49 protein-coding genes and 1 other RNA gene (2 of these 50 running past the window's edge) are annotated in these 56656 nt (G+C 66.0%); 21 read left to right on the forward strand and 29 right to left on the reverse strand.

Translation table 11 applies throughout. The features are described 5' to 3' along the window. From ARADN35_RS0111880 to ARADN35_RS0111920, 9 genes are all read right to left on the reverse strand, one after another. Positions 1-1432: the 5' portion of a peptidoglycan D,D-transpeptidase FtsI family protein gene (locus tag ARADN35_RS0111880; protein ID WP_010462353.1), read on the reverse strand. 314 nt of this gene lie to the left of the window's left edge; the window shows 1432 of its 1746 coding nt (coding positions 1-1432); its start codon is at positions 1430-1432; its stop codon lies off the left edge, out of view. After that, complete coding sequence (gene ftsL / locus ARADN35_RS0111885) at positions 1429-1755, reverse strand: cell division protein FtsL (RefSeq protein ID WP_010462355.1); 327 nt, start codon at positions 1753-1755, stop codon at positions 1429-1431. The genes ARADN35_RS0111880 and ftsL overlap by 4 nt, the downstream gene beginning before the upstream one ends. A gap of 1 nt (position 1756) precedes the next feature. Next, a complete protein-coding gene (gene rsmH / locus ARADN35_RS0111890; RefSeq protein WP_010462357.1) occupies positions 1757-2683 on the reverse strand; it encodes a 16S rRNA (cytosine(1402)-N(4))-methyltransferase RsmH in 927 nt (308 codons plus the stop codon). Between the two features lie 8 nt (positions 2684-2691). Next, complete coding sequence (gene mraZ, locus ARADN35_RS0111895) at positions 2692-3120, reverse strand: division/cell wall cluster transcriptional repressor MraZ (RefSeq protein WP_010462359.1); 429 nt, start codon at positions 3118-3120, stop codon at positions 2692-2694. Between the two features lie 253 nt (positions 3121-3373). Continuing rightward, on the reverse strand, positions 3374-4699 hold the full coding sequence (gene hslU, locus ARADN35_RS0111900; RefSeq protein ID WP_010462361.1) for an ATP-dependent protease ATPase subunit HslU: 1326 nt from the start codon (positions 4697-4699) through the stop codon (positions 3374-3376). 106 nt (positions 4700-4805) lie between these two features. After that, positions 4806-5372 carry an ATP-dependent protease subunit HslV gene (gene hslV / locus ARADN35_RS0111905; RefSeq protein ID WP_010462363.1) on the reverse strand — a complete coding sequence of 189 codons (567 nt, stop codon included), beginning with the start codon at positions 5370-5372 and terminating at the stop codon, positions 4806-4808. 266 nt (positions 5373-5638) lie between these two features. Then, the gene (locus ARADN35_RS0111910; RefSeq protein WP_010462366.1) at positions 5639-7402 is read right to left on the reverse strand and encodes an STAS domain-containing protein; all 1764 of its coding nucleotides are present in this window, start codon (positions 7400-7402) and stop codon (positions 5639-5641) included. Positions 7403-7445: 43 nt separating this feature from the next. Beyond that, a complete protein-coding gene (dksA, locus tag ARADN35_RS26265; RefSeq protein ID WP_029413941.1) occupies positions 7446-8243 on the reverse strand; it encodes an RNA polymerase-binding protein DksA in 798 nt (265 codons plus the stop codon). Between the two features lie 177 nt (positions 8244-8420). Next, entirely contained in the window at positions 8421-9485 is a 1065-nt protein-coding gene (locus ARADN35_RS0111920; protein ID WP_010462370.1) for a CobW family GTP-binding protein, read from the reverse strand. 213 nt (positions 9486-9698) lie between these two features. Here ARADN35_RS0111920 and ARADN35_RS0111925 point away from each other — a divergent pair, with 213 nt between their 5' ends. From ARADN35_RS0111925 to ARADN35_RS0111935, 3 genes are all read left to right on the forward strand, one after another. Continuing rightward, positions 9699-10622 (forward strand): helix-turn-helix domain-containing protein, encoded by a 924-nt coding sequence (locus tag ARADN35_RS0111925; protein WP_010462374.1) that lies wholly within the window; start codon positions 9699-9701, stop codon positions 10620-10622. Positions 10623-10791: 169 nt separating this feature from the next. Beyond that, positions 10792-11775 (forward strand): Bug family tripartite tricarboxylate transporter substrate binding protein, encoded by a 984-nt coding sequence (locus ARADN35_RS0111930; RefSeq protein ID WP_010462376.1) that lies wholly within the window; start codon positions 10792-10794, stop codon positions 11773-11775. A gap of 20 nt (positions 11776-11795) precedes the next feature. Further along, the gene (locus tag ARADN35_RS0111935) at positions 11796-13901 is read left to right on the forward strand and encodes an acetoacetate--CoA ligase (protein ID WP_010462378.1); all 2106 of its coding nucleotides are present in this window, start codon (positions 11796-11798) and stop codon (positions 13899-13901) included. A gap of 43 nt (positions 13902-13944) precedes the next feature. On the opposite strand, the gene ARADN35_RS0111940 is transcribed toward ARADN35_RS0111935, so the two are convergent. From ARADN35_RS0111940 to dapF, 5 genes are all read right to left on the reverse strand, one after another. Next, complete coding sequence (locus ARADN35_RS0111940; RefSeq protein WP_029413942.1) at positions 13945-15180, reverse strand: class I SAM-dependent rRNA methyltransferase; 1236 nt, start codon at positions 15178-15180, stop codon at positions 13945-13947. An 83-nt stretch (positions 15181-15263) separates the two neighbouring features. Then, the gene (lepB, locus tag ARADN35_RS0111945) at positions 15264-15935 is read right to left on the reverse strand and encodes a signal peptidase I (protein WP_010462382.1); all 672 of its coding nucleotides are present in this window, start codon (positions 15933-15935) and stop codon (positions 15264-15266) included. 162 nt (positions 15936-16097) lie between these two features. After that, positions 16098-17057 (reverse strand): tyrosine recombinase XerC, encoded by a 960-nt coding sequence (locus ARADN35_RS0111950; RefSeq protein WP_010462384.1) that lies wholly within the window; start codon positions 17055-17057, stop codon positions 16098-16100. Between the two features lie 53 nt (positions 17058-17110). Beyond that, a complete protein-coding gene (locus ARADN35_RS0111955) occupies positions 17111-17800 on the reverse strand; it encodes a DUF484 family protein (protein ID WP_010462386.1) in 690 nt (229 codons plus the stop codon). Beyond that, entirely contained in the window at positions 17797-18678 is an 882-nt protein-coding gene (dapF, locus tag ARADN35_RS0111960) for a diaminopimelate epimerase (protein ID WP_010462388.1), read from the reverse strand. The genes ARADN35_RS0111955 and dapF overlap by 4 nt, the downstream gene beginning before the upstream one ends. 116 nt (positions 18679-18794) lie before the next feature. Between dapF and ARADN35_RS0111965 the strand changes: the two genes are divergently transcribed. Next, on the forward strand, positions 18795-19499 hold the full coding sequence (locus tag ARADN35_RS0111965; RefSeq protein WP_010462389.1) for a glutathione S-transferase N-terminal domain-containing protein: 705 nt from the start codon (positions 18795-18797) through the stop codon (positions 19497-19499). 28 nt (positions 19500-19527) lie between these two features. Here ARADN35_RS0111965 and ARADN35_RS0111970 read toward each other — a convergent pair whose 3' ends face one another. Further along, a complete protein-coding gene (locus ARADN35_RS0111970; RefSeq protein ID WP_010462391.1) occupies positions 19528-20412 on the reverse strand; it encodes a LysR family transcriptional regulator in 885 nt (294 codons plus the stop codon). Between the two features lie 113 nt (positions 20413-20525). Here ARADN35_RS0111970 and ARADN35_RS0111975 point away from each other — a divergent pair, with 113 nt between their 5' ends. The 5 genes from ARADN35_RS0111975 to ARADN35_RS0111995 all read left to right on the forward strand — a co-directional run bounded on the left by ARADN35_RS0111975 (position 20526) and on the right by ARADN35_RS0111995 (position 27204). Beyond that, positions 20526-21728: an MFS transporter gene (locus ARADN35_RS0111975; RefSeq protein ID WP_010462393.1), complete on the forward strand. Its 1203-nt coding sequence runs from the start codon at positions 20526-20528 to the stop codon at positions 21726-21728. 90 nt (positions 21729-21818) lie between these two features. Then, a complete protein-coding gene (locus ARADN35_RS0111980) occupies positions 21819-23498 on the forward strand; it encodes an MBL fold metallo-hydrolase (protein WP_010462395.1) in 1680 nt (559 codons plus the stop codon). A gap of 171 nt (positions 23499-23669) precedes the next feature. Then, positions 23670-24455 (forward strand): rRNA pseudouridine synthase, encoded by a 786-nt coding sequence (locus ARADN35_RS0111985; RefSeq protein WP_010462397.1) that lies wholly within the window; start codon positions 23670-23672, stop codon positions 24453-24455. A 254-nt stretch (positions 24456-24709) separates the two neighbouring features. Continuing rightward, positions 24710-25972: a YjgN family protein gene (locus ARADN35_RS0111990; RefSeq protein WP_029413947.1), complete on the forward strand. Its 1263-nt coding sequence runs from the start codon at positions 24710-24712 to the stop codon at positions 25970-25972. Between the two features lie 2 nt (positions 25973-25974). Further along, on the forward strand, positions 25975-27204 hold the full coding sequence (locus ARADN35_RS0111995; protein WP_035197019.1) for a M48 family metallopeptidase: 1230 nt from the start codon (positions 25975-25977) through the stop codon (positions 27202-27204). A 75-nt stretch (positions 27205-27279) separates the two neighbouring features. Here the strand turns inward: ARADN35_RS0111995 and rnpB are convergent. Together rnpB and rtcR are read right to left on the reverse strand one after the other, a co-directional pair. Next, positions 27280-27720, reverse strand: an RNA gene (gene rnpB / locus ARADN35_RS26980) — RNase P RNA component class A. 10 nt (positions 27721-27730) lie between these two features. Further along, positions 27731-29365, reverse strand: a complete 1635-nt coding sequence (rtcR, locus tag ARADN35_RS0112000; protein WP_010462403.1) for an RNA repair transcriptional activator RtcR — start codon at positions 29363-29365, stop codon at positions 27731-27733. Between the two features lie 720 nt (positions 29366-30085). On the opposite strand from rtcR, the gene ARADN35_RS0112010 reads away from it, so the two are divergent. From ARADN35_RS0112010 to ARADN35_RS0112055, 10 genes are all read left to right on the forward strand, one after another. Next, complete coding sequence (locus ARADN35_RS0112010; protein ID WP_010462405.1) at positions 30086-31225, forward strand: slipin family protein; 1140 nt, start codon at positions 30086-30088, stop codon at positions 31223-31225. 27 nt (positions 31226-31252) lie between these two features. After that, positions 31253-31993, forward strand: a complete 741-nt coding sequence (locus tag ARADN35_RS0112015; protein WP_010462407.1) for a hypothetical protein — start codon at positions 31253-31255, stop codon at positions 31991-31993. A 22-nt stretch (positions 31994-32015) separates the two neighbouring features. Continuing rightward, positions 32016-33239 carry an RtcB family protein gene (locus ARADN35_RS0112020; protein WP_010462410.1) on the forward strand — a complete coding sequence of 408 codons (1224 nt, stop codon included), beginning with the start codon at positions 32016-32018 and terminating at the stop codon, positions 33237-33239. Between the two features lie 3 nt (positions 33240-33242). After that, entirely contained in the window at positions 33243-34196 is a 954-nt protein-coding gene (locus tag ARADN35_RS0112025; RefSeq protein WP_010462412.1) for a hypothetical protein, read from the forward strand. Continuing rightward, positions 34193-35257 (forward strand): RNA 3'-terminal phosphate cyclase, encoded by a 1065-nt coding sequence (rtcA, locus tag ARADN35_RS0112030; RefSeq protein WP_010462414.1) that lies wholly within the window; start codon positions 34193-34195, stop codon positions 35255-35257. Before ARADN35_RS0112025 ends, rtcA begins: the two co-directional genes overlap by 4 nt. 169 nt (positions 35258-35426) lie before the next feature. After that, on the forward strand, positions 35427-36344 hold the full coding sequence (gene cysK, locus ARADN35_RS0112035) for a cysteine synthase A (protein ID WP_010462416.1): 918 nt from the start codon (positions 35427-35429) through the stop codon (positions 36342-36344). A gap of 664 nt (positions 36345-37008) precedes the next feature. Beyond that, on the forward strand, positions 37009-37773 hold the full coding sequence (locus ARADN35_RS0112040; RefSeq protein ID WP_010462417.1) for an endonuclease/exonuclease/phosphatase family protein: 765 nt from the start codon (positions 37009-37011) through the stop codon (positions 37771-37773). Continuing rightward, positions 37770-39008, forward strand: coding sequence for a cardiolipin synthase ClsB (clsB, locus tag ARADN35_RS0112045; protein WP_010462419.1), 1239 nt, complete (start codon positions 37770-37772; stop codon positions 39006-39008). Before ARADN35_RS0112040 ends, clsB begins: the two co-directional genes overlap by 4 nt. A gap of 20 nt (positions 39009-39028) precedes the next feature. After that, complete coding sequence (locus ARADN35_RS0112050) at positions 39029-40078, forward strand: lysylphosphatidylglycerol synthase transmembrane domain-containing protein (RefSeq protein ID WP_010462421.1); 1050 nt, start codon at positions 39029-39031, stop codon at positions 40076-40078. A 176-nt stretch (positions 40079-40254) separates the two neighbouring features. After that, on the forward strand, positions 40255-41976 hold the full coding sequence (locus tag ARADN35_RS0112055; RefSeq protein ID WP_010462423.1) for an NAD(P)/FAD-dependent oxidoreductase: 1722 nt from the start codon (positions 40255-40257) through the stop codon (positions 41974-41976). Positions 41977-42010: 34 nt separating this feature from the next. On the opposite strand, the gene ARADN35_RS0112060 is transcribed toward ARADN35_RS0112055, so the two are convergent. Next, entirely contained in the window at positions 42011-43354 is a 1344-nt protein-coding gene (locus ARADN35_RS0112060; RefSeq protein WP_010462424.1) for an amidohydrolase, read from the reverse strand. A 127-nt stretch (positions 43355-43481) separates the two neighbouring features. Here ARADN35_RS0112060 and ARADN35_RS0112065 point away from each other — a divergent pair, with 127 nt between their 5' ends. Then, the gene (locus ARADN35_RS0112065) at positions 43482-44567 is read left to right on the forward strand and encodes a GlxA family transcriptional regulator (protein ID WP_050812519.1); all 1086 of its coding nucleotides are present in this window, start codon (positions 43482-43484) and stop codon (positions 44565-44567) included. A gap of 78 nt (positions 44568-44645) precedes the next feature. Here the strand turns inward: ARADN35_RS0112065 and ARADN35_RS0112070 are convergent, their stop codons facing one another. The 6 genes from ARADN35_RS0112070 to ARADN35_RS0112095 all read right to left on the reverse strand — a co-directional run bounded on the left by ARADN35_RS0112070 (position 44646) and on the right by ARADN35_RS0112095 (position 51708). After that, complete coding sequence (locus ARADN35_RS0112070) at positions 44646-46223, reverse strand: methyl-accepting chemotaxis protein (RefSeq protein WP_010462428.1); 1578 nt, start codon at positions 46221-46223, stop codon at positions 44646-44648. A gap of 204 nt (positions 46224-46427) precedes the next feature. Then, positions 46428-47309: a protease HtpX gene (gene htpX, locus ARADN35_RS0112075; RefSeq protein ID WP_010462430.1), complete on the reverse strand. Its 882-nt coding sequence runs from the start codon at positions 47307-47309 to the stop codon at positions 46428-46430. Between the two features lie 195 nt (positions 47310-47504). Next, positions 47505-48287, reverse strand: a complete 783-nt coding sequence (locus tag ARADN35_RS0112080) for a DUF3025 domain-containing protein (protein WP_100199418.1) — start codon at positions 48285-48287, stop codon at positions 47505-47507. Beyond that, complete coding sequence (pyrC, locus tag ARADN35_RS0112085; protein ID WP_010462434.1) at positions 48272-49324, reverse strand: dihydroorotase; 1053 nt, start codon at positions 49322-49324, stop codon at positions 48272-48274. The genes ARADN35_RS0112080 and pyrC overlap by 16 nt, the downstream gene beginning before the upstream one ends. A gap of 107 nt (positions 49325-49431) precedes the next feature. Beyond that, positions 49432-50442, reverse strand: coding sequence for a Bug family tripartite tricarboxylate transporter substrate binding protein (locus tag ARADN35_RS0112090; protein WP_010462436.1), 1011 nt, complete (start codon positions 50440-50442; stop codon positions 49432-49434). 96 nt (positions 50443-50538) lie between these two features. Beyond that, complete coding sequence (locus ARADN35_RS0112095; protein WP_010462438.1) at positions 50539-51708, reverse strand: M20 family metallopeptidase; 1170 nt, start codon at positions 51706-51708, stop codon at positions 50539-50541. A gap of 102 nt (positions 51709-51810) precedes the next feature. On the opposite strand from ARADN35_RS0112095, the gene ARADN35_RS0112100 reads away from it, so the two are divergent. Further along, positions 51811-52731: a MurR/RpiR family transcriptional regulator gene (locus ARADN35_RS0112100; RefSeq protein ID WP_029413952.1), complete on the forward strand. Its 921-nt coding sequence runs from the start codon at positions 51811-51813 to the stop codon at positions 52729-52731. Positions 52732-52806: 75 nt separating this feature from the next. On the opposite strand, the gene ARADN35_RS0112105 is transcribed toward ARADN35_RS0112100, so the two are convergent. The 5 genes from ARADN35_RS0112105 to ARADN35_RS0112125 all read right to left on the reverse strand — a co-directional run. Beyond that, on the reverse strand, positions 52807-53436 hold the full coding sequence (locus ARADN35_RS0112105; protein ID WP_010462441.1) for a DUF7832 domain-containing protein: 630 nt from the start codon (positions 53434-53436) through the stop codon (positions 52807-52809). Continuing rightward, positions 53433-54302: a hypothetical protein gene (locus ARADN35_RS26965; protein WP_010462443.1), complete on the reverse strand. Its 870-nt coding sequence runs from the start codon at positions 54300-54302 to the stop codon at positions 53433-53435. The genes ARADN35_RS0112105 and ARADN35_RS26965 overlap by 4 nt, the downstream gene beginning before the upstream one ends. Before the next feature lie 16 nt (positions 54303-54318). Continuing rightward, positions 54319-55134 carry a hypothetical protein gene (locus ARADN35_RS0112115; protein WP_139019192.1) on the reverse strand — a complete coding sequence of 272 codons (816 nt, stop codon included), beginning with the start codon at positions 55132-55134 and terminating at the stop codon, positions 54319-54321. A 200-nt stretch (positions 55135-55334) separates the two neighbouring features. Next, complete coding sequence (locus ARADN35_RS0112120) at positions 55335-56072, reverse strand: amino acid ABC transporter ATP-binding protein (protein ID WP_010462448.1); 738 nt, start codon at positions 56070-56072, stop codon at positions 55335-55337. A 30-nt stretch (positions 56073-56102) separates the two neighbouring features. Next, positions 56103-56656, reverse strand: the 3' portion of a protein-coding gene (locus tag ARADN35_RS0112125) for an amino acid ABC transporter permease (protein WP_010462450.1). The gene runs 112 nt beyond the window's last position; only the last 554 of its 666 coding nucleotides appear in the window; its start codon lies beyond the right edge, outside the window; its stop codon occupies positions 56103-56105.

Genomic DNA, 56656 nt, shown 5'->3' on the forward strand with positions numbered 1-56656 from the left:
CGCCCGGGCCTGCGGCCATCTGCAGCATCTTGCGCACCTGGTCGGCCGTGCGCTCCGAAAACACGGGCACGCCCACTGCGGGCTCCGCGGTCTTGAGCATCGTGGCCGGAATCACCCGGCCGCCATTGGCAAACACCGTGTACGACCGCGCCATCTGGAACAGGCTGGCCGACAGGCCATAGCCGTAGGACATGGTGGCCTGCTCCACCGGGCGCCAGGTCTTGTACGGGCGCAATCGGCCGGTGACCACGCCGGGGAAATGCAGCTGCGGCTTCTGTCCGAAACCCGCAGCCGAGAAGGTTTCCCACATCTCGCGCGCAGGCATCTGCATGGCGATCTTGGTGGTGCCCACGTTGCTGGATTTCTGGATCACACCTTCCACCGTCAGCACCCCATGGTTGCTCGTGTCGGAGATGGTGGAGCCCGTGATGTTGATACGGCCAGGGTTCGTGTCCACGATGGTGTCCGGGCGCACGCGGCCCGTCTCCAGCGCCAGGCCGATGGTGAACGGCTTCATGGTGGAACCGGGCTCGAACACGTCGGTCAACGCGCGGTTGCGCAGTTGTTCGCCGGTCAGGTTCTGGCGTTTGTCGGGCACATAGCTCGGGTAGTTGGCCAGCGCCAACAGCTCGCCCGTGTGCGCATCAAGCACCACCACACTGCCCGCCTTGGCCTTGTGCGCAGCCACCTGGTCGCGCAGCTTCTGGTAGGCAAAAAACTGCACCTTGCTGTCGATGGAAAGCTGCATGTCCTTGCCATCCACGGGTGGCACGGTTTCCCCCACACCTTCGACCACCCGGCCCAGGCGGTCCTTGATCACACGGCGCGAGCCCGGCTTTCCTGCCAGATCCTTGTCGAAGGCCAGCTCCATGCCCTCCTGGCCATGGTCTTCCACGTTGGTGAATCCCACCACGTGCGCCGCCGCCTCACCCTCGGGGTACTGGCGCTTGTATTCCTTGCGCTGGTAGATGCCCTTGATGTCCAGGGCCGCAATCTGCTGGCCCACATCCCAGTCGAGCTGGCGCTTGATCCAGACAAAGGTCTTGTCCTCATCGGCCAGCTTTTTCTGCAGCTCCGCCTGGGGCATGTCGAGCAGCTTGGCCAGCTGCTTGAGCTTGGCGCGCACTTCTGGCTTGTCCTGGTCCACGTCTTCCGGAATGGCCCAGATGCTGGAGGCCGGCACGCTGGATGCGAGGATCAACCCATTGCGGTCCACAATCTTGCCGCGGTTTGCGGGCAGCTCCAGCGTGCGCGCAAAACGCACTTCACCCTGGCGCTGAAAGAATGCGTTGCCAAACACTTGCACATAGGCGGCGCGCCCCGCAAGCCCCAGAAAGCCCAACGCAATCACGGCCACGATGAACTTGCTGCGCCAGACTGGCGTCTTGCTGGCCAGCAGCGGGCTGGAGGTGTAGAGCACACTGCGGCTCATGGCTGCGCCCCCTCGGACCGGGGCGGAACACCGCTGGCAGCCGCTGCGGCCGCCTCCCCCTGTGGGTCAGACACATACTGCGTGATGGCCGGCGTGGCCGTGCGCATGTTGAGTTGAGCGCGGGCGATCTTCTCCACCCGCAGTGGCGTGGCCTGCGCGCGCTTTTCCACCTGCAGGCGCTGGTGCTCGGTCTCCAGGCGGCGGGCCTCGGCAATGGCACGGTCCAGCTCGGTGAACAGGCGGCGCGACTCGTACTGGGTGTGAACCAGATAGATCGCGCTGGCCAGTACCGCCAGCAGCAGGACCACGTTGAGCCGCGTCATGTCAGACCACCGCCGTGCGCTCAGCCACGCGCATGATCGCGCTGCGCGAGCGGGGGTTGCCGGCCACCTCGGTGGCGCTGGGCTTGATGCGGTCCAGCGCCACCAGTTTCATGGCCTGGGGGGCGGCAAAGGGCGCGCGGCGGTCGTAGACCTCCTTGGAGTGTTTGGCGATGAACTGCTTGACGATGCGGTCTTCCAGCGAATGAAAGCTGATCACCACTAGGCGCCCGCCCGGCTGCAGCACCGAGAGGCTGGCCTCTAGCGCCTGTTGCAGCTCTTCAAGCTCGGCGTTGATGAAAATCCGAAGAGCTTGAAATGTGCGCGTTGCAGGGTTCTGGCCCGGCTCGCGGGTTTTGACCGTGCCAGCCACGAGATCGGCCAGTTCTGAGGTGGTTGAAAGAGGACCCCGTTCTTCGCGCCGAGCAACAATCGCCTTTGCAATGGGGCCAGCAAACCGTTCTTCACCGTAGTCACGTATCACCTCCGCAATCTGACCGACTTCGGCCGTGGCCAACCAATCGGCCACGCTTTCGCCGCGCGTGGTGTCCATGCGCATGTCCAGCGGGCCGTCAAAACGGAAACTGAAGCCCCGCTCGGGGCTGTCGATCTGGGGCGAGCTCACCCCCAGGTCCATCAACACGCCAGCGGCGCTGCCAGCAGGCAGATCGGCCAAATGGCGAAAACCTTCGTGCCGAATGGAAAAACGCGCATCGGTGATGCGCGTTGCTTCGGCGATGGCTTCGGGGTCCTTGTCGAAGGCCACAAGGCGCCCCTGTGGCCCCAGCCTGAGCAGGATGAGACGAGAGTGCCCGCCACGGCCAAACGTCGCATCGACCCAGGTGCCTGCAGGCTCAGGGCCTGCGCCGCCCAGGAGAGAGTCCACAGCCTCGTTGAGCAGGACGGTGGTGTGTTGCAAGGAAGATGTCACGGTGCGCCTTAAAAGGAGAAGTCCTTGAAGACATCCGGCATATCGCCCTGCATGGCCTTGGCCTCCTGCTCGTCGTAGGTGGCCTTGTCCCAAAGTTCGAAATGATTGCCCATGCCCAAAAGCATGGTGTCCCTGGAGATACCGGCCGCTTCACGCAGCTCGGGAGAAACCAGCACGCGGCCCGTGGCGTCCATGTCCACATCCATGGCATTGCCCAGAAAGATGCGCTTCCACCACTGGGCGGACATGGGCAACTGGGCGATACGCTCACGGAATTTCTCCCACTCGGGGCGGGGGAAGACCATAAGACAACCGTGGGGGTGCTTGGTGATGGTGAGCTGACCGGATGCCGTGGCCGCGAGGACGTCACGATGCCGGGTCGGCACAGACAGCCGACCCTTCGCATCGAGACTCAGCGACGAGGCACCTTGAAACACGGACAGATTCCCAATTCGGTTCTTTGCCTCGCGGGTCCGTGCAATGGACCTTGAGGGCACTTTTCACCACTTAATTGCACTTTTTTGCACTGTAGCAGGAAAAGCACACCGAACAAGGGGGTGTCCAACAAACTTTTGCAATGAAATCAACAACTTAGACGCGACTTTGCAGCCGTCAGAAAGCCAAAAGTCGTTGAAAAAGAAGCACTTAGAGAGGCCTATGAAAGTGACCTCTCAAGGCTTGACCGAGTGGTCACAGGATGTAGCGCGAAAGATCCTCGTCCTGGCTCAGTGTCTGCAGGCGGGCGTCCACATAGGCAGCGTCAATGGTGATGGTCTGACCCGATAGGCGGGTCGCATCAAAACTCACCTCATCCAGCAAGCGCTCCATGACGGTGGACAGGCGGCGCGCACCAATGTTTTCGGTGCGTTCGTTCACCTCAAAGGCGATGTGCGCCAGGCGCGTGATGCCCTCGGGAGCAAATTCGAGCGTGACACCCTCGGTGGCGAGCAGGGCCTGGTACTGCTTGACCAGTGATGCGTGGGTCTGGGTCAGGATGGCCTCGAAGTCCTTGACCGACAGGGATTCCAGCTCGACCCGGATGGGGAACCGCCCCTGGAGCTCCGGGATCAGGTCGCTGGGCTTGGACAGGTGGAACGCCCCCGACGCAATGAACAGGATGTGGTCCGTTTTGATCATGCCGTATTTAGTGGACACCGTGGTGCCCTCCACCAGCGGCAGCAGGTCGCGCTGCACGCCCTGGCGGGACACATCGGCACCGCTGGTTTCCTGGCGCGCAGCCACCTTGTCGATCTCGTCGATGAAGACGATGCCGTTCTGCTCGGCATTGGCGATGGCCCGGGCCTTGATCTCTTCCTCGTTGACGAGTTTTCCGGCCTCCTCGTCGGCGAGGAGCTTCAGGGCCTCGGCAATCTTGAGCTTGCGGGTCTTGCGTTTGTCCTGCCCCATCTGGCTGAACATGCCACGCAGCTGCTCGGTCATCTCTTCCATGCCCTGGGGTCCCATGATTTCCAGCGAGGGGCGGCCTTCGGCCACGTCGATCTCGATCTCCTTGTCGGCCAGCAGCCCTTCGCGCAGCTTCTTGCGAAACACCTGCCGGGCCGTGTTGTCGGCGGCGGGCTCGGTGCCTGCCGCCGCCCGGGCCGGGGGGATCAGCACGTCGAGGATGCGCTCTTCTGCGGCATCTTCGGCACGGGCACGCACTTTCTTCATCTCGGACTCGCGGGTCTGCTTCACGGCCATCTCCGCCAGGTCACGGATGATGGAATCCACATCCTTGCCCACATAGCCCACCTCGGTGAACTTGGTGGCCTCGACCTTGATGAAGGGCGCGTCCGCCAACTTGGCCAAGCGGCGCGCAATCTCCGTCTTGCCCACGCCGGTCGGGCCGATCATGAGGATGTTCTTGGGCGTGATCTCCTGGCGCAGGCTGCCTTCGACCTGCTGGCGGCGCCAGCGGTTGCGCAGTGCAATGGCCACGGCACGCTTGGCGCTGGCCTGGCCCACGATGTGGTGGTCCAGTTCGGAGACGATTTCCTGGGGGGTCATGGACGACATGGCGAAAATTCCAGTCAAATTGGGCTCTAGCGCTTATCTATCAAGCGCTAGCAGCTATCAAAAACGTATCAAATGCGGTGAAAACCGCCTTGCAAAACCAACCGACCTACAAGGTCTCGATGGTGTGGTTCATGTTGGTGTAGATGCACAACTCGCCCGCAATCTCCAGCGACTTTTTGACGATATCCTGCGCAGAGAGGTCGGTGTGGCTGAGCAGCGCCTTGGCGGCCGAGTGCGCGTAGGCACCGCCCGATCCAATCGCCACGATGCCCTGCTCGGGCTCCAGCACGTCGCCGTTGCCGGTGATGATGAGCGAGGCTTCGAGATCGGCCACGGCGAGCATGGCTTCGAGGCGGCGCAGCACGCGGTCGGTGCGCCAGTCCTTGGTGAGTTCAATGGCGGCCCGCACCAGGTGGCCCTGGTGTTTTTCGAGCTTGGCTTCAAAGCGCTCGAACAGGGTGAATGCATCGGCCGTGGCGCCTGCAAAACCCGCCAGCACCTTGCCGTGGTGCAGCTTGCGCACCTTGCGCGCCGTGCCCTTGACCACGATGTTGCCCAAGGTGACCTGGCCGTCCCCGCCAATCGCCACTTGCACGCCCTGGGGCGTCTGGCGGCGTACGCTCAGGATGGTGGTGCCGTGGAACACCGGGTGGTTGTCGTTTGATGAGTCCATAGCTGCGGCAGTTGAGGGCGCGGGCACCGCTTTCAAGCCAAGGCGGAGCTGCGTGTTACCAGCACATCCACACCACTGCACGCAGGCCATGAAACCGAAGCGGCCCAGGCCAGCACCGCCGCGCAGGGGCCGCCAAGCCGCGCATGAGGCGCTTCGCTTGCGTGCACTGCCCCCCTACCACGCAGCGAGAGAGGCACGGAGAGGCGCAACTCCAAGGGCCATAGCCCCAGTCGGAGGCGCCGAGGCGCAAAGCGACTCCGGGGGAGTCAATTCTTCCGGGGCACCACCCAGGCGTGCTCGTTGATACCGATCACGTTGAAGAAAATCGCCACCAGCCGCTGCAGGTTGTGGAACTGGATCACATGGCCGTGGCCCTGCTGCTCGGCCGCCCAGTTGAGCACCGAGCCCGCAGCGGCAAAGTCCACACGGATCAGCTTGTCGCAGGCGATCGTCAGGGGCACCCCTGGGCGCAGGAAGGCCTGGAAAGCCTCCAGCAGCGGCGTGGCATCACCATCGATGTGCCCGCTGAGCTGGGCCACGGGGCCCGTCTCCAGCGGAGCTGGGGCCGATGCATCCCCCAGATCGGAGGCCATGAAATCGCTGTCTGCCGCCAGCGGCGCCGAACCCGAGGACGCCCCCTCGTTGTCCGAATACCCGCAGCGCGGAGACACCCAAGAAGGCGGCGAGACTTCATAGGTCACGCAGTAGTCAAGCGCAACCAGCTCGAACTCATCCGGTTTGCCCATGAGCCGCAGCGCCGCCATGCGCAGGCTCCACCACTCTGGGCTGGTGGAGCGGTCTCCGGACTGGGTTTTGGCGTCGAGCAGGGCATTGAGCTTTTCAACCCCCGAAAACACCAGTTGCCCATCACGCTCGGCCCACCGCGTGAACTGCTCCGCCAGCAAAGGCACTGCAGCTTCGTCGATGGCCCCCAGGCGTGCCCAGGACAAGGTCCAGGGCGACGCGGAACGTGCCAGGGAGGCCTGGAGCGCGGCCACCGAAGACACAGCCAGGGTGGGCGGAGCATTCCAGCTGAAATCACGGCGCACCGCGCCCACCGGTGCGGCCGCTGGTGCGCCAGGTGCCGCCGCAGCGGGCGGTGGCGCCATTCCCAACTGCTCCAGCATGGAGAACCACAGTGGTGCCGAACGGCTGTACTGGGCCGCAAAGTCGATGGCCAGGGTGTCAAACCGGTCGTGCTGGCCGGTCGCACGGTACAGGTCGAACAGCGTCATCCAGATTTCAAGCTGGTCGTCGGGCGCGTCCTGCTGGTGCTGCGCCAGCACATCAAGCAGGCCGGACTCAGCCCCGGCATGGTCGCCATTGGCAAACCGGATGGCGGCTTCTTCTAGATCGGGTTCGTGCACGAATTCCTCCGGTTCGGATGCGGGCGCTGGCGTTGCCGCAGTAGCTGCCGCAGGGCTGAAGGACGCTTCGCCAGGGCCTTCGCCCGGGAGCATTTGCGCATCGGTGCCGCCAAACCGGCCAATGGCCATGCTGTCATCGGCAAACAGCGGCTGGACACCGGGCTTGTTTTCGAGAGGTGCGGGCAGGCTGCCGGGCGCCGTGGGTGCATACGCCCGCGCATGCTCGGAGTCGGACGTCGCGGCGCCGCTGGCAGCAGCCGGCATCGCACCGGGCTGGGTGGGCGCCTCAGCACCTTGCTTGCTCTTCCACCACTGCTGCGACATCTGCGCTTCGATCTCGTCGATCTTCTTGAGCGTGACCGCGCGGTCGTCGGGCGAAGCCATGCTGCTTTGAAAGAACGATGGGCGCCCCGCCGCATCTTCCACGCGCTGGCCCTGCAGCACCTCGCGCTGGCGCAGCTTGCGCAGCTGATCGAACTCTCGGCGCCGCACAAAATCGTTACGGCGCTTGCGCTCGATCATCTCCTTGAGCATCTGCTTGCTGTACTGGCTCTCCCGGTCGTCCTGGATGGAGTCGAGCTCGGTCCAGTTCACCGTCGGGTTCTTCACAAACCGAACCACCTTCGATAGCAGGCCGCCGGGGGTGGTTTCTTCCTTGCTCATGGCTCAGGGTGCGCTTGGGGATGGATCAGGCCCGGTGGCCCGGTCAATCACCAAACATCTTCTGCTTGAGTTCGCGGCGTTGTTGGGCTTCCAGGGACAACGTGGCAGTGGGGCGAGCGATCAGGCGGCCCACACCGATGGGTTCGCCGGTTTCGTCGCAGTAGCCATAGTCACCCGCGTCGATGCGGGCGATGGACTGCTCGATCTTCTTGAGCAGCTTGCGCTCGCGGTCACGGGTGCGCAGTTCCAGGGCGTGTTCTTCTTCGATCGTCGCGCGGTCGGCGGGATCGGGCACCACCACGGTGTCTTCCCGCAGGTGTTCGGTGGTTTCACCGGCGCTGTTGTGGATGTCCTGCTTGAGTTGCACCAGCTTGAGGCGGAAGAACGCCATCTGCTTGTCGTTCATGTACTCGCTGTCAGGCATGGCCATGACTTCTGCGTCGGTCAACTCAGCGGCGGACTTGGTTTTCCAGTTGTTCGCCAGCTTGGGGTCTTTTTTGGCAGCCGTGTAGGTGGGCTGCGCTTGCGCGGTCGTGGGCATGGTGTGTAGATAACTGGCTTTGGCAGCGGTCGACGCCACTGTCTGTGCCATGGATGGTACGGTCAATTGGGCCAATCGGGAAGAAGGCCGGGTCGTGCGCACGGGTACCTGCGAACCGGCTTGCAGCACGGGGGCTGGAGCAGGTGCTGCCACTGCGGGAGGTGCGGCCACTTTGGGCGCCGCAGCAGCCTTGGCAGGGGCCTTCGCAGCAACTTTAGGTGCCGCTGGGGCGGCGGCGCTTTTCGCCGCGGCAGGGGTTGCCTTGGTGGCCCCCTTGGATTTGCTGGTGTCGGCTTTCACTTCCTGGTCTCCTCGCAATACGGGCGGGCCCTAGCTGCATTCACAGCCAAGGGCGGGTGGCAAGCCTTCCGGGGTTTTACCGGGGCGCGATTGTATCGACCTGGGCTGACGCAAACGGAAACGTTGCAGATACAACACAAACCGGCAGCCTTCCGGCCTCTTCAGCACCTTCCCGCATCACACCAGGCTTTGTTCCAGTCCCTGCAGAAAGATGTCCTTGGGCAGGTCAATGCCAATAAAGACCATCTTGCTGGTGCGCGGCTCGCCTTCCGCCCACTGTGGCCCCAGATCGCTGCCCATGAGCTGGTGCACCCCCTGGAAAATCACCTTGCGTTCGGTGCCCTTCATATTAAGCACCCCTTTGTAGCGCAGCATGCGCGGGCCGTAAATATTCACGATGGCCCCCAGGAAGTCCTCCAGCTTGGCCGGGTCGAACGGCCGGTCGGAGCGGTAGACAAAACTCTTCACATCGTCGTCATGGTGATGGTGGTGGCCATGCCCATGGTCATGCTGGTGCGAGGGGTGGTCGCAATACTCGCCATGCGCGTGATCGTGGTCGTGGTGCTCATGGCCGTGCGCCTCTTCTTCCTTGAGGAAGTCCGGGTCGATGTCGAGCTTGGCATTGAGGTTGAAGCCCCGCAGGTCCAGCACTTCCTGGAGCGGCACCTCGCCAAAGTGCACGGCCTTGATGGGTGCGCGCGGGTTCATGTGCTTGAGGCGGTGGATCAGCGCATCGGTTTCCTCGGCGCTGACGAGGTCGGTCTTGGACAGGAAGATCTGGTCGGCAAAACCCACCTGGCGGCGCGCCTCCTGGCGGTCGTTGAGCTGCTGCGGCGCATGCTTGGCGTCGACCAGCGTGATGATGGAGTCGATCAGGTAGGTCTCGGCGATCTCTTCGTCCATGAAGAAGGTTTGCGCGACGGGGCCAGGGTCGGCCACGCCGGTGGTTTCGATCACGATGCGCTCGAAGTCCAGCAGCCCCTTGCGCCGCTTGGCGCCCAGCAATTGCAGCGTCTCGCGCAGGTCTTCGCGGATGGTGCAGCAGATGCAGCCATTGCTCATCTGCACGATCTGCTCCTTGGACTCGGTCACGAGGATGTCGTTGTCGATGTTCTCTTCGCCGAATTCGTTCTCGATCACGGCGATCTTCTGGCCATGGGCTTCGCTCAGCAGGCGTTTGAGCAAGGTCGTTTTGCCAGCGCCCAGAAAGCCGGTGAGGATGGTGACGGGGATGAGGGACATGGAAGAAGGCCTTGTGGATTGCAAAGGGCACCGCAGGCAAGACAGCCTGGGCCGGAGCCGCAAAGGTGGGGAGTTTAGCGGCGGAATCAAGCCCCTGTTCGCGCCCGGTCACGCCCCCTGCCACCCCCGCTCCACCCCGGGAAACGCGGGGGAGCAGTGGGCCGGAACGTTCTACGATAGGACCCTGGAGGCGCTTTTTGGGCCTCTTCCACCATGACACCGCCCACCCCTACCCGCCACACGCCACCCTCCATCGAGGGTTTCGACACGGCGCACTGGCGGGCGCTGGCCGACAAGCGCTTGGACCACCCCTGGCAGGCGCTGCCGGACCACGTCCACCGCTCCAGCGCCGGGCGCCCCTGGCAGGGCCTCGCGGTGTGGCACCAGGTGGGCCCCGTGGGCGACCTGTACGTGCCCGCCCACAGCAACTGCGTCATCCTGGTGCGCCGGGGCAACCCCACGCAGCTGTTGCAACGCCATGGAGACCTGGTGGGAGAGAGGCTCTGGCAGCGCGGCGAGGCCGTGATTCTGCCCGGCGACACCCCGAGCTTCTGGCGCAGCTCGGCCGTGCGCGACAACATCCACATCGACCTGGCCCCCGCCTGGCTGCAGCGTGCCGCAGGAGGCGATGTGGCGCTGGGCCAGTGTTTTGGCCGCAAGGACCCGGTGCTCGCGGCCTTTGCCGACCTGCTTCTGGCATCGCTGGACAACAACGCCTCACTGCAACCCGCATTTGGCGAACACATCGCGATGGGCATTGCCATCCACCTCGTCGAAAACTACGCACTGCCCGGCGAACGCCCGCGCACCGGCGCCACACTCACCTCGCGGCAGATGCGCCAGCTGACCGAGGCCGTGATGGCCGGCCTGCACGAACCCTGGCCGGTGGCCCGCCTGGCGGACATCGCGGGGCTCAGCCCGTTTCACTTTGCGCGCGCCTTCAAGATGTCGTTTGGCGCCACGCCCCACGCCTGGGTGCACTTTCAGCGCATGGAGCTGGCCGCACGGCTGGTGCGCGATTCGCGCAAGCCCCTGCTGGAGATCGCCTTGCTCACCGGCCACCCCTCGGCGGCCCACTTCAGCCACGCCTTTCGCCGCCACTGGGGCGTGACGCCTTCGGACTACCGCCGCTCGTAGCGCGCCCAGTCGCCGGGGGCCTCACCCCACCGCGCGCGACGCCCAGGTTTTCCCCTAGGTCCGCAGCTTTGCGATACCCACCGCAGTAATTGGAAAGCAGCCCCTGCGCCCTTGCGGCACAGTCGCACCGCGCCACCGCAGTGGCACACCAAAAACCAGGAGACACACCATGACTACCCGCCGACAGTTCGCTGTCCAACTCACCAGCCTGGCCGCGCTGGGCACGGGCATCGTCCCGGCCGCACACGCACAGCAACAGTCCGACCTGGCCCGCCTGCTGGTGGGCTTTCCGCCTGGGGGCAGCACCGACAACGTGGCCCGGCGCCTGGCCGAGAAGCTGCGCGGCACCTATGCCGCCAACGTGCTTGTGGACAACAAGCCCGGCGCGGGCACCCAGATCGCCGTGAGCGCGCTCAAGGACGCCGTGCCTGACGGCACCACGCTGCTGCTGTCGCCGCCCTCCCCGTTCACCGTCTACCCCTACACCTACCGCAAGCTGCCCTATGCGCTGGAAGATGTGGCGCCCGTGTCCATGGCCTGCACCTTCCCGTTTGCGCTGGCGGTGGGGCCGGCCGTGCCCGACAGCGTGCGCACGCTGCAGGACTTTGTCGCCTGGGCCAAGACCAACCCCGGCAAGGCCAGCTTCGGCTCGCCCGCGTCGGGCTCCACGCCGCATCTGGTGGGCAGCGTGCTGGGCAAGATGGCGGGCATCGACTTCACCCACATTGCCTACCGCGGCGATGCACCCGGGCTGCAGGACCTGATGGGCGGCCAGGTGGCGGCCTATTCGACGGTGCTGGGCAGCTACCTGCCGCACCTCAAATCCGGCCGGCTGCGCTTGCTGGCCGTCTCGGGCACCGAGCGCAGCAGCTTCGCCCCCGACCTGCCCACTTACCGCGAACAGGGCTTTGCACTGGACATGACCGAGTGGTTTGGCGTGTTTGTGCCCGCACGCACGCCGGCTGCCATCGTGCAACGCGTGACCGATGCCATGCGCGCTGCCGTGGCCCAGCCGGACTTCGTGCGCGGCCTGGCGGAATTCGGCATGACGGCACGCTCGTCCACGCCGCAAGAGCTGGTCACGCGGCTGCGCGCCGAGGCCGAGCAATGGCGGGTGCACGTGAAAAACATCGGTTTCACTGCGGACACCTGAGAAGGCGAAAGAACCGTCCCATGACCACCCTGACAGCCCTGCCCCCAACAGCCTCGGCCTCCAACGAAACCCCGGACACCCTGCTCTGGCAACCCAGTACCGCACGCCGCGAGCGCGCCCTTATCACCGCCTTTGAGGCCTGGCTCGCGCGCAAGCGTGGCCTGCGCTTTGACGGCTATGAAGCCCTGTGGCAGTGGTCGGTAGACGAACCCGAAGCGTTCTGGAGCGCCCTGCTGGCCTTCTTCGACGTGCCCATGGCACAAGCCCCGCGCCGCATGCGTTCGGACGACCCCATGCCTGCCACCCAATGGTTCGAAGGCGCGCGCCTGAACCTGGTGGACACCCTTTTGCGCCACACGCCCGGAGGCACGCAGCCACAGACACCGGCCATCGTGTTCGAGGACGAGTCCGGCGGTGCCGGAGAAATCTCGTGGCCCGAACTGCGCCGCCAGGTGGGCGCGCTGGCGCACACGCTGCGCACGCTGGGCGTGCAGCCGGGCGACCGTGTGGTGGGCTACCTGCCCAACATCCCGCAAGCGGTGGTGGCCTTCCTTGCGGCCGCCAGCATCGGTGCGGTGTGGGCGCTGTGCGCGCCCGACATGGGCCCCGTGAGCGTGGGCGACCGCTACCGCCAGATCGAACCCAAGGTGCTGGTCGCCGTAGACGGCTACCGCTATGCGGGCAAGCCGTTTGACCGCCGCGCCGCGCTGGGCGACATCCTGGACCAGCTGCCCACAGTGCGCCACGTAATCTGGCTGCCCTGCCTCGACCCGGCGGCGGCGCCCCCCGCGCAGGCACAGGCCCGCACCGTGGTGCCCTGGGCCGCGGCCGTGGCGGGCAACGCACCGCTTGAACCGCTCGCACTCGCGCCCGACCACCCGCTGTGGACGCTGTACTCATCCGGCACCACGGGCCTGCCCAAGGCCATCGTGCACGGCCATGGCGGCGTGCTGGCCAACAGCCTGGTGGCGATGGTGCTGCACAACGACCTGCATCCCGAAGACCGGGTGCTGTGGGCGGTCAACACCTCGTGGATGGTGTGGAACGCGCATGTGATGGGACTGCTGGGCGGCGCCACCATCGTGCTCTACGACGGCTGCGTGACCGGCGCGGGCAGCGCCAGCGCCGAACCCGACTGGGCTTTCCTGTGGCGCCTGGTAGGCCGCCTGCGCGTCACCACCTTCGGCGTAGGGGCCGCCATCCACCACGCCTGCCTCAAGGCGGGCGTGGTGCCCCGGCAGGTGGCCGACCTCTCGGCCTTGCACACCGTGTGCTCCACCGGATCACCGCTGTCGCCCGAGGCCTACCGCTGGCTCTACCGCGAGGTCAAGAACGACTTCTGGCTCAACGTGGTTTCCGGCGGCACCGACATCGCAGGGGGTTTCCTGGTGGGCCTGCCCACGCTGCCCGTGCGCCTGGGCGAGATGCAGTGCCGCGCGCTGGGCGCCAGCGTGCAGGCCTGGAACGACGCGGGCCAGCCGGTCTTGGACGCAGTGGGCGAGCTGGTCTGCACCCGGCCCATCCCATCGATGCCGCTGTACTTCTGGGGCGACACCGGCGGCACGCGCTACAAGGAGAGCTACTTCGACACCTTTCACGACGCCGAACAGCGCCCCGTGTGGCGCCAGGGCGACTGGTTGCGGCTGGTGGCCCGGCCCGAGGCCGTGGGCGGCATCATCTACGGCCGCTCGGACGCCACCATCAACCGCCAGGGCGTGCGCATGGGCACGGCCGAGCTGTACCGCGTGGTCGAGGGGCTGGATGACGTGCTCGACAGCCTGGTGGTGGATCTGGAATACCTGGGCCGGCCGTCGTACCTGGCGCTATACGTGCAGCTGCGCGCAGGCGCCATGCTCGACGAACCGCTGCGCCAGCGCATTCGCCAGGCGCTGCGCAACGCGCTGTCGGTGCGCCACGTGCCCGACGAGATCCTGCAGGTGCCGGTGATCCCCAAGACCGTGACGGGCAAGAAGCTGGAGCTACCGGTCAAGAAGCTGCTGCTGGGCCACCCGGCCGGGCGGGTGCTCCACCGCGACGCGCTGGCGCAGCCCGAGAGCATCGACTGGTTTGTGCAGTTCGCCGCAGATTACCTGGCACGCACTGCACCGCAAAAACTACCAATTTGATAGCTATCAGCGCATGATGGATAAGCGCTGATGGCCAAAATCATCAGGATTTTCGCATCACCACCAGTCCCTTGAGGTACTCGCCCTCCGGGAACTCCAGCGTCATGGGGTGGTCGGGCGCGCCGCCCAGGCGCTCCAGGATAAAGCCATCCACGCCCGCATCCGCGCCCGCCGACGCCACGATCTTGTGGAACAGGTCGGCGCTGATGCCGCCCGAACACGAGAAGGTAAACAGCACCCCGCCCGGGGTCAGCAGTTGCAGCGCCAGCCGGTTGATGTCCTTGTAGGCGCGGGCCGCGCGTTCGGCGTGCGCTGCGGTCGGCGCAAACTTGGGCGGGTCGAGCACGATGGCATCAAACCGCTGGCCCTCCTTGAGGAACTGGCGCAGCGAGGCGTTCACGTCCGCGTCCAGGAAGCTCGCGCGGTTCAGATCGAAGCCGTTGAGCGCCACGTGGGCACGGGCGCGTTCCAGCGCAGGGCCGGACGAGTCGATGGAGGTCACATGCCCTTCCGCGGATGCGCCCGCCGCCCGCATGCCCGCCAGCGCGGCCACGCTGAAGCCGCCGGTGTAGCAAAAGCAGTTGAGCACATGCTTGAAGCCCAGTCGCTGCGCGTAGTCGGCAAAACGCTTGCGGCTGTCGCGCTGGTCCAGGTAGAAGCCGGTCTTGTGGCCCTCGGCGATGTTCAGCGTCAGGCGCCACTGGTGTTCGTGGATGGCGAGTTCGAGCGGTGGCCCCTCGCTGTCGCCGCCCGCGCCCATGGGCCCGCCGCGCAGCCAGCCGGTGGCGGGCTGCAGGCCTTCGAGGGTGCGCACGCTGGCGTCCGAGCGTTCATACAGCTTGGTCAGACCCGTCTCGCGCAACAGGGCGTCGGCAATCACATCCTTCCAGCGCTCGGTACCCGCGCTGGTGAACTGAGCCACCAAGGTATCGCCATAACGGTCCACGATAAGCCCGGGCAGGCCGTCGGATTCGCCGTGCACCAGGCGCACGCCATCACTTTGCACATCAAAACGGGCTCTGGCGATGATGGAACGTGCGCAAGCAGCTATGAAAAACGGAGCATCAATGCGCTGCGCCTCGTCAAAGCTCCACACCCGCGCGCGGATGCGCGAGCTGGGGCTGTAAGCGGCCCAGGCCAGGAACTGGCCTTCGTGCGACTCCACACGCACGGTCTCGCCGCTGTCGCCACCGCCCTTGGCGATGGCCGATTCAAAGATCCAGGGGTGGCGGCGCAAGAGCGAGCGCTCTTTGCCAGGGCGAAGGCGAAGGGTTTTCATGATGGAGCGATTGTCGCGTGAATGCGCCCCACGCTGACCCTGCAAGTGCGACGCTGCCCTGCGCCTTGCACAGGGCGCCGCCGTCAGAGCGCGTGCCCGATGCGGCCCAGGCGCGGCGCCCAGTTCGCAAGGATGTCGGCCGACACCAGCACCCGGCGCGCCTGGCCGATGAGCAGGTGGCGCGGCACAAACCCGATGTAGCGCGAGTCGGCGCTGTTGTCGCGGTTGTCGCCCAGCACCAGGTATTCGCCCTCGGGCACCGTCACCGGGCCGAAGCTGCGGTGCGCCGTCACGCCCTGCAGCCACTGCACGCGCCGCTCGTGGCCCTGCACATGCTCCGTCCAGCGGGTGGCAGGCACCTGCGCGCCCAGCTCGGCCAGGTGTTCGGTCACGGCCTCGGGTGCGTCATAGCGTGCGGCCTCGCCGTTGAGGTACAGCACCTCGTCGCGCATCTCCACGGTGTCGCCGGGCAGCGCCGCGATGCGCTTGATCAGCCGCGTGCCATCGCGCGGTGACGAGAAGGTGACCACATCGCCCCGCTCGGGCTCGCCCAGGCGGGCGAGCACCACATCGGTCAGCGGCAGTTTCAGGTCGTAGGCCAGGCGGTTGACGAACACCACATCGCCTTCGAGCAGCGTGGGCCGCATGGATCCCGAGGGGATGGGGTTCCAGTCCGCCACCGCCGTGCGAAAGATGCCAAAGCACAGCAGCAGCACGATGAACCCACGGTTTGATTTGATCCAGTTCAGCAGCATGGCAACACACTCCAAAGCGCCCTACAGCAAGCGCCCCCTGCTCGGAGGCCTCAACTTGCGTCTTGGTTCCGTGACAGTGCCCGCAGCCCCACCAGTGCACCCGTGGAACTGGCTTTGCCAGGCCACCGGGTGCGTCCCCCTTGGGGGAAGCGGCGCAGCCGCTCAGGGGGGCTTCTTTCTAGCGCGAGGATGCGCCGCGTCATACACCTTGGCCAGGTGCTGAAAATCGAGCCGCGTGTAGACCTGCGTGGTGGTGATGTTGGCGTGGCCCAGCAGCTCCTGCACCGCGCGCAGGTCGCCGCTGCTTTGCAGCAGGTGGCTGGCGAACGAGTGGCGCAGCATGTGCGGGTGCACCGGCGTGGTCAGCCCCGCCTGCTGGCTGCGCTGGCGCAGGCGCAGCCAGATCGACTGCGCAGTGAGCCGCTTGCCACGCTGGCCCACAAACAATGCCGTGTCGAGCCGCGCAGACCCCTCGCCGCCGAACGGTGTGGCCCGGAGCTGCAGCCAGGTCTGCAGCGCCTCGGTGGCAGCGCGCCCCACGGGCACGCTGCGGCGCTTGCTGCCCTTGCCGAACACATGGCCCTCCCCCGCCTGCAGATCGACCCAGCCACGGCCCTGGCGCTGGGTGTCGGCATTGGGGATGGCGTCGAGCCCAGCCAACTCGCCCACGCGCAGGCCACAGCCGTACAGCAGCTCGACCATGGCCGCGTCGCGCGCCTCCAGCCAGGGGTCGGCGCCGGTGTTGTCGAATTCGGCCAGCCGCACGGCGTCGTCCACACCCAGCGCCTTGGGCAGAGGCTTGGGCGCCTTGGGGGCACGCACGTCCTGCACCGGGTTGTGAGGGATCAGCCCCTGCCGCCCCGCCCAGATGAAGAACCCGCGCCAGCCCGAGAGGATGAGCGCAATGCCCCGCCCGCTGCGTCCGCCGCTGTGCATCTGCGCCACAAAACGGCGGATGTGCGCGGTCTGCAGCTGCAGCAGCGGCACGCTGACCCCCGCCGCAAACTGCGCGAGCTTTTCAAGGTCCAGGGTGTAGAGCGTGAGCGTGCGCGCCGCCAGCCGCTTTTCGACACGCACATGCTCCAGGTAGCGCAGGACGTGCGGGTCGAGCGCGGTGGGCATGTCAGACATTTGCCGTGGCCGAGCCGCCGCCGTGTTTGTGCCGGGCTCGCGGGCTACTTCAGCCGCAGCAGCGCAGCACTGGCGAGTTCTGCCATGCGCGACAGAAATTCCGTGCCCATGGTGGCATCAAAACGCTGCGGATCTTGCGAGCCCAGCACCAGCAGGCCAAAGGCGGGCGTGGCGCTGTCGATGGCGCCTTCGCGCAGCGGCAGCAGGGCCAGCGACTGGGCCGGCTCGCCCGCCTCGTTGGCCAGCCAGGCGGCGGGCTCAAAACCCAGGTTGGGGCCGCAGAACGGCATGGTGAGCGATGAGGCAAACGCGCGGGCGTCATCACTGGCGCCCTGGGTGAAGTCGGCGTCGATGTACGGCGCGGCCACCTCCCACACACGCACCGCAGCCTGGGGCACGTCGAACAGGGTTCGCACGCCATCGACCACGGCCTGGGGCAGGTCGAACGGGTCGCGCACTTGCAGCAGCGCGCTCGTCCACTGGTGCACCTTGTTGGCGATCGCCGCGTTTTCGGTGCTGTTGCGCACCATTTCCATGATGCGCTGCTCCAGGCCCTTGATCTTTTCGCGCAGCATTTCGGCCTGGCGCTCCTGCAAGCTCACGGCGCGCGCGCCGTGGGGGCTGGTGATCTGCACACTGGCCAGCACCTCGGCATGGCGCTCGAAAAAGCCCGGCGTGTTGGTGAGGAACTGGGCGATGTCGTCTTCGGTGATCGGTGGGATGTGGGACGTCATAGGGGGGTGTCAGGAATGTCGATCTGGCCTTCGAACACCGTGGTGGCGGGGCCGGTCATGAAAACGGAATCGGTGCCGGCACCGCTCCACGCAATGGTGAGGCGGCCGCCGCGCGTGTCCACATGCACCTCTTTATCAAGCAGGCCCAGGCGAATGCCAGCCGCCACGGCCGCGCAGGCGCCTGAGCCGCAGGCCAGGGTTTCGCCCACGCCGCGCTCGAACACACGCAGCCGCACATGGGTGCGGTCCACGATCTGTAAAAAACCCGCATTCACGCGCTGCGGAAAACGCGCATGGCGCTCGACCAACGGGCCGGCTTCCAGCACAGGGGCGGTGTCCACGTTGTCCACCAGTTGCACGGCGTGCGGGTTGCCCATGGAGACCACCGCTACTAAAACAGTAGCTGTCAGCGCTTTACCATCCAGCGCCAGCGGCCATTTTTGTCCTGAACCTTGTGCCACGGCGGTCAAACCGCTGGCATCAAACGGCACCTGGACAGGCTCGAACAACGGGCGACCCATGTCCACAGTGACACGGCCATCGGGCGTGAGGCGGGGGGCGATCACGCCACTTTTGGTCTGCACCCGCAAGGTGTCTTTACCCGACAGGCCCTTGTCGTGCACAAAGCGCGCAAAGCAGCGGGCGCCGTTGCCGCACTGCTCCACCTCGCCGCCGTCGGCGTTGTGGATCACGTATTCAAAGTCGATGCCGTCCGCTGGCGAAGGCCGCACGGTGAGGATCTGGTCGGCCCCCACGCCGAAGTGGCGGTCGGCCAGAAAACGGTATTGGGCGGTGCTGAGCCCCAGACGGCCCTGGGTTTCGTCGAGCACCACGAAATCGTTGCCCGCGCCCTGCATTTTGGTGAAACGAATCTGCATCCGCCGGATTATCGTCGTTGGTGCCTGAATAACCTCGGACTGCGCCGGTTTCACCACCCCATTAGGCTTGCGCTCTTTTGGCGCCGCTATGGCCGCCACCAGCCAAGGACCCCTCCATGCCCGAACTTTCCACCTTCGCCATCACCCACAAATGGCCCGCACAGCACCCGGATCGCCTCCAGCTGTATTCGTTGCCCACGCCCAACGGCGTGAAGGTGTCGATTGCTCTCGAAGAGTTGGGCCTGCCCTACGAGCCGCACCTGGTGAGCTTTGAAACCAACGACCAGACCTCGCCCGAGTTCCTGTCGCTCAACCCCAACAACAAGATTCCGGCCATCCTCGACCCTCACGGGCCCGGCGGCCAGCCGCTGGCGTTGTTCGAGTCGGGCGCCATCCTGTTGTACCTTGCCGACAAGACCGGCAAGCTGATCCCGCAGGACGCCGCCGCGCGCTACGGAACCATCCAGTGGGTGATGTGGCAGATGGGCGGCGTCGGCCCCATGTTTGGCCAGCTCGGGTTCTTCCACAAATTTGCGGGCAAGGACTATGAAGACAAGCGCCCGCGTGACCGCTACGTGGCCGAATCGAAACGCCTGCTGGGCGTTCTGAACCAGCGCCTGGCGGGCCGCCAGTGGGTGATGGGCGACCAGTACACCATTGCCGACATTGCCATCCTGCCATGGGTGCGCAACCTGATCGGTTACTACGGCGCGGGTGACCTGGTGGAATTCAGTCAATTCACCGAAGTGCAGCGCGTGCTGGACGTCTTTGTGGCACGCCCGGCCGTGGCCAAGGGCCTGAACATCCCCGCGCGCAGCTAAGCGAGCGCCGAATGCAGGGGCCACGGCCTCAGCCCATGCGCTCCTGCAAAAAATCCAGAAAACACGCAATGCGCGCGGCCAACTGCGTGTTGCGGTAGTACACCGCGTTGATGGGCTGGCGCACGTCCACCGTGTCGCGCGCCAGCACCTGCACCAGGCGGCCAGCCTCGCGGTCGCCTGCGGTCATGAAGTCCGACAGGCATACCAGCCCCACATGCGCGAGCGCCAGCTGCCGCAACGTTTCACCGCTCGACGCCGTGAGGCTGGGCACGATAGGCCACGCGTCCCCATGCACGCCCCGCAGCGGCCAATGGTTAAGCGACTCTGGCTGGTTGAAGCCCAGCAGCGTGTGGCTGGCCAGGTCGACCATGCTTTTGGGCTTGCCCGCACGCGCCAGGTAATCCGGGCTGGCCAGCACGCGCAGGCGGCTGGTGCACAGGGGGCGGGCGTGCAGGGTCGAGTCCTGCAGCGGGCCGATGCGGATCGCCACGTCCGTGCGCCGCTCCAGCAGGTCGATGTACGCCTCGTCTGTGTCCAGTTGCAGCGTGATCTGCGGGTAGGCCTTGCGAAACGCCGGCACCAGCGGCACCACGGCGTGCAGCATGAAGGGTGTGGCCGCGTTCACGCGCAGGCGGCCTGCGGGCTGCTGGCGGCGCGCAGCCATGCTTTCTTCGGCCTCCTCAATGGAGGCCAGGATGGCGCGCGTGCGCAGCAGGAAGGCCTGCCCCTCCTCGGTCAGCTCGGTGCGGCGGGTGGTGCGGCGCAGCAGCGTGGTGTCGAGCTTTTTCTCCAGCCGTGCCAGTGCCCGGCTGATGCCCGAGACCGTCTGGCCCAGCTGGTCGGCGGCGGCAGTGATCGACCCGCCATCCACCACGGCGACAAAGGCCTGCAGCTCTTCCAGCGTGGTTTTCATGGATTTTTCCATCCTTGATTGTTGATTCACAGTCAACTATCTATCGAGCGTAACCGTCTTTTTCTGCAAGACTGAAAACCCCACACTCCGTCCCATTCCACAGGAGTGTTCCCATGCCCATTGCCTTGCTCGCGCTGACGCTCAGCGCTTTCGCCATCGGCACGACCGAGTTCGTGATCGTTGGCTTGCTGCCAACCGTGGCGGCCGATCTGGCCATCAGCATCCCCTCGGCGGGCCTGCTGGTCAGCCTGTATGCCCTGGGGGTCGCCGTGGGCGCCCCGATGCTCACCGCACTCACCGGCAAGCTGCCACGCAAGGCGCTGCTGCTGTCGCTGATGGCGTTGTTCACCGCTGGCAACCTGCTGGCCTGGCGGGCGCCCAGCTACGAGACGCTGGTGGCCGCACGCATCCTCACCGGCCTCGCGCACGGCGTGTTCTTTTCCATCGGCTCGACCATCGCCACCGGCCTCGTGCCGCGCGAAAAGGCGGCCAGTGCGATTGCCATCATGTTCACCGGCCTCACCGTGGCGCTGGTCACCGGCGTGCCACTGGGCACCTTCATCGGCCAGCACTTCGGCTGGCGCGAGACCTTCCTGGCCGTCTCGGCCCTGGGCGTGGTCGCCTTCATCGGCAGCGCGATTTTTGTGCCACGCAACATCGCCCACACCGCACCCGCCTCGCTGCTGCAGCAGGCCAGGGTGCTGGCCGAGCCGCGCCTGCTGCTGGTGTATGCCAAGACCGCCATCGGCTATGGCGGCACGTTCATTCCCTTCACCTTTCTCGCGCCCATCCTCACGGACATCTCGGGCTTCAGCGCGGGCGCCGTGGGCTGGGTGATGCTGGTGTACGGTGTGTCGGTGGCCGTGGGCAACCTGTGGGGTGGCCGGCTGGCCGACAGGCTGGGGGCCATCCCGGCGCTGCGCATCATCTTTGCGCTGCTGGCGGCTGTGTTGTTGTTGCTGCAGCTCACCGCGCCCTACCCCTGGCTGGCGCTGGGCACCGTGCTGTTGTGGGGCGCTGTGGCGTTTGGCAATGTGCCGGGGCTGCAGGTGTATGTGGTCAAGCAGGCCGAGCGCTTCACGCCGCAGGCGGTGGACGTGGCCTCGGGCCTGAACATCGCAGCGTTCAACCTGGGCATTGCAGGTGCTGCCTGGGCCGGGGGCCTGATCGTGACGCACCTGGGCCTGCACCACACGCCGTGGATTGGTGCGCTGGTGGTGCTGGTGTCGCTCGCCCTCACGCAGTGGAGCGGCGTGCTCGACCGGCGCAGCGGCATCCCCGTGCGCAGCAGCGGGCCGGTGCCTGTGGGGCACTGAAGCACCGCCCCACGCCGCAGAGGCGGGGCCGGGGCCGTTCTCCAAGGCGGCGGGCGAGCACCAACGGCGCGCCACCTCGATAATGGCCCGATGCCCCGCATCTCCCAACAACTGCACCCCCACCGCGAACCTGTGGCCACGCGCCCGGCAGCCACCGTGCTGTTGCTGCGCGATACCCCGCATGAAGGAGGGTTCGAAGTCCTCATGACCCGGCGCTCCGACAAGGCCAGCTTTGCACCGGGCGCCTATGTGTTCCCGGGCGGTGGCATCGATGCGCTGGATGCGCAATCGCACGCCTGCGCCGACCGCCGCCCCACACAAAGCGACCAGCACCTCACCCAGGCCATCGCCGCCATCCGCGAGAGTTTTGAAGAGCTGGGCGTGCTGCTGGCCCGCCATGCCGATGGCCCCCGCAAGGGTTGGATGGCCGATGCGCAGGACATCGCCGGCATCGACCGCCACCAGCCTTTTGCCGCGCAGTGCCAGGCCCGAGGCCTGCGCCTGGCGGCCGACAGCGTTTTCCTGCTGGCCCACTGGACCACCGACCGCGACCTGCCACGCCGCTTCGAGGTGCCTTTTCTCGTGGCGCGCATGCCCGAGGGCCAGGAGCCCGTGGCCGACGAAGCCGAGCAATTCGAGCCCGTGTGGGTGCGCCCGACGGATGCGCTGGCGCGGCATGAGGCGGGGCAATTCTTCATGATCTTCCCGACCATCCGCACGTTGCAGCGGCTGGCATCTTTTGCCACCACGCAGGCCGTGTTCGACACGCTGGCCGACGAGTTGCCCCTGTGGAGCAGCTGCCCGCGCGCGGGCACCTTGGCCGGCAAGGAAGCGCGCTACATGGAAAGCGACATGCCCTACGGCGAGCTGGCGCTGGTGTGCCCCGACGGGCAGATCGTGCACCTGCTGGACTGGCAAACCGAGCGCCCCGTGCCGCTGCTGCGCAACGTGCAGCGGTTGACCGCGCCAAACCCCGGCGTGATGACCGGCCCCGGCACCAACAGCTACCTGGTGGGCGACCCGGCCACGGGCTTCATCGCCATCGACCCGGGCCCGGCAGATACCGAACACCTGGACAAGCTCTGGCGCGCCGCCGGGGGCGACATCCGCATGATCGTGTGCACCCATTCGCACCCCGACCACTCGCCCGGCGCCGCGCCGCTGCAGGCACTGTGTGTGCAGGCGGGCAAAGCCCGCCCCCCCATCCTGGGCCTGCCCTCGGCGCCCACTGCCCGCGCGGCCAGCGCGTTCACACCCGACAGATCGCTACAAAATAGTGAGCTGCTCACGCTTTATGGACAAGCGCCAGAGGGCAAAATAACCCATACCCTGCGGGTGATCCACACCCCCGGCCACGCGGCCAACCACCTGTGCCTGTTGCTGGTGGAAGATGCCCTGCTCTTCAGCGGCGACCACATCCTGAACGGCAGCACCACGGTGGTGGACCCGCCCGACGGCAACATGGCCGACTACCTCGATTCGCTGGACCGGCTCGATGCGGTGTGCGCCGAACACGGCGTGGAATTCATCCTGCCCGCGCACGGCTATGTTCTGGGTGATGCACGCGGCGCGATTGCCAAGCTCAAGGCCCACCGCCTGGCCCGCGAGGCCAAGGTGCTGGCCGCCATGCAGGCGCTGCCCCAGGGCAGCATGGACGACTGGGTACGGCACGCGTATGACGACGTGCCCCCGCGCATGTGGCCCGTGGCCCAGCGCTCGCTGCTGGCCCATGTAGAACGCATCCGTTCGCAGCAGCCCGGGAATGATTGATGCCCCCTGAGGCGCTGAGCGCCTTCCCCCTCAGGGGACGCCACCGGTGGCCCGGCAAAGCCGGTTCCACGGTGGCACGGGCATGCGGCAGCGCCCGTTTTGAAGGCACCGCCGACAATCACGCATTTGCCCCTTCGATTCCCATAGGCGCATGCCGACCCTCCTCACCCCATGACCGACAAGAACCCTGATCCCACCCACATCCGCCTGGCCAAACGCGTGGCCGACCAACTGAACTGCTCGCGCAGCACGGCCGAGCAGTTCATCGAAGGCGGCTTCGTGAGCGTGGACGGCCAGGTGGTGGAAGCCCCCGGCGCGCGCGTACGCCCCGACCAGGCCGTGACGGTGGCAAAAGACGCCAGCCTGCTGGAGCTGACCCCGGTGACCTTGCTGCTGCACAAGCCAGTGGGGTTTGAAGCGGGCCTGGGTCTGCCCGCCGGGCAAGCGGCCCACGCCAGCCGCAGCCAGGGTGTCGCTGCAGCCGCCACGCTGCTGGGGCCTGCATCCCACCTGGCCGAAGACGCCTCGGGCATCCGCGTGCTGCAGCGCCATTTCAAGCAGCTGGAATGTTTCACGCCGCTGCCCACCGAGGCCAGCGGGCTGGTGGTCTACACCCAGGACAAGCGCATCGCGCGCAAGCTGGCCGAAGACATCGAGTCGCTGGAGCAGGAATGCATCGTGGAGGTGAAGGGCGACATCGCATCGAACGGACTGCAGCGCCTGTGCCACGGCCTCTCGTTCAATGGCCGCCCGCTGCCGCCCATCAAGGTGAGCTGGCAAAGCGAGACCAAGCTGCGGTTTGCACTCAAGGGCATCCGCCCCGGCCAGATCCCGGCCATGTGCGATGCCGTGGGCCTGGCCGTGGTCGCCTTGAAGCGCATCCGCATCGGCCGCGTGCCGCTGGCCAAGGTGCCCGAGGGGCAGTGGCGGTATTTGCAGCCGTGGGAGAGGTTCTGACTCCCCCCCTGAGTCGCCTTCGGCGCCATCCCCCTGAGGGGGACGCACCCGGTGGCCTGGCAAAGCCAGTTCCACGGGTGCGCTGGCAGAGGCGCGCCAGCTGCTAACGGCGGGGCGTGCAGAACCATCGCCACAACGATTGCTACCAAAAACATAGCTATCAGCGCTTAACTGATAAGCGCCAGAGGCCAATTCAGCCTAAACCTTTCTTCCACAGACCGCTGCTACACTGCGCGGCAAACAGGAGGGAGTTCATGAGCCAACCACCATCAGACAGCACAGCGGGGCCGATGTCCACGTTCATGCCGCAGAACATCGACGCGCATCCGCTTGAATTCACGGGCAGCGGGGGCGAATATTTCCGGGTGTGGATCGTCAACGTGCTGCTGTCCATCGTCACCCTGGGCATCTACACCCCCTGGGCCCGGCGCCGCACCGCGCAGTATTTCTACAGCCACACGCTGGTGGCGGGCAGCCCCCTCGAATTCACGGCGCAGCAGCGCAAGATGGTGATGGGTTTTGTGCTGCTGATGCTGATCACCCTGGCCTACAACATCGCGGCCAACACGGGCCAGGATGCCGCCGTGGGCGTCTTGCTGCTGACCGGCGCCGTGCTCTCGCCCCTGATCTGGGGCAGTGCCATGCGTTTTCGCCTGGGCGCCACGCGCTGGCGCGGCCTGCGCCTGCAGTTCACCGCCCACTGGAAAGAGGTCTACCTCGCCAGCTGGCCTCTTTTTGCGCTGGCGCTGGTGTGGTTTGGGGTGTTCTTCGGCATGCAGATCCTGTCGCCCGAACTGGCCGACGTCTTGCAGGAGGTCGAAGATGAAGCAGCCAACCCCAAGATGCCATCGTTCACCCCTGCCATGGGCGGCCTGCTGCTGCTGGGCCTGGTGCTGACGGTGTTGTGTTTCATCCGCCTTGAATACAACTACAAGAGCCTGCTGGTGCTCAAGGCCCAGGTGGGCGCCGAAAAAGGCCGCTGGAAGCCGGTGTACATGGATTTCGTCAAGGTGTGGCTGGCCACGGTGGCCGTGTTCATCCTGTGTGTGGTGGGCTTCGCGGCGCTGATCGGCATCCTGGCAGGCAGCTCCATCGCCCTGGTGGCCAGCCAGAGCGACCGCCTGGGCCTGTGGATGTTTGTGGTGATCATCGTGTCCATCGTGGCGGGCATCTTCATGCTGATCCTGGCATCGGCCCCCGCCCGGGCGTACCGCGAGGCACGCATGTTCCAGCTGATGTGGAACAACATCGGCGTGAGCCACGTGGCGCGGTTCAAGTGCCACCTGAAGAGTGGCCGCTACGTGGGGCTGCGCATCAAGAACATGCTGTTCACCCTGCTCACGCTGGGGCTGTACCGCCCGTTTGCGCGGGTGAGTGAATACCGCATGAAACTCGAATCCGTCACCCTGCATGTCAAGGGCGGCGTGGAACAGGTGGCGGGCGCGATGGTGCGCCAGCAGCAAAACGGCCTGGGCGATGCGCTGGCCGACGCTGCGGGCCTGGACCTCATCGGTTGAGCATGCCCGTCCCAGTGAACACAGACCTGATCCAAGGACGCTGGTTCGACGGCCAGAGCAGCAGAGCCCGCCCCGTGATGGTGAGCCTGCGGCCCACGCCGCAGGGCCCGTCGCTGGTGCTGCACCCGCTATCCCAGCCCGGCACCGAGCCGGTTGTGTTCGCCTGGAAGGACGTGGGCTGGCCGGAGGCCTGGAACGAACACAAGCCCCAACCCCGGGTGGTCGTGGACCTGCGGGACCACGGTAGCCTGGAGATCGATGCCGTCAGCGAATGGCGCGCCGCCCTGGCCGCCGCTGGTGAACGCCCGGGCCTGGCCCAGCGCATGCAGACCCGCTGGCCCGTGCTGCTGGGTGTGACGGCTGCAGCCGTCATCGGCCTCACGCTGTTCTACCGCTATGGCACGCCCTGGGCAGCCACCCAACTCACCCGCTTTGTGCCCCTGGGCTGGGAAACCAGCGTGGCCGAGAACGTGCTGCGCCAGATGGACGATGGCACGCTCAAGCCCAGCAAGCTGCCCAAGGAGCGGCAGGATCAGCTCAAGGCGCGCTTTGACGCCCTGGTGCAGCACACGCCCCCCGCCCTGCAGCGCTACCCCGGCTACCAGCCCCCTTTGAGCCTGGAGTTCCGCTCCGGCATGGGTGCCAATGCCTTTGCCCTGCCCGGCGGCAAGATCGTGATGACCGACGGCATCGTGAAAGCAGCCACCGACAAGGGCCTGCCCGACGACGCGCTGGTGGGCGTGCTGGCCCACGAGATCGGCCACGTGGTGTACCGCCACACCACCCGCATGGTGGTGGAGCAAGGGGTGCTCAACATGGGGCTGGGCCTTGCACTCGGAGACGTATCGGCGATTGTGTCCACCGGTGCCTCGGTGCTCACCGGCCTGGCCTACAGCCGCAGCCACGAACGCGAAGCCGACTGCTACGCCATCGCCGTGATGGGCCAGGCAGCCCTGCCCACGGCGCCCATGGGCAAGCTGCTGCTGGCCATTGCGCAGGACGAAGAGGAAGAAGACAACAAAAAGAAGAAAGAAGAGAAAGAAAGCCAGGACAAGGCGGCGGCACCAGCGGCCGCGCCCGGCGCGAGCAGCCCCGAACGCTCGCGCAAGCGCAAGATGGCGGAAGACATGGCTTCGCACCCTGTCTGGTCACTGCTGAGCAGCCACCCCGACACCGTGGAGCGGGCCACGGAGCTGGAAAAGGGACACGCGCCCCACTGCGCGAAAAGCTGAACAGCCGTGGCGTGCTCCGCGCTGGGCATGGCCGACACCGCCGACGTCCGCTCCAGGCGGGGAGAAAAAAATAAAGTGTGAAGCGCGCCGATAAGCCGGATTCTGTGCACCACGGTTGCCCGCAGTGTGACCGCCATTAATCTGGGCCGGGTGTCGCCACCACGGCTCGGTGCTACCTACCCGCCAACTCTGCGGAACCACATCAACGTTGGCCTACTTGGTATTGCTGCGCGTAGAGATTGCCCGTTTCACCCGAAGCGGGCGCCGCCCGCTTCGGGTGGCTAGGGTCTTTGCGGCTTGCGCCACAAACCGTCTGGCTTGCGCCAGCCGTACCCGCTTGCGCGGGTGACCGATAGAACACCTTGGGTGGCTTGCTGCCTGCTCCGACTCGTCTCTGTTGCTCTGATCCTCACCTCACGGTGGGCAGCCGTTAGCTGCTACGCTGTCCTGTGCAGTCCGGACGTTCCTCCAGTGCCTGGTTTCCCAGATTGCACCAGCGGCGGTCTGGCGCGCTTCACGGGCGGGATTATCGCCCAGCGGCAGCGACACGATCCCAGTCCAGCCCAAACCGTGCCAGGTACTTGCGCAGCCGGTCCGCATCGTTGACCACCGTGCGCTGCGCGCGCGAGGCCTGGAACAGCTGGCGCCCCGCGTCGGACAGGGTGCGGGCCTTGCGGCACACCTGCAGCACGGCCGCCAGTTGCAGCTGGTCGAACAGGTCCATGGCTTCCACCGTTTCTTCGCCCAGCAGGACCGCAAGATCGTCGCGGCCCAATGCGCCGTGCGTGGACGCCAAACCGTTGCGCGCGTCGCTGGCGGGCTGCCACAACCAGCGCAGTCGGGCCATTTCGGCCTCGACCAGGGGCAGGCCAATGCGGCCGCTGTCGGCCAGTGTGGCCAGGCGTGTCACGCTGGCCGAGAGGTCGCGGAAGTTGCCGGTCCACAGGGCCTCGGGCGACTGGGCATAGCGCAGGTAGGCGGCGCGCGCCTCATTGGAAAAGCGCACGCTGCGGCCCAGCTCGGCGCCTGCGCGGGCCAGCTGGTGGTCTACATTGGGCTCGATGTCTTCGGGTCGCTGCGCCAGGCCCGGCAGCACATAGCTCCAGAGGTTGATGCGCGCGTACAGGTCTTCACGAAAGCGCCCTGCCGCCACCTCGGTGCGCAGGTCGCGGTTGGTGCCGGCGATCAGCTCGAAGTCGCTGGCCACTTCCCGGTCGCTGCCCATGGGGTAGAAGCGCTTTTCCTCCACCGCCTTGAGCAGCATGGCCTGCTCGTCCAGGCCCAGTTCGCCAATCTCGTCGAGGAACAGCACGCCCTTGTGTGCCGTGCGCAGCAGGCCCGCACGGTCGGCCGCCGCGCCGGTGAAGGCGCCTTTCTTGTGGCCGAACAGAGTGGACGCCGCGCCGTCGCCATGCAGCGTGGCGCAGTTCACTTCCACGAACTCGCCCTCCACCTGGTGGCGCGACTTTTTCAGCTCGAACATGCGCCGCGCCAAATGCGACTTGCCTGCGCCTGTGGGCCCGGTGAACAGGATGGGCGCACGCGAGCGCACCGCCACGCGCTCCACTTCGTCGATCAGCGCGTTGAAGCGCGCATTGCGCGTGGCAATGCCGCTCTTGAGGAATTGCACTGCATCGCGCTGCTCGGCGCCGAAGCGCTGGGCGATCACGTCATAGCGCGACAGGTCCAGGTCGATCAGCGCATAGCTGCCGGGGTCGCCCATCTGCTGGCGTTTGGGTGGCGAGGTTTGCGCCAGCACGCCCGGAATGCGGCGCGACTCCACCAGCAAAAACAGGCAAATCTGCGCCACGTGGGTGCCGGTGGTGATGTGGGTCCAGTATTCCTCGCGCTCGGTGTCAAAGCGGTAGGTCTGGGTCCAGTCAAACAGCTTGGCATACACCTCGCCAAAGTCCCACGGGTCGGCAATGGGCAGGGGCACCAGGTTGACCGTGGTCTCGGGGGACGCGATCACCATGTCCGCGCGCACCTGTTGCGCCAAGTCCTGGTGGGGCGGCGTGTAGAGAAGCTCCAGCCGCTCGATCACCACGTCCTCATGCTGCACCAGCGATACGGTAGGGCGCCACTTCTCCCACCGCCCCGTGCCCCGGCCAGAGTCGAGCTGCGTGCCAAGGAAACCGATCACGACTTTGTTTTTGCGCATGCTGCTTATCTATTTAGCTAGCTTTAATTCTAGTTATATCAAATCCATCTAAGAAGCAAAAAATCTTACGAATGAATTTCTCCATACAAATCAACGGCTTGAAGAAATTCAACCAACAAAACTCAGGCTGGCACAAATCTGGCAATAGACAAGACATCCAGCGCAAGCGGTGACCGCTCACAGGCCGGGGTTAGGACCAACGTTCGCCCCGCCGGTGCAGGGAATCCGGGCTCTCAAGGCCTTGTCGACTCCCCGCATGCCGCACTCCGCAAACGCTGGGTAACGGCAAGGTCGGGTGACGCCTCGCAAGAGGACGTGCCGGGTTCGACTCCCGGCTTGCCGACACTGGTAGCTCAGTCTGGTAGAGCCCCCCGAAAGGGGTTGTCGCAGGTTCGATTCCTGCCCATGGCCGCAAGGCCAGCACTTGGAAGTACCGGTCGAAAGACCACCCGCCGAACGCGGGGAGTTGCCCCAAGGTGGCGTTTTTGGACGCAACCGCAAGGCAAGGCCCCGTCAGCCGGTGGCGGTTTGTGCCAGCACCCGGCACAGCCCGCGCCCGCAGCCAGCCACGCTGCCGCCCTGCTTGCAGGGCAGCAACCACGGCGCACTGCAGGGCCCTGGCTGCGCCCGCTGGCACCCCGCCATCGCTGTAACGGCACCCTGATTGCCATGACAACAACCAAGAAGTAACGACAACGAAAGAACGAGGAGAAGAAAATGATGAAGTTGATCCAACGCACCACCGTGAAGAAGAACGAACGCGCACTGCTGCTGCGCAACGGCAGCTTTGACCGCGTGCTCCAAAGCGGCACCTACTGGCTGTTTGCGGGCATGGACCAGCTGCGCGTAGAGACCTTCGCCCTCGAACAACCCGCCTTCACCCACGGCCTGGCCGACTACCTGATGGCGCAGGAACCCGCCGTGGTGGCGGCAGAGTTTGTGCAAGTGAACCTGTCGGAACAGCAAGTTGGCCTGCGCAGCGAGAACGGTGTGCTGGTCGAAGTGCTGCCGCCCGGCACCCGCCGCCTTTATTGGAAAGGCCTGGTGGAGGTGAATGTGCAGGTGATCGACCTGGAGGCAGGCCCCGAGCTGCCCGCCGCACTGGTGGCGCGCCTGACGCACACACAACTGCGCCAGCGCAGCGTGACCGGATTGACTGGCGTGCTGCAGGTGCAGGTGCCCGAGGGCCAGTGCGCCCTGCTCACCATCGACGGCAAAGTGGATCGGCTGCTGTCTGCGGGCGCCTACGCGTTCTGGAGGTACGGCCGCACCATCGCCGTGGAGCTGGTGGACCTGCGCCTGCAGGCCGTGGAGGTCTCAGGCCAGGACATCATGACCCGCGACAAGGTGAGCCTGCGGCTGAACCTGTCTGCCACCTTTCGCTACACCGATGTGCTGCGCGCCTTTGCCCAGTTGCAAAAGCCTGCCGATCACCTGTATCGCGAACTGCAGTTTGCGCTGCGCGCCGCCGTGGGCACCCGCACGCTCGATGAGCTGCTGGAGAACAAGACGGTGATCGACGACGTGGTGACCGCTCACATGGCCGCCAAATTGCAGCCCTTCGGCATGCAGCTGGAGAGCGTGGGTGTGAAGGACATCGTGCTGCCTGGCGAGATGAAGACCATCCTGACGCAGGTGGTGCAAGCGGAGAAGCAGGCCCAGGCCAACGTGATCCGCCGCCGCGAGGAAACCGCCGCAACGCGCTCGCTGCTCAACACGGCGAAAGTGATGGAGGACAACCCCGTCGCCCTGCGCATGAAGGAGCTGGAGACGCTGGAGCGCGTGGCTGAACGCATCGACAAGATCTCGGTGTTTGGCGGTCTGGACCAGGTGCTCAATGGGTTGGTGAAGATGCGTTAAGCATCCATAGACAAAGAGAAGATCGTGATGAAAGCAAAGAAACTGACTGCGCGTGAAAGGCGCCTGAGCCGGGAAACCACATCAGTGAGTTGCGAGTCCGTGGGACTGGACCGGGCGGTCTACAGCGCAGCCTTGCGCTACCTGTTCGACCGCCCCGTGCCTGAAAAAGGCGGACAAGAGTGGTACTGGGATATCGACGAGCCCCAGTTCGAAGCCACGCCGCTGCAATGGACACATATCCAGACCGTGCTGTTCGCCAACGCAGGTACCGACCTGGCGCCCTACAGTGACGCTCAGGTCGGCATGGGCCTGAACCACGTGATGAGCAACAACGCCGGAGACATTCCGCACATGGTCAACGACCCATCCGTGCCCCTGGTTGATGCCATGCGCATGGTGCGGGCCTTGCCCACCCTGTGGCGCGACTGCCTGGGGCCGCGCCTGAGCACCGAGCAGAGCGCGATTGGCAGCCGAAGCGACCGCCTCTACTTCGTGAGCTACATGTGGTTTGACGTGTGGCCCTCGTTCTGGAACGCCAAGCACGCTCCCGAATGGTGCGACGCGATGTGGAAGGTGTTTTGCGAAATGCTGGCTATGCCCTGGCGCGAAGCACAGGTATCGGCATTGCACGGGATCGGCCATGAGGGCAACCGCCTAAACCGGCACCAGGAATTGCAGGCACACATGGATGCCTTCATCCGCCAGGTGAAGAACGACGACGAACTGAAAACCTATGCCCAGGTCGCAGCCCGTGGAATGGTTCAATGAACAACAAAGACGAAAGAACAATATGAACAACAACTACGAACAATATGAAGTACCCAACGGCGTGCCCGTGAAGATGTGGACGAACGGCGTGCCCGTGGAAGAAGAAGCCAGAAACCAGCTGCGCAACATCGCGCGCCTGCCCATCGTGTTCAAGCACGTGGCGGTGATGCCCGACGTGCACCTGGGGATCGGCGCCACCATCGGCTCGGTGGTGCCCACCCTCAAGGCCATCATCCCCGCCGCCGTGGGGGTGGACCTGGGGTGCGGAATGATGGCGTGCAAGACCACGCTGACGGCCAGCGACCTGCCGGACAACCTGTCCGGTGTGCGCGCCGCCATCGAACGCGCGGTGCCCGTCGGGATGACGCCCAAGCGCTTTGGCCGCGACAAGGGAAGCTGGGATACGCCGCCCGCTGAAACCGACCGCGCCTGGGCCGGGCTGGTGGACGAGTTCGAGGAAATTTGCGAGGCGCACCCGCGCATCAAGAACACCAACAACTACAAGCACCTGGGAACGCTGGGAACGGGTAACCACTTCATCGAGATCTGCCTGGACGAACACCAGTCCGTGTGGGTGATGCTGCACTCGGGCTCGCGCGGGGTGGGGAACGCCATCGGCACCCACTTCATCGAGCTGGCCAAGAAGGACGCCGAGATGAACCAGCGCAACCTGCCCGACAAGGACCTGGCGTACTTCGAGGAAGGCGCGCAGTACTTCGGCGACTACGTGAAGGCCGTGGGGTGGGCGCAGAAGTTTGCCGCCGCCAATCGCGAGGTGATGATGGGCCGCGTGATTGCCGCGCTGCGAAAAGTCATCACCAAGCCGTTCGAGACGCACATTGAGGCGGTGAACTGCCACCACAACTACGTGCAGCGCGAAACGCACTTCGGGCAGGACGTCTTCGTGACCCGCAAGGGTGCGGTGAGTGCCGAGCAAGGCAAGCTGGGGATCATCCCGGGAAGCATGGGGGCCAAGAGCTTCATCGTGCGCGGAAAAGGCAACCCCGAGAGCTTCAACAGCTGCAGCCACGGCGCCGGCCGCACCATGAGCCGCACCAAGGCCAAGAAGCTGTACACCGTGGAAGACCAGATCAAAGCGACCGAAGGTGTGGAATGCCGAAAAGACGCGGACGTGATCGACGAGATTCCGATGGCGTACAAGAACATCGACGCGGTGATGGCTGCGCAGCAGGACCTGGTGGAGGTGGTTTACACGCTCAAGCAGGTTGTCTGCGTGAAGGGGTGAGATATGGAACAAGCGCGCCTAGAACTGGCCTACACCAAGTTCGGAGACATCAGAGCCAATTTGAACGACGGTCTGTCGCAAGAATTGCAGCTGTATTCATATGCGGCATGCGACGTTTCCCGCAAGTCTGAATTCCGTCTGCCTTTCATCTGGAACCAAGTCGCAAGTGACCTTCGTTGCCTGATCAATAACTTCAATGCGTGGCTGGGGCGACTGCAGGCTTGGCAAGCATGGAACCAGGTGCTCACTGAATATTGCGAGCAGGACCAATGGAGTCTGAGAATTGAATTTGTCGAGGATGTAGCCTTCTTTTGCATGATGCAACCTAGTGGCTTTGCTGATCGAACGCTTGAGGCATTGATGACAGTTTTTCATCACGCCAACTTGACTCACAAGACTGCGTATCAGGATGAGTTGCCGACCGACAAGAAAATCTACAAACGAATCGGCCAAAACCACCCAAAGCCATATGACTTCTTTGAGCCTCGAGGGGAAGTTCGCAAGACGATCCAGACCCTCTCCGAGGGGTGGGCGTCCGCATCGCCCTTGCTTGAGCAGCTTGATTCGCTAAATGATGCCGACTATCAAGCGAAGACCATGGATTTTCGGAACAGAGCAAGTCACTCTTTTGCACCCAACTTTGATCTGGGCATTGTTCCTAAGGTCAGTCGACGGCCAGGGTTCACGTCAAAGATGGTCCAACGCCCAGATGGCCGATACGATGCGATTGAAGATCGGTCACGCCGGGCAGTTTCGTACGGCTATGGCGAGCTCCCTCCGCTGTCTTCTTCAGAGGCACTCGCGGAAAACAAAAGGCAACTTCTGACCGCAAGAAAGCTGCTTTTTATATACGGCGCGTTACTTGATGAGGTCGACAAAAAACTCTCCGACCGACAAGGCCGAACCGATTCCAACGCCGGTCCTACCGCCGAGGAACGATCGAAGAGTCTGGAATGACGGAGGCGACCTTGTCTCTCTTCACCCTCGACGGCTCCACCGGCGAAGGCGGCGGCCAGATCCTGCGCACTGGCCTGGCCCTCTCCATGGTTACCGGCCGGCCACTGCACATCACGCGCATCCGCGCGGGGCGACCCAAGCCGGGGCTGATGCGCCAGCACCTGGCCTGTGTGCAGGCGGCGGTGGCCGTGTGCGGCGGGCAGGCGGACGGCGCCGAGCTGGGCTCGCAAACGCTGCTCTTCACACCCGGCGCCGTGCGTGCGGGCGACTACCGCTTTCAGATCGCCACGGCGGGCAGCTGCCTGCTGGTGCTGCAAACGGTCTTGCCCGCGCTGATGCTGGCCGACGGCGAGAGCCGCGTGCAGCTGTCGGGCGGCACGCACAACCCGATGGCGCCGCCGTTTGATTTTCTGGAGCGGGCATTTGCGCCGCTGGTGCGGCGGCTGGGTGTGGGGCTGGATCTGCAATTGCAGCGGCGCGGGTTCTACCCCGCTGGAGGTGGTGAGGTGCTGGCGCGCATCACGCCTGCAGCGCTGCCGTTGACGCCAGTGGATGTACTGGAGCGCGGCCCGCTGCAAGACGCCTGGGGCGAAGCCTTGGTGCCGGGCCTGGCGCGCAACATCGCCACGCGTGAGCTTGACGCCCTGGGCCAGCGCATGGGCTGGACCTTTGAATCCGGCCGACTGCGCCAGCCCCCTGCGCGCCAGAACGAAGGCCCGGGCAATGCACTGCTTGCCACGCTGGAGTACGAACACATCACCGAGGTGTTCTGCCAGCTGGGCGAGCGCAGTGTATCGGCCGAGCAGGTCGCCAAGCGGCTGGTGGACGAGCTACGCGCCTACCAGCGCAGCACGGGCGCCTTGGGCCCGCACTTGGCCGACCAGTGGATGCTGCCGCTGGCCCTGGCGGTGTGGCGCAGCGGGCGGGCCGCGCGCTACACCTGCACCGAGGTGACGCAGCACACGGCCACCAACGCGCAGACCATCGCGCTGGGCCTGCCGGTGCGGGTGCAGATCACGCCGGTGGACGGGGCCATGCGGGTCGATATCGCACCGGTGTAGCCCGCAGCCCGAACCAATGCCCGGGCCGGTTCCGCAGGCAGGGGCTGGGGGCAGCCCCTGCTGGCCGGCCTGCAACCCACAGGCCCCGGCATATCCATATCACCCAGACAGCAGAACAAGTGGTTCAGAATGCGCGTCACACCCCTCTTTGCACCTCACAGGAGACGCCATGAAAGTTGACAACATTCTGCAGACCATCGGCAACACGCCCCACGTGCGCATCAACCGCCTGTTTGGCCCAGCGGCCAACGTGTGGGTGAAGTCCGAGCGCAGCAACCCCGGCGGCTCGATCAAGGACCGCATTGCGCTGTCGATGGTGGAAGACGCCGAGAAGTCGGGCGCGCTCCAGCCCGGCGGCACGATCATCGAGCCGACCTCGGGCAACACCGGCATCGGCCTGGCGCTGGTGGCGGCCGTCAAGGGCTACAAGCTCGTCCTCGTGATGCCCGACAGCATGAGCATCGAGCGCCGCCGCCTGATGCTGGCCTATGGTGCGCAGTTCGATCTGACCCCGCGCGAAAAAGGCATGAAGGGCGCGATCGCCCGCGCGCAGGAGTTGCAGGCCCAGACGCCCGGCTCGTGGATTCCGCAGCAGTTCGAGAACCCGGCCAACATCGACGTGCACGTGCGCACCACGGCGCAGGAGATCCTGGCGGACTTCCCCGACGGCATTGATGTGCTGATCACGGGGGTGGGCACGGGTGGCCACATCACGGGCGTGGCGCGGGTGCTCAAAGCCAAGTTCCCCCAGCTCAAGGTGTTTGCGGTGGAGCCCACGGCCTCGCCGGTGATCTCGGGCGGCGCACCGTCACCCCACCCCATCCAGGGCATTGGCGCAGGATTCATCCCCAAGAACCTCGACACCAGCCTGCTCGACGGCGTGATCCAGGTCGATGCCGAACCAGCCCGGGAATACGCACGCCGCTCTGCGCGCGAAGAGGGCATCCTGGTGGGCATTTCGTCGGGCGCCACACTGGCCGCCATTGCACAGAAGCTGCCCGAGCTGCCTGCGGGCGCCAAGGTGCTGGGTTTCAACTACGACACGGGCGAGCGTTACCTGTCGGTGGAGGGGTTCCTGCCTGCATAAGTTGCCCCCTGAGGCGCAACCGCTTGGTGCCACCGCCAGAGGCGGTGTCTCTTCGATGCCCTCCAAGCCTGCGCAGGCAGGCTTGGAGCCGTGGCGTCTCAGCCCCCAGGGGGACGCACCGGGTAGCCTGGCAGAGCCAGTTCCACGGGTGCACTGGCCTGGGGTGCGCCAGTTTCCAAGGTGCGGGGGTGGCTAGCCCCTGGTGCCAGCCCTGAACCCGGCACGCAGCTAAGAACGTGTTCACGATCTCGCAGGGGTCACGTTGGAGCGCAATCGGGAGGAGTGGATGCTTCGGATGCGCCGCATGGGCTCATGCCCATGCAAGCAGCCGGGGCGTCCAATCGCCCGATTTCGCTCCACCCCTTCGGGCAGCGGTCTTGGCGGGCGGTCTGCGGCGTTGCGGCGCTTGCCAATAGCCGGGCTATTGGCTGCGCACCGCGCCTAGCATCCCATCCCGCCAAGGCCGCTGCGCGACTCCTGGGAGATCGTGAACACGTTCTAAGACACGGGGTCAGGGGCCGAAAGCCTTTTTCGGCCAGCGCAGCACAAACCCACGGCCAGCCGTCCTACAGCGGCGGCGTACTGCGGCCCCAACAATCGTTTCACCCTTCGGCCCGCCCCTGGCGGCGCCCACGCCGAAGGGCCCCACAACGATTGTTTGCCCATGGACACCATCCCATCACAGCCCATTGCGTTCAAGGTGCTCACCGTGAACGTGCACAAGGGCTTCACCACCTTCAACCGGCGCTTCATGCTGCACGAGCTGCGCGAGGCCGTGCGGGGCGTCGCGGCAGACCTGGTCTTTCTGCAGGAAGTGCTGGGCACCCACCACCGGCACGCCAGCCGGTTCGCCAACTTTCCGCAGGTGCCGCACTACGAGTTCCTGGCCGACACCATCTGGTCGCAATACGCCTACGGCCGCAATGCGGTGTATGACAACGGCGACCACGGCAACGCCCTGCTGTCCAAGTTTCCGATCACGCACTACGAGAACCACGACATCTCGATCAGTGGTCCCGAGCGGCGCGGCATGCTGCATTGCGTCCTGCAGCCGCCCGGACACCATCTGCCGGTGCATGCAGTCTGCGTGCACCTGGGCCTGCAGGAATCCCACCGGCAGCGGCAGCTGATGCATGTGTGCGATCTGCTGCGCAGCTTTCCGGCCAACGAGCCCGTGGTGCTGGCCGGTGACTTCAACGACTGGCGCAACCGGGCACACGACATCCTGCACCGCGAGGCGGGCTTGCAGGAAGTTTTTGTGCAGGCCTTTGGCCGCCCGGTTCGCACCTTTCCGGCTGCCATGCCGCTGCTGGCACTGGACCGCATCTATGTGCGCAACGCCGCCGTGCATTCCCCCGTGGCGCTGCCCAAAAAGCCCTGGGACAAGCTCTCGGACCATGCGCCACTGGCGGCGGAGATCCTGCTATGAAACGCCCTGCCTTCAGCCTGCCGCGCTCGTCCCGCTGGGTGCCGGGGAACCAGTTCGAGTTGCTGGAAAACGGCGAGGATTTTTTCCCCCGTGTGTTCAACGCCATCACCAAGGCCCGGCGCGAAGTGATGCTGGAGACTTTCATCCTGTTCGACGACAAGATCGGGCAGGAACTGCACGCGGCCCTGCTGGCCGCAGCCCGGCGCGGCGTGGAGGTGCATGTGCTGGTGGATGGCTTTGGCTCGCCCGATCTGCCAGACACGTTTGTGGGCAGCCTGGTCGATGCGGGCGTGCGCTTTCGCATCTTTGACCCGGGCCGCCGCTTCCTGGGGCAGCGCCTGAACATGCTGCGCCGCATGCACCGCAAGATTGTGGTGGTGGACGGCGAGCTGGGGTTCATCGGCGGCATCAACTATTCGGCCGACCACGTGGCGGACTTTGGCCCCGAGGCCAAGCAGGACTATGCCGTGCAGGTGCGCGGGCCCATCGTGGCGCAGATGCAGCATTTCACACGCGAGGCGGTGCTCTACCGCAATGAGCGCAAGCGCCATCCAGCCGCAAGCGCCGCCAGCCAGTCCCACCCGGGCACCGCACACGCCATTTTTGTGACCCGCGACAACCATGACCACCAGAGCGACATAGAGCGCCACTACCGCGTTGCCCTGCGGTCTGCGCGCCACCGGGTAGTGATTGCCAACGCCTACTTCTTCCCCGGCTACCGTTTCATCCGCGAGATGCGGCGCGCCGCAAAACGTGGTGTGGATGTGCGGCTGATCCTGCAAGGCCAGCCCGACATGCCCATCGTGAAAACGGCGGCCGGCCTGCTTTACGACCATCTGCTGCGCGCGGGTGTCCGCATTTATGAATACTGCGACCGCCCGCTGCACGGCAAGGTGGCGCTGGTGGACGACGACTGGTCCACCGTGGGCTCGAGCAATCTCGACCCGCTGAGCCTGTCGTTGAACCTCGAAGCCAACGTGATCATCCGCGACCGTGCCTTCAACGACCACCTGTATGGCCGTCTCTCGCACCTGATGGAGAACAGCTGCAAGCAGATTGAAGCTGTCGCACCCGGCCGGTGGAATGGCCTGCGTCTGCTGCGCAGCTATGCGGTCTTCCACCTCATGCGCTGGTTCCCGGCATGGGCGGGCTGGCTGCCCAAGCACCAGCCCACGATCACGCTGGCCAACCCGGGCACTGCGGCCGCAGAACCCACCGGCAGCGCAACCGCCTGACAACACCGGGCGTCCCCACCATGGCCACCCCCACGCTGCTCGCCGACACCGACGCCATGGAGGCGCCACGGCGCAAAACCAGCCAGCACGGCTGGCGCAACTGGCCGCGGCAGGCCTGGTGGCCCTGGGCCACCCGGGGGGTCGCCGCCGCTTTTTTTGCGACGGTGGCCTGGCTGATCTTTCGGCAAGCGCGCACGGTGGACTGGCCCGCCGTGCTGCAAGCCCTGCGCGACCTGCCCAGCACCGCACTGGCCATGGGCGGTGCGCTGGCGTTGCTGAGCCACTTCACCTACGGCAGCTTTGACTGGGTGGGCCGCCATTGCAGCGGCCACCGGCTACCGCGCGCCACCACGCTGGGCATTGCCATGACCAGCTACCCGTTCACGCTCAACCTGGGTTCGCTGATTGGCGGTGTCGGCGTGCGCTACCGGCTGTATGCAAGGCGCGGCGTGGACCCGGGCACCATCGGCCAGGTGGTGGGCACCAGCATCCTGACGAACTGGGTGGGCTACCTGCTGCTCGCGGGTGTGCTGGCCTGGCTGTGGCAGCCGCCTGCGGTGGCGGGTTGGGCGGTGGAGCCCTGGCAGTGGCGCCTGGGCGGGACGGTGCTGGGCAGCCTGCCCGTGGCCTACGTGGCGCTGTGTGCGCTGCGCAGCGGGCGCGCACTCACGCTGCGCGGTCACGCGTTTCCGCTGCCCCGCTGGCCCGTGGCGCTGTGGCAGGTGGCCGCGTCGGCCACCAACTGGATGCTGATGGGTGCCGCGCTGTGGACGGTGTTGCAACACCAGGTGAGCTATCCCGCCGCGCTGGCCACTGTGCTCCTGGGGGCCGTGGCCGGGCTGGTGTTGCGCGTGCCCGCCGGCCTGGGTGTGCTGGAGGCCGTGGGCGTGGCGCTGCTGGCCGCCGACACGCTGGGGCAAGAAGAAGTGCTGGCGGCGCTGCTGGCCTACCGGGCGCTGTATTACTTTGGGCCGCTGGTGCTGGCGGCCGCAGCGTTCGGCGTGACAGAGCTGCGTTGGCGCCAGCAGGCAGACCCGGACGCTGAAAGCACTTCAGACCAAAAAATATGAGTCAAATATGCCTCCAGCGCTTATCTATAAAGCGCTAGCAGCTATTAATTTGATAGTTTTTAGGCAAACGGCTCCACGCAACTTTCCCACCCGGGATTCCATCCGCAGCACACACCCCGTATCATCGCGGCCCCACGCCATTGCAACCCGCCCGATCGACACGGGCCCGCAAGAACATGATCCGACTCTCCGAAATCCGGCTGCCCTTCACCGTGGCCGAAGCCCCCGAGGCGCCCCTGCGCGCCGCTGCCACCCACATTCTGGGCCTGGCAGATGCCGATATCGCCCATCTGCATGTCTTCAAGCGCAGCTTTGATGCGCGCAAGGTAGACCTGCTGGCGGTGTACATCGTGGACATCACCCTGGTCCAGCCCGCGCGCGAAGCCGCGCTGCTCACGCAGTTCGCGGGCAACCCGCACGTTCAGCCGACGCCCGACATGGCCTGGCACCCCGTGGGCCAGGCGCCTGCCGACCTGCCCCTCCGCCCCGTGGTGGTGGGCTTTGGCCCCTGCGGCATCTTTGCGGCACTGGTGCTGGCGCAGATGGGTTTCAAGCCCATCGTGCTGGAGCGCGGCAAGCCCGTGCGCGAACGCACCAAGGACACCTGGGGCCTGTGGCGCAAGCGCGAGCTGCATGCCGAAAGCAATGTGCAGTTTGGTGAAGGCGGCGCAGGCACCTTCAGCGACGGCAAGCTCTACAGCCAGATCAAGGACCCGCGCCACCTGGGCCGCAAGGTGATGAACGAGTTCGTGAAGGCGGGCGCCCCAGAAGAAATCCTGTACGTCGCCCACCCGCACATCGGCACCTTCAAGCTGGTGAAGGTGGTGGAGAACCTGCGCGAGCAGATCATTGCGCTGGGTGGCGAGATCCGCTTCGAGCAGCGCGTGACGGATGTGATCGTGGAGAACGATGCCCAAGGCGAGCGCCACCTGCGTGGCCTGAAGGTGCTGAACCAGGCCACGGGCGAGACCACCGACTTGCGCGCCGACCACGTGGTGATGGCCCTGGGCCACAGCTCACGCGACACCTTTGCCATGCTGTACGAGCGCGGCGTGGCCATGGAGGCCAAGCCCTTTTCCATCGGCTTTCGCATCGAGCACCCGCAGGGCGTGATCGACCGCGCCCGCTGGGGCCGCCACGCGGGCCACCCACTGCTGGGCGCGGCCGACTACAAGCTGGTGCACCACGCGGCCAATGGGCGCGCGGTGTACAGCTTTTGCATGTGCCCCGGCGGCACCGTGGTGGCCGCCACCAGTGAGCCGAACCGTGTGGTCACCAACGGCATGAGCCAGTATTCGCGCAACGAGCGCAACGCCAACGCGGGCATGGTGGTGGGCATTGACCCGCGCGACTACCCCACCGACCCCGCAGCGTTTGAAACGCACCTGGGCCAGACCTACGGTGTGGAGCGTCTGGCTGCCGGGCAATTTCACCCGCTGTCGGGCAGCGTGCTGCAGCGCCAACTCGAATCGAATGCTTTTGTGCTGGGCGGGCGTGACTACAGCGCGCCGGGCCAGCTGGTGGGCGACTTCATCCAGGGCACGCCGTCCAGGCAGCTCGGCGATGTGGAACCGTCGTACAAGCCCGGCGTAGCGCTGGGGGACCTGCACGCCGCCCTGCCCGCCTACGCCATCGAGGCGCTGCGCGAGGCGCTGCCCGCGTTCGGCCGCAAGATCAAGGGCTTTGACATGCACGACGCGGTGCTGACGGGCGTGGAAACGCGCACCTCGTCGCCGCTCAAGATCGGCCGGGGCGAGAACCTGCAAAGCCTGAACACCGCCGGGCTGTACCCGGCGGGTGAAGGGGCGAGCTACGCGGGCGGGATTCTGTCGGCCGGGGTGGACGGCATCAAGGTCGGCGAGGCCGTCGCCCGGAGCCTGCTGGGCGTAGCGGGCTGACCTGCCTCCCGGCGGTGCAGGCCAGTGGCATCGCTTACTTGCGCTGCAAAAAGTCCACGGCCAGCGCCGCCAGCGAGCGGGCCCCCACGGGCAGTTGGTCTTCGTCGATGTCAAACAGCGGCGAATGGTTGGACGGGGCCTTGTTGAAGTCCGCACCCTTGGGCGGTGCGCCCAGGAAGTAGAAGAAGCCCGGCGCCACCTTCTGGAATTCCGAGAAGTCTTCCGAGCCACTGACCTTGGGGATGATCATGGCCTTGCCACCCATGGCGAGCTTGAGTGCTGGCAGCGAGGCTGCCGTCAATTCGGCGGGGTTGCTGGTGACCGGGTAGGCCACGGGGCCGAACACCACCTTGGCCTTGGCGCCGCTCGACAGGGCAATGGACTCGGCCGTGGTGGTGATGCGCTTCAAGGCTTCCTGCCGCATTTCCTCGTCAAAGGTGCGCAGGGTGCCCATCATCTCGACGTTGTCGGGAATGATGTTGTAGCGCGTACCGCCCTGGATGGAGCCGATGGTGATGACGGCCGGCTCCTTGCTGATATTGAGCTGGCGGCTGACCACCGTCTGCAAACCCAGCACCACCTGGCTCGCGGCCACCACGGGGTCCACCGCGTTCCAGGGGGATGAACCGTGGCCGCCACGGCCTTCGATCAGGATCTTCAGGCTGTCGGAGCCCGCCATCAGCGGTCCGCTGCGGTAGCCCACCACACCCGCAGGCAGGTTGGCCGTGATGTGCAGGCCGTAGATGGCCTGCACGTCCTTCATCGCGCCTTCCTCCACCATGGCTTTGGCGCCAAAGCTGGGCACCTTGCCGGTCGCATCGGGCTCCACCGGCGCGCCTTCCTCGGCAGGCTGGAAGATGAACTTGATGGTGCCAGGCAACTTGGCTTTCATGCCGGCCAGCGCCTCGGCCGCGCCCATGAGCATGGCCACGTGGGCATCGTGGCCGCAAGCGTGCATCACGGGCACTTCCTTGCCCAGGTAGTTGGCCTTCACCTTCGACGCGAAGGGCAGGCCGGTGTTCTCGGGCACGGGCAGCGCGTCCATGTCGGCACGCAGCGCCACCACCTTGCCCGGCAGGCCACCACGCAGCGTGCCCACCACGCCGGTGCCGCCCACGTTGGTCTGCACTTCCATGCCCAGTTTCTTCAAGTGCTCGGCCACCAGCTTGGCGGTGCGCACTTCCTGGCCCGACAGTTCGGGGTGTGCGTGGATGTCGCGGCGCCAGCCGACCATCTTGGGGGCCACGGCGTTCACGGCCGCATCAATGGCCTGCAGGCCGGCGGCATCCAGCGCCTGTGCGTGGGCCGAAGAAACGGCGCTCAGCCCGCTGGCGGCAAGGCCTGCGGCAAGTGCGATGGCGGAAAGGGGTTTGTGCATGGGGCAGATCCGTAGGGTGGGTGACAGCTTGCAAGGCCGGGGCAGGGAGCAAAAAGCACGTTCATGCTAAAAGCCGACACGGCCTTGGTGACAAGCGAAAATGGCCATCCAACGAGCCAATACCGCCATGCCATCGCCATCTTTGTCCTCGCCTTCGGGCGATTCCAGGCCCCCGGTTTTTCGCGTGGACATTCCGCTGCTGCCTGAGTCCGCCGCGGGCAACGCGCTGCAGTTCATCGACCTGCTGCGCGGCGCCAACCTTCTGGCCGGCTTGCGCATGGGGGCAACGGCGCCGCGCATGGCCTGGCGGCTGCTGGATGCCCAAGGGCTGCCCCTGCCACCCTTGCCCGGGCCCCTGGCGGCCTACACCCCAGCGGAAGACACGGCAGCAGACACCGCCCCCGCCCACGCGCTGTTCATTGCGTCGATCCACGCCGCCGACATTCCGAGCATTCGCACGGTGGCGGGCCGGCACGGCGCGCTGTCGCGGCAGTTGGGCATTGCGCTCGATGCCGGGCAAAAGCTGCTCACCGTGGGCAATGGCGCGTGGCTGGCAGCGCAAAGCGGACGGCTGAACGGGCGCAAGGCCAGCCTGCCCTGGTTCTACATCGCAGGGTTTGAGCGGGACTTTCCGGAGGTGGGCCTGAGCCTGGGCCAGGACCTGTCGGACGACGGCCCCTGGATCAGCTGCGCGCTGCCGCAGAGCGTGAACCTGCTGGCCGTCGCCCTGGTGCGGCATGCACTGGGCGAAGAGCTGGCCGCCGCCTGCGAGAGCGTGATGGCACCCGACCACCAGCGTGCCCGCGCGGCCGTGCAGGCCAACGCACAGCAGCACATCCCGGCCACCCGCGACAGCACGCTGGCGCGCGCCATTGCCTGGATGGAGGCCCATTTGGACCAGCCCTACTCGCTGGCCCGGCTGGCCGAAGCCGCCTCGGTGAGCCCCCGCACGCTGCTGCGGCACTTTCAGCAGGAGCTGTCGCAGTCACCGCTCGATTACCTGCACGGCCTGCGATGCCACCGCGCCAAGGTGATGCTGGAAGTGACGCTGGAGAGCGTGCCCAGCGTTGCCGTGGCGTGCGGCTACGCCGATCCGGCGGCTTTCAGGCGCATCTTTGCGCGCTACACCGGCATGGCGCCGACCGAATACCGCAAGCGCCATGCGCTGCGCGCGCCGCGCAGGCGCTGGCGGGTGGATGTGGCTGCGCGCTGAGCACAGAGCACAGAGCGGGCTGGCCCACACCGCCCCTACGGCCATTGCGTCGCGCAGTGTGGCGGCGGCAGCACCCAACTAGCGCAGCGCCACTGCCGAGGACCCCGAGGGCAACCGGAACGCCTCCACCAGTTCGGCCAACTGTTGCGCCTGCACCCGCAGGCCCTGCGCGGCGGCGGACGATTCTTCGACCAGTGCGGCGTTCTGCTGCGTCATCTGGTCAAGCTGCGAGACCGCCTCGCCCACCTGGCTCAGGCCCGTGGTCTGCTCGCGTGCCGCGGTGCTGATCTCGCCAATGATGGTGGCCACCTGCTGCACCGAGTTCACGATCTCGCCCATGGTGCCGCCTGCTGCGTGGACCAGCTTGGTGCCTTCGTCCACCTGCCGCACGCTGTCGCTGATCAGGCCCCCGATCTCCTTGGCCGCCGTGGCGGAACGCTGCGCCAGGCTGCGCACCTCGCTGGCGACCACGGCAAAACCCCGGCCCTGCTCACCCGCGCGCGCCGCTTCCACGGCGGCGTTCAGCGCAAGGATGTTGGTCTGGAAGGCAATGCCATCGATCACGCTGGTGATGTCGGCAATGCGGCGCGACGACAGCGCGATGCCGTCCATGGTGCCCACCACGCGGTCCACGGCCTCACGCCCGCGCTGGGCCACGCCACTGGCACCGGTGGCCAGGGTGCTGGCCTGCGCAGCGGCGTCGGCGCTGTGGCGCACGGTGGCCAGCAGTTCCTCCATGCTGGCGGCGATCTCTTCGAGGTTGGAGGCCGTATGTTCGGTGCGGGCCGACAGGTCGGCGTTGCCCGCCGCGATCTCGCTGCTGGCGCCGGCCACCGAGGTACTGGCCTGGCGCATGCCCACCACCAGTTCCGCCAGCCGTGCCTGCATGCCAGCGAGGCGCGCCAGCAAGGCCTGCAGTTCGTCGCGGCTGCCCGCCTGCAGCGCTGGCACCGGTGAGGTGAGGTCGCCCTCGGCAATGCGGTCGGTGACTTCGGACGCATGGGCCAGCGGCTGCAGGATGGAGCGCGACAGCAGCCAGGCGCAGGCCAGGCTCAACAGCAACCCGACCACGGAGCCCGCCGCCAGCAGGGTGATGCCCTGGCGCTCGCTGCGGGCGGCGGCCTCTCGGGCCTCGGCGACGCGCTGGCGCTGGAAATCGGCCAGCTTGTTCACCGAGGCGGCGTAGGCGTCGGCCGCCGGGCGCAGGCGCGTGGCAATGGCGTCGGGCGGCAGGGCCTCGCCGTCCTTGCGGCGTTTGACGAGGTCGTCCCGCACCGTGCGAAAACCATTGCCTGCCTTGTCAATGGCATCGAACAGAGCCTGGGACTCCGGGTCCGCCGCCAGTTCGTCCAGCCGCTTGCGCACTTCGGACGACCGGGCCGACGTGACCTTGCGGTCGGCATCGATGCGCGCAGCGTAGGCGGGGTTGTCGATTTCCAGCAGGGTTTCGGCCCGTACGGAGCTGAGCACCACGATGGCGTGCAGCTCGCGCGCCAATAGCGCCCGTTCGGACGATGCGCCGCCCAGGTCGTCGGCGATGTCCTGCAACCCCGCCAGCCGCCAGATACCGACGGCGGCTGAAAGCGACATGACCAGGCAGACAACGCCAAAGGCCAGGGCCAGGCGGACCGCAACACGTGCGTGGGAAATGGACATGAAGTGCTCTCGTGGGAATGATGATCAGTGATGCAGCTGCGCGCCGCGCAGCATGCGGGCCCGGGTCACCACCAGCTTATCGACAAAAGGTTACAAGCCCTTGAGCCTTCCCACAAGACCGCCGGTCCCTCCCCCCCAATGAAAAGGCCGCTGCAGGAGCCCCTGCAGCGGCCTCAAAGGGCCAGGGCACAAAGCCCAACCGGATCAGCCTTGCTGCTGTGCGTTCTGCAGTGCGGCAATGCGCTCTTCGATGGGCGGGTGGGTGCTGAACAGTTTGCCAATGCCACCGGCAATGCCCATGGCGGCCATGCTCTTGGGCAGCTCAGCCGGGTGCATGCCGCCCAGGCGGGCCAGTGCGTTGATCATCGGCTGACGGCGGCCCATGAGCTGGGCGGCGCCCGCGTCGGCACGGAACTCGCGCTGGCGGCTGAACCAGGCGACGATCATGGCGGCCACGAAGCCCAGCAGGATGTCGAGCACGATGGTGGTCACGTAATAGCCGATGCCGGGGCCCGAGCTGCTCTCGTCGTTCTTGCGCAGGAAGCTGTCGACCGCGTAGCCGATGACACGCGACAGGAACACGACGAAGGTGTTCATCACGCCCTGGATCAGGGTCATGGTGACCATGTCGCCGTTGGCGATGTGGGCCACCTCATGGCCGATCACGGCCTCGACCTCTTCCCGCGTCATGCCTTGCAGCAGGCCGGTGGACACCGCCACCAAGGCCGAGTTCTTGAACGCGCCCGTGGCAAACGCATTGGGGTCGCCCTCGAAGATGCCGACTTCGGGCATGCCGATCTTGGCTTCGGTGGCGAACTTGCGCACGGTCTCGACGATCCAGCGCTCGTCGGGCGAGCCGGAGCCGTCGATCACGCGCACGCCCGAGGTCCACTTGGCCATGGGCTTGCTGATAAGCAGCGAGATGATCGCGCCACCAAAGCCCATGACGAGCGCGAAGCCCAGCAACGCGCCCAGGTTCAGCCCGTTGGCCGTGAGGTAGCGGTTGACGCCCAGCAGGCTGGCCACCACCCCCAGCACGACAACGACGGCCAGGTTGGTCATCACAAACAAAAGGATCCGCTTCATGGAATGGGTTCTCCGTGGGGTAAACAACAACAAGTGTTTGCTGGCTCAGATGGGGCCCGGCGGCTGCGCTTCAAGCGCCGCCCCCGGCCTGCGGGGCCACTGCGAGCCCCGGGCAGCCCCCATGGCCGCGATTTCATCGCGCTATGGTAGGTGCAAACCCCGGCCAGGGCCTTATCACACAAGCCTTGACGGGAATTAGGAAAAGGACGCTGCCCGCAAGGGCCGGAATACCTGCGCATCGGCATAGAAGCCCGGCGCTTCGTTGGCGGGCCACCAGCCGGGTACGCCCAGCACGGGAAGCGGCGTGAAGGGCTTGGTGGCCCATGCAGTTGCCTCAACCGCCCCTGCCAGCCAAACATCCACATTCGCTATGGATTCGATAGCTATTGGTGCTTTGAATACGTGCGCCACCATCGGTTTTCGCGGGAAAACCAGCTTTTCGAGCAGCGCATGGCCGAACAGCACCAGCCGGGCCTGGCCCCACAGCGGGCGCAGGTCGATGAACAGGCGCTGCCAGTCTCGCGCATTGAGCGCATCCCACAGGGCATCCGGCGCCTGCAACAGCGCACCGTTTTCATCAAACACCGTGAGCGCATCGCGCAGCGGCCCGCGCACGGCCTGCACGCCGTCGGCAGCGATGGCCTGGGCCTGCAACTGGTTCAGGCGGCGCTTGGTGTGCGGGAAGTGCAGCCACACCAGGCCGTTGAAGAAGTCGTGCAGGTTGTCGCGGGTGGGGACGCGGCGGGTGTCCCAGATGTACTGCTCGTAGGCCGTGCCGTCGGGCAGCTCGGACTGGGCGGCGAACACCACCGGCGCAGCCCCTGGCACCGCGGCCTGCAGCGCTTGACCGACCGGGCTGCCGCCCTGCACCTGCTGCGCCACGGGCTGGCCCCTGGCGCGCCACGGCGCCAGCCAGGGAGCGCTCCAGTCGATCGCGCCCGGCAACGTGGGGGTGGGCGGGCTTACACCAGCCGCCACGGCAGCGCTTCACCAGAGCGCAGGGGCTTGAGGTTGGCCTCGCCGAAGACGAAGCTCTCGGGCGGCGTCCAGGACTCGCGGCGCAGGGTGATGGTGCCGGTGTTGCGCGGCAGGCTGTAGAAGTCGGGGCCGTGGAAGCTGGCAAAGCCTTCGAGCTTGTCCAGCGCACCGGCGTTGTCGAACGCTTCGGCGTACATCTCCATCGCGGCGTGCGCTGTGTAGCAGCCGGCGCAGCCGCTGGCGTGCTCCTTGAGGTGCGCGGGGTGCGGGGCGCTGTCGGTGCCCAGGAAGAACTTGGCGGAGCCGCTGGTCGCGGCCTCCACCAGCGCCACGCGGTGCGTCTCGCGCTTGAGCACGGGCAGGCAGTAGTAGTGCGGGCGCACGCCGCCGACGAAGATCGCGTTGCGGTTGTACAGCAGGTGGTGCGCGGTGATGGTGGCGGCCGTGAAGCGGTCGGACGCCTGCACGTAGTCGGCCGCGTCCTTGGTGGTGATGTGCTCGAAGACGATCTTGAGCTCGGGGAAGTCGCGGCGCAGCGGGATGAGCTGCTGGTCGATGAAGACGGCCTCGCGGTCAAACAGGTCGATATCGCTGCTGGTCACCTCGCCGTGCACCAGCAGCAGCATCCCTGCCTTCTGCATGGCTTCGAGCGTCTTGTACGTCTTGCGCAGGTCGGTCACGCCCGCGTCGCTGTTGGTGGTGGCGCCGGCGGGATAGAGCTTGCAGGCCACCACGCCCGCGTCCTTGGCGCGCGCGATCTCGTCGGCGGGCAGGTTGTCGGTGAGGTACAGCGTCATCAGCGGCTCGAACTGCACACCGGCAGGAACGGCGGCCAGGATGCGCTGTTTGTAGGCCAGGGCCTGCTCGGCCGTGGTCACGGGCGGGCGCAGGTTGGGCATGATGATCGCGCGGCCAAACTGGGCGGCCGTGTGCGGCACCACAGTGTGCAGCGGCTCGCCGTCGCGCACGTGCAGGTGCCAGTCGTCGGGGCGGGTGATGGTGAGGGTGTCGATGGGGGTGGGGTGTGCGGCTGTCATGGGCAGCATTGTCCCATCGGCTTGAAAACTATCATTTTTATAGCTGTCAGCGCTTACCAGATAAGCGCTGACAGCCAAAAACACTCAAAGACCAAGCGTCCCGGCGCTCATTCGGCCGTGATGCCAGCCTTGCGCACCACCTCGCCGAATTTCACGAGGCGCTCGGACATCATCTTCTCGAACGCGGCCGGCGCCATCTCTTCCGGCACGATCACGCCGCGCTCCTTGAGGTTGGCCACCATGGCGGGTGACGTTGCAACCTGGCGCACGGCCTTGTACAAGGTCTGCACGACGGCGTCGGGCGTGCCGCCGGGCGCGGCCAGGCCGGTCCACGACGTGAGGTTGAGCTCGGGGTAGCCGACCTCGGCCATGGTGGGGACATCGGGCAGTTGCGGCAGGCGCTGGTCGGCGGCCACTGCCAGGGCGCGCACCTTGCCCGCCTGGACGTGGGGCAGCATGATGACCAGGTTGTCGAGGATGAACTGCACCTCGTTGGCCAGCACCGCGGTGATCAGCGGCGTGCCGCCACGGTAGGGAATGTGGGTGGTGAACGCACCGGTCGCGGCCTTGAACATCTCGACGTTGAGCTGGCCCATGCTGCCCACGCCGCCGCTGCCGTAGTTGAGCTTGCCGGGGTTCTTCTTGGCGTAGGCCACGAACTCGGCGAACGTCTTGAACGGCAGGCTGCTGTGCACCACCAGCGCGTTGGGCTGGCGGCCCAGGATGGCGATGTTCTCGAAATCCTTGACCGGGTCGTAGCCCACCTTGGGCTGGGTCAGCGGGTTGGCCAGGTGGCTGCTTTGCGACGACACGACCAGCGTGTAGCCGTCGGGCTTGGCGCGCGCCACATACAACGCGCCCACCGATCCGCCTGCGCCGGCGCGGTTCTCCACCACGATGGGCACGCCCAGCACCTTGGACAGTGGCTCGGAATACTGGCGCGCCATGATGTCCACCGAGCCGCCGGGCGGGAACGGCACCACGAGCGTGATCGGGCGCGAAGGGTATTTCTCGTCGGCCTGCACCGCCAGCGGCGCCAAGCCGGCCACGGCCGCCAGGCCCAGCGCCAGGCTGGCGGAAAGAACACGACGGCGGGGAGATTGCGAAGCAAATGGCATGGGTCTTCTTTCAGGAAACTGGGATGGGGATGGAGCCTGCGCGCAGCGGCATTGGCAGGCTTGTGCGGACGAGCGCAGGTTCGCGGAATGGATCGATCAGGGGTGGTCGAGCACCGCCAGCGCCACCGCCTGCGCACGCGGCACGAAGGTGGACAGCTCGCAGTACTCGCGCTCGGTGTGCGGGTGGCCGCCCACGGGGCCGGTGCCGCACAGCGTGGGCGCGCCTACCGATGCGGTCAGGCCGCTGTCGGCCGCGCCGCCGGTGAATTCGCCCTGCACCTCGAAGCCCAGCGACAGGGCGCCGCGCTGGTACAGCGCCAGCAGCGCGTCGGGCGTGGGCTTCATGGGCAGCGTGCGGCGCGATTCGGTGATGCGGCCTTGGGTGCGCGGCACGGATTCCTCTTCCACGATGGCGCGCACCTTCTGCAGCAGTGCCTCCGGGTCGGTGTCGGAGGTGAAGCGCAGGTCCACCTCGGCCTTGGCGTGCGGCGCCACCATGTTGGGCACGATGCCGCCGTGCACCACGCCTACGTTGACGGTGGTGCCCGTGGCGGGGTCGGTCAGCGCGTGCAGTGCCAATATCTTGCGGGCCAGGGCCTCGATGGCGCTCGCGCCTGCGGCGTGGTTGATGCCGGCATGGGCGGCGACGCCCTCCACCTCGAACTCCACCACCATCGAGCCCTTGCGGCTTGTCACCAGGTTGCCGCTGACGCGGCCCGGCTCGGCATTGAGCACCGCCTTGACGCCGCGCGCCTTGGCCATGATGCGCTCGCGCGTGACGGGTGAGCCGATCTCCTCGTCGCACGAGAAGAACAGCTGCAGCGGCCCCTTCAGCCCGCCGCAGCGCGCAAACGCCTCGGCCACGAACACGTTCATCACCAGGCCCGACTTCATGTCGGCCACGCCGGGGCCGTAGGCACGGCCGTCCGCCACGCGGAAGGGGCGGCGCGCCACGGTGCCGGCGGGGAACACGGTGTCCATGTGGCCCATGAGCACGATGGGCGGGCCGTCGGCGGCGCCGGGAACGTGGGCATGCAGCAGCACGCCATAGCCTGGCACGGGCTCGAACTGCACGGCCACGCCGGCAGCCTCCAGCCGCTCGCGCAGGGCAGTGGCCACGGCCGTCACACCCGCCTCGTCACGGCTGCCGCTGTCGATGTCCACGACTTTCTGCAACAGGTCTTGCATGGCTTGGGACTGGCTGGCGAGCCAGTCCAGAATGCGCTGGCGCACCGCCAGGCCTTGGTTTTCAAGGGTATCCTGCATCTCAATCCTCGGGGTTGGCCCCGGAATCGGGGCGCGAATCTGGGTTGAAGTGTTGCACGCGTCGCCCGTGTTTGCAATACGTTTTTCACAAAAGAGACATCAATGAAATCATCATTGCAAACATCCACAGGCTTGCTGACCGAGCGCCTGGCGCGGCAGAGCGCGGAGCTGACCGTCAGCGAACGCGCTCTGGCCGAAGCCCTGGGGCGCGACTACCCGCACGCACTGCTCGAGTCGGCCACAGCCCTGGCCGCGCGCAATGGCACCAGCGCGTCGACCGTGGTGCGGCTGTTCGCCAAGCTGGGCTACGCCAGCTATGCCGAGGCTCAGCGCGAGGCGCGCGGCGAAGTCACCGCCCTGCTGCAGACGGCCGGCCAGCGCGCCCCGGTGACCATCGGCACCGAGCGCAGCCTGCCGCAGTGCGTGGACGATGCACTGCTGCATGACCAGCACAACATCACCGCCACGCGCGACAGCCTGGACATGGTCGCATTCGAAGCGATGGCCCGGCGCATTGCCCAGACCGAGGGGCGGATCTTCGTGCTGGCCCAGATCAACAGCGCCCCCGTGGCCGCCTGGCTGGCGCTGCACCTGAACATGTGCCGCCCTGGCGTGCAGGAACTGGGTGCCGGGGCGGTGGCAGCCACCGACCAGCTGCTGTGGGTGCAGCCCGAGGACACGCTGCTCGTCTTCAGCATCCGCCGCTACGCCAGCGGGCCGGTGAAGGTGGCCCAGCGCTTTCGCGACGCGGGCGCGCAGGTCCTGGCCATCACCGACAGCCCGGCCGCCCCGCTGGCGGCGCTGGCCCAACACCTCGTGCAGGTGCGCACGTCTAACGCATCGCCCTTCGATTCGTATACCGCCGCCTTCTTCGTCTGCAATGCCCTGGTCTCGGCCGTCGCGCAGCTTCGCCATGCGCAGGTGTCCGAGGCGCTCAAGCGCAGGGACACGCTGTGGAAGGATGTGGAGGACCAGCAGCTCATCGTGAACGACACACCGGCGCGCAAGCCCCCACGCAAGTAGCAGGGGCAGACACACCAGCGGGCAGCGCCCTGTGCATATGGCCCGAAAAACCCTGCCAACCGGCGTCCAGGGCGGTCAGCCAGCAGCCAGCGTGGCGCGCCACTCGGCAAATCGCATCGCAATCGTTGGCGCGATGGCATCGAATGCCTCCCAGCTGTCGGGAGTCCGGGCCTCGTCCGGGTCGCGAAAGTGGTTGGACGAACCGAACACGGCCTGGATGTCGGCCTGCCAGCGCTGGTCGTCGGGCGCACCAAAGCCCTTGTAGTAGTAGCCCCAGAAGCCATTCGCTTCGTCGGTGATGTCGCTGCTCCAGACAATGCGCTGGCAGGGACCATGCAGAAACTGCAATGGTGTGGCCACACGGGCTCGCCAAGGTGCCAGCACGCTGTCCGGGTAGCGCTGCGGGTTGAGCAGGCCGTGCAACGCGCACCAGGTCGCAAAGAACGCGCCTTCCACATAGACCAGGGGTTGGGTCTCTTCGTAGCTGGCACTGGCCTCGATGAAGTCCAGCTCCTGGCGCAATTTCACGAAAACGCGGGCGATGCCGGGGCCTTCGCCGTCGCGCTCCAGGATCATCTCCAGCATGTCGTTGACAGGCTGGGTCACATAGGGATCGTCTGCATCGGTGCCTGGAAAGTGCTGCCACGACAGCCCCTGGGGCAAAGGCACCACCTGGGCAGCCTGCGCCGGCACGAGGATTCTCACGACATGGGTGCGCCAGACGCGCCCGTCTCTGACCGGGGGCCACAGGCTTCGGTGTCTGGGGGCCCTCTCGGCAAAAACCGCGATGCCGGTGGACTGCGAGGTGACGTAGGTCCTGTTGTTGTGCGGCGTGCGGGCTTGAGCGGCTTGGCCCCCACGCTGGCGAGCCACTGCCGCACCACAGGGTCGTCAATGCGTCGGCCGATGCAGGCCAGCATCTGAACCCACGGGCTGCCACCGCCTTCGGGTGCGGGGGCATGCGCAGCCCCTGCTGCGGGGGCTGCGCTGCCAGAGGCCGACTGCTGCAACCGCCCTTGCACGGCATCCTCGATCCAGCCATCGAAATCGGGCCAGCGCTGCTCCGCCTCGGACACGATGTCTTCCCCGGTCGGGGGCACCGCCAGGCCCTGCCCCGCCAGCCACTCCAGCAGCTCGCGGGCGACCTCCGATCCCTCTTCGGGCGAATCGTCCATGTCGCCGCTGAGGGAAAACTCGCCGTAGCCGATGCCCAGCAAGCGCAGAAACTGCAAGGCATCGCTGGCCAGCACCCGCCCTCCGCCTTCGGACCCGAGGTACACCACGGGCATTCCGCCCTGGGGAGCACGCCAGACCGCAATGGCAGCACCGTCTGGCTGGGTGCCAAAGACCCCGAGCTGCTGCGCCGCGAACTGTCCGCTGGCATGGCCTTCCCCGCCAAAGTAGCGGGCCACGGCACGGGGCGGCTCTGCATGAAAGGCAAAGAAGCCACTCACGCTCGCGGACGAGTAGCGCAGCTGCGGGCACGCCTGCAGGAGGTCGCGCAGAGGTTGCGGCACCGGCAGGTCCGCGGGAAAGGCAAATTTGTCGGCCGCTGGGGTATTGCTGTGCATGGTGGTGAGATTCCTGTCAATTCGAGTTCGCTCGGGAGCTTCCCCGCGCGGCCCCCTGGGCGGACACCGCGCCTTTGGAGGAAGGCTCGTCAGCGGGGCGCCCGGCGGCGCGCAGACTCCCACAGAAAATGCGGCACGCCTCTAAACCACCTTCCGAGCTGTCCGTGGGCGGGCTCACCAGCACCACCGCCAATTGAGGTGTGAGCTGCATGAGCACAGCGTCCACGCTCCCGACCCCTGCATGGATGGACTCGTACTTCTTGATGCGGGTGCGATACCAGATGCTCCCTGCAACCGCCTCGCCCAAATAGGCCCGCTTGCCAAAGAACCTGGTGCGCACCAAGGCCTCTGCACCCACTTTGGGCAACAGCCAGACCCCACCCTCAAACTGGAAAGGCTCCATCGGCTGATGATCGACCTCGATGCGGGTGCGTGCCACCTGCACGGTGGGCCAGTCCGTTACGCCACTCAGAATCCAGTCGCAGACGTTATAAGGTGGCGAGCCCCCCTCGTCCTTGTTCTTGCACTCCAGCACCTTCGGCGGGTTGATGGCGGGGACCACATCAAAAGCGCACACGCCCATCCCGCCCGATCCTTCGGTGCGGCGCGGTCTGGTGATGCGGTACTGCACGGGAAGTTCGAAGGCCAGTCCGCAGGCCATCACCGTCGGCGGGAGTACAGGGCTGGTTGCCACGGCAGGCTTGCCCGCCTGGGCTGCCACCACGCCAGGCAACAAGGCCATGGCCAGGCGCAGGCACAGCCACGCCACCCAAGGCACGCAGGCATCGGAGCCACCGGCCATGGGATGGGCCATCGGGAGAGCAAGGTTCATCGGGACAGAGGTTGACGGCAGCACCTGCCAAGGTAGCACAGGATATTGCAGATCAACACGCGCAGCCCCTCCGGAATAGAAGGCCCTCACCCCCACCTTCCGCCGCCCGCACCAAAACAAAAAAAGGCGCCCGAGGCGCCTTTTGTGTTTTGTACCGGCCATCGCATCGCCCTTGCAGGAGGCTGCGATGCGGGTGCAGCTCAGTGCTGCAGGATCTTGTTGAGAAAGTCCTTGGTACGCGGCTGGCGTGCATCGGGGTTGTTGAAGAAGTCGTCCTTGGAGCAGTCTTCCAGGATCTTGCCGCCCACGTCCATGAAGATCACGCGGTTGCTGACCTTGCGGGCAAAGCCCATTTCGTGGGTCACGCACATCATGGTCATGCCTTCGTTGGCCAGGCCTACCATCACGTCCAGCACTTCGCCGACCATTTCGGGGTCGAGCGCGGACGTGGGTTCGTCGAACAGCATCACGATGGGGTCCATCGACAGCGCACGGGCAATGGCCACGCGCTGCTGCTGGCCGCCGGAGAGCTGGCCCGGAAACTTGTCCTTGTGCGCCATCAGGCCCACGCGTTCAAGCATCTTGAGGCCACGCTTCTTGGCGTCGTCCGCGCTGCGGCCCAGCACCTTGATCTGCGCAATGGTCAGGTTGTCCGTGACCGACAGGTGGGGGAACAGCTCAAAGTGCTGAAACACCATGCCCACGCGGCTGCGCAGCTTGGGCAGATCGGTCTTGGGGTCGTGCAGCGCAATACCGTCCACCGTGATCTCGCCCTTCTGGAAGGGTTCGAGCGCGTTGATGGTCTTGATCAGCGTGGACTTGCCCGAGCCCGACGGGCCGCACACCACCACCACTTCACCCTTTTGGATGGTGGCAGAGCACTCGTTGAGCACCTGCACCGGGCCATACCATTTGGATACGTTCTTGAGTTCGATCATTTCTTTTTCCTCAATCCAATCTCTTTTGCATCAGCGAATGATCGCGATCTTCTGGTGCAGACGCTTGACCGCCCAGGACAGCGCGTAGCACATCACAAAGTACAGCACGGCTGCAGCCAGGTAGGCCTCGATGGGGCGACCGAAGTTCTTGCCCGCCACTTCAAAGCCTTTGAGCATGTCGTAGGCACCGATGGCATACACCAGCGACGTGTCCTGGAACAGGATGATGGTCTGCGTGAGCAGCACCGGCAGCATGTTGCGGAACGCCTGGGGCAGCACCACGAGCTTCATGTTCTGGCCATACGTCATGCCCAGCGCCTGGCCCGCATACACCTGGCCGCGCGGAATGGACTGGATACCGGCACGCATGATCTCGCTGAAGTAGGCCGCTTCAAACGCGATGAAGGTGATGATGGCCGAGACTTCCGCACCGATGGGGCGACCAATGATGGCCGGTACCAGCAGGAAGAACCACAGGATCACCATGACCAGCGGAATGCTGCGCATGCCGTTGACGTAGATGGTGGCAGGCACATCCAGCCACTTCTTGCCCGACAGACGCATGAGCGCCAGCACCGTGCCGA

The sequence above is a fragment of the Acidovorax radicis N35 genome (assembly GCF_000204195.1).
Classification (GTDB): Bacteria; Pseudomonadota; Gammaproteobacteria; order Burkholderiales; family Burkholderiaceae_C; genus Acidovorax; species Acidovorax radicis.

Bases quoted from the DNA above. Each gene is read 5' to 3' on its own strand.
- ftsL (WP_010462355.1), bottom strand. From the start codon at position 1,755: ATGACGCGGCTCAACGTGGTCCTGCTGCTGGCGGTACTGGCCAGCGCG.
- hslU (WP_010462361.1), bottom strand. From the start codon at position 4,699: ATGTCGTCCATGACCCCCCAGGAAATCGTCTCCGAACTGGACCACCAC.
- hslV (WP_010462363.1), bottom strand. From the start codon at position 5,372: ATGGACTCATCAAACGACAACCACCCGGTGTTCCACGGCACCACCATC.
- ARADN35_RS0111910 (WP_010462366.1), bottom strand. From the start codon at position 7,402: ATGAGCAAGGAAGAAACCACCCCCGGCGGCCTGCTATCGAAGGTGGTT.
- ARADN35_RS0111920 (WP_010462370.1), bottom strand. From the start codon at position 9,485: ATGTCCCTCATCCCCGTCACCATCCTCACCGGCTTTCTGGGCGCTGGC.
- ARADN35_RS0111925 (WP_010462374.1), top strand. From the start codon at position 9,699: ATGACACCGCCCACCCCTACCCGCCACACGCCACCCTCCATCGAGGGT.
- ARADN35_RS0111930 (WP_010462376.1), top strand. From the start codon at position 10,792: ATGACTACCCGCCGACAGTTCGCTGTCCAACTCACCAGCCTGGCCGCG.
- ARADN35_RS0111935 (WP_010462378.1), top strand. From the start codon at position 11,796: ATGACCACCCTGACAGCCCTGCCCCCAACAGCCTCGGCCTCCAACGAA.
- ARADN35_RS0111940 (WP_029413942.1), bottom strand. From the start codon at position 15,180: ATGAAAACCCTTCGCCTTCGCCCTGGCAAAGAGCGCTCGCTCTTGCGC.
- lepB (WP_010462382.1), bottom strand. From the start codon at position 15,935: ATGCTGCTGAACTGGATCAAATCAAACCGTGGGTTCATCGTGCTGCTG.
- ARADN35_RS0111950 (WP_010462384.1), bottom strand. From the start codon at position 17,057: ATGCCCACCGCGCTCGACCCGCACGTCCTGCGCTACCTGGAGCATGTG.
- ARADN35_RS0111955 (WP_010462386.1), bottom strand. From the start codon at position 17,800: ATGACGTCCCACATCCCACCGATCACCGAAGACGACATCGCCCAGTTC.
- dapF (WP_010462388.1), bottom strand. From the start codon at position 18,678: ATGCAGATTCGTTTCACCAAAATGCAGGGCGCGGGCAACGATTTCGTG.
- ARADN35_RS0111965 (WP_010462389.1), top strand. From the start codon at position 18,795: ATGCCCGAACTTTCCACCTTCGCCATCACCCACAAATGGCCCGCACAG.
- ARADN35_RS0111970 (WP_010462391.1), bottom strand. From the start codon at position 20,412: ATGAAAACCACGCTGGAAGAGCTGCAGGCCTTTGTCGCCGTGGTGGAT.
- ARADN35_RS0111975 (WP_010462393.1), top strand. From the start codon at position 20,526: ATGCCCATTGCCTTGCTCGCGCTGACGCTCAGCGCTTTCGCCATCGGC.
- ARADN35_RS0111980 (WP_010462395.1), top strand. From the start codon at position 21,819: ATGCCCCGCATCTCCCAACAACTGCACCCCCACCGCGAACCTGTGGCC.
- ARADN35_RS0111985 (WP_010462397.1), top strand. From the start codon at position 23,670: ATGACCGACAAGAACCCTGATCCCACCCACATCCGCCTGGCCAAACGC.
- ARADN35_RS0111990 (WP_029413947.1), top strand. From the start codon at position 24,710: ATGAGCCAACCACCATCAGACAGCACAGCGGGGCCGATGTCCACGTTC.
- ARADN35_RS0111995 (WP_035197019.1), top strand. From the start codon at position 25,975: ATGCCCGTCCCAGTGAACACAGACCTGATCCAAGGACGCTGGTTCGAC.
- rtcR (WP_010462403.1), bottom strand. From the start codon at position 29,365: ATGCGCAAAAACAAAGTCGTGATCGGTTTCCTTGGCACGCAGCTCGAC.
- ARADN35_RS0112010 (WP_010462405.1), top strand. From the start codon at position 30,086: ATGAAGTTGATCCAACGCACCACCGTGAAGAAGAACGAACGCGCACTG.
- ARADN35_RS0112015 (WP_010462407.1), top strand. From the start codon at position 31,253: ATGAAAGCAAAGAAACTGACTGCGCGTGAAAGGCGCCTGAGCCGGGAA.
- ARADN35_RS0112020 (WP_010462410.1), top strand. From the start codon at position 32,016: ATGAACAACAACTACGAACAATATGAAGTACCCAACGGCGTGCCCGTG.
- ARADN35_RS0112025 (WP_010462412.1), top strand. From the start codon at position 33,243: ATGGAACAAGCGCGCCTAGAACTGGCCTACACCAAGTTCGGAGACATC.
- rtcA (WP_010462414.1), top strand. From the start codon at position 34,193: ATGACGGAGGCGACCTTGTCTCTCTTCACCCTCGACGGCTCCACCGGC.
- cysK (WP_010462416.1), top strand. From the start codon at position 35,427: ATGAAAGTTGACAACATTCTGCAGACCATCGGCAACACGCCCCACGTG.
- ARADN35_RS0112040 (WP_010462417.1), top strand. From the start codon at position 37,009: ATGGACACCATCCCATCACAGCCCATTGCGTTCAAGGTGCTCACCGTG.
- clsB (WP_010462419.1), top strand. From the start codon at position 37,770: ATGAAACGCCCTGCCTTCAGCCTGCCGCGCTCGTCCCGCTGGGTGCCG.
- ARADN35_RS0112050 (WP_010462421.1), top strand. From the start codon at position 39,029: ATGGCCACCCCCACGCTGCTCGCCGACACCGACGCCATGGAGGCGCCA.
- ARADN35_RS0112055 (WP_010462423.1), top strand. From the start codon at position 40,255: ATGATCCGACTCTCCGAAATCCGGCTGCCCTTCACCGTGGCCGAAGCC.
- ARADN35_RS0112060 (WP_010462424.1), bottom strand. From the start codon at position 43,354: ATGCACAAACCCCTTTCCGCCATCGCACTTGCCGCAGGCCTTGCCGCC.
- ARADN35_RS0112065 (WP_050812519.1), top strand. From the start codon at position 43,482: ATGCCATCGCCATCTTTGTCCTCGCCTTCGGGCGATTCCAGGCCCCCG.
- ARADN35_RS0112070 (WP_010462428.1), bottom strand. From the start codon at position 46,223: ATGTCCATTTCCCACGCACGTGTTGCGGTCCGCCTGGCCCTGGCCTTT.
- htpX (WP_010462430.1), bottom strand. From the start codon at position 47,309: ATGAAGCGGATCCTTTTGTTTGTGATGACCAACCTGGCCGTCGTTGTC.
- pyrC (WP_010462434.1), bottom strand. From the start codon at position 49,324: ATGACAGCCGCACACCCCACCCCCATCGACACCCTCACCATCACCCGC.
- ARADN35_RS0112090 (WP_010462436.1), bottom strand. From the start codon at position 50,442: ATGCCATTTGCTTCGCAATCTCCCCGCCGTCGTGTTCTTTCCGCCAGC.
- ARADN35_RS0112095 (WP_010462438.1), bottom strand. From the start codon at position 51,708: ATGCAGGATACCCTTGAAAACCAAGGCCTGGCGGTGCGCCAGCGCATT.
- ARADN35_RS0112100 (WP_029413952.1), top strand. From the start codon at position 51,811: ATGAAATCATCATTGCAAACATCCACAGGCTTGCTGACCGAGCGCCTG.
- ARADN35_RS26965 (WP_010462443.1), bottom strand. From the start codon at position 54,302: ATGCACAGCAATACCCCAGCGGCCGACAAATTTGCCTTTCCCGCGGAC.
- ARADN35_RS0112115 (WP_139019192.1), bottom strand. From the start codon at position 55,134: ATGAACCTTGCTCTCCCGATGGCCCATCCCATGGCCGGTGGCTCCGAT.
- ARADN35_RS0112120 (WP_010462448.1), bottom strand. From the start codon at position 56,072: ATGATCGAACTCAAGAACGTATCCAAATGGTATGGCCCGGTGCAGGTG.